Source organism: Rhodococcus sp. USK10, from assembly GCF_019378875.1.
Classification (GTDB): Bacteria; Actinomycetota; Actinomycetes; order Mycobacteriales; family Mycobacteriaceae; genus Rhodococcus_F; species Rhodococcus_F pseudokoreensis.
Genome location: NZ_CP076048.1, coordinates 6,149,408 through 6,207,078, shown reverse-complemented (window position 1 = coordinate 6,207,078; position 57,671 = coordinate 6,149,408). Strand labels below are relative to the sequence as shown.

The 57,671-nt window shown below is 68.9% G+C and carries 46 protein-coding genes and 1 pseudogene (1 of these 47 cut by a window edge); 23 read left to right on the top strand and 24 right to left on the bottom strand.

The genetic code is table 11. From position 1 onward, the window contains the following. Window positions 1-8,252, bottom strand: the 5' end (the start) of a protein-coding gene (locus I1A62_RS35725; RefSeq protein WP_219456943.1) for a non-ribosomal peptide synthase/polyketide synthase. Its footprint begins 18,466 nt before the window's first position; only the first 8,252 of its 26,718 coding nucleotides appear in the window; the start codon lies at window positions 8,250-8,252; the stop codon falls past the left edge of the window. A gap of 118 nt (window positions 8,253-8,370) precedes the next feature. Here I1A62_RS35725 and I1A62_RS35720 point away from each other — a divergent pair, with 118 nt between their 5' ends. The 3 genes from I1A62_RS35720 (at window position 8,371) to I1A62_RS35710 (ending at window position 11,329) form a co-directional block, all read left to right on the top strand. After that, complete coding sequence (locus I1A62_RS35720; protein ID WP_124395055.1) at window positions 8,371-9,069, top strand: TetR family transcriptional regulator; 699 nt, start codon at window positions 8,371-8,373, stop codon at window positions 9,067-9,069. 174 nt (window positions 9,070-9,243) lie between these two features. After that, entirely contained in the window at window positions 9,244-10,404 is a 1,161-nt protein-coding gene (locus I1A62_RS35715; RefSeq protein ID WP_219456941.1) for an acyl-CoA dehydrogenase, read from the top strand. Window positions 10,405-10,480: 76 nt separating this feature from the next. Further along, window positions 10,481-11,329 carry a 3-hydroxybutyryl-CoA dehydrogenase gene (locus tag I1A62_RS35710; RefSeq protein WP_072944635.1) on the top strand — a complete coding sequence of 283 codons (849 nt, stop codon included), beginning with the start codon at window positions 10,481-10,483 and terminating at the stop codon, window positions 11,327-11,329. On the opposite strand, the gene ubiG is transcribed toward I1A62_RS35710, so the two are convergent. After that, window positions 11,320-12,159: a bifunctional 2-polyprenyl-6-hydroxyphenol methylase/3-demethylubiquinol 3-O-methyltransferase UbiG gene (ubiG, locus tag I1A62_RS35705; protein ID WP_219461614.1), complete on the bottom strand. Its 840-nt coding sequence runs from the start codon at window positions 12,157-12,159 to the stop codon at window positions 11,320-11,322. The two genes, I1A62_RS35710 and ubiG, sit on opposite strands and share 10 nt — an antisense overlap. 91 nt (window positions 12,160-12,250) lie before the next feature. Between ubiG and I1A62_RS35700 the strand changes: the two genes are divergently transcribed. Next, on the top strand, window positions 12,251-13,495 hold the full coding sequence (locus I1A62_RS35700) for a hypothetical protein (protein ID WP_219456939.1): 1,245 nt from the start codon (window positions 12,251-12,253) through the stop codon (window positions 13,493-13,495). A gap of 86 nt (window positions 13,496-13,581) precedes the next feature. After that, window positions 13,582-15,027 (top strand): MFS transporter, encoded by a 1,446-nt coding sequence (locus I1A62_RS35695; RefSeq protein ID WP_124395053.1) that lies wholly within the window; start codon window positions 13,582-13,584, stop codon window positions 15,025-15,027. A gap of 12 nt (window positions 15,028-15,039) precedes the next feature. Here I1A62_RS35695 and I1A62_RS35690 read toward each other — a convergent pair whose 3' ends face one another. After that, window positions 15,040-15,450: a hypothetical protein gene (locus I1A62_RS35690; RefSeq protein WP_219456937.1), complete on the bottom strand. Its 411-nt coding sequence runs from the start codon at window positions 15,448-15,450 to the stop codon at window positions 15,040-15,042. Window positions 15,451-15,503: 53 nt separating this feature from the next. Beyond that, complete coding sequence (locus I1A62_RS35685) at window positions 15,504-15,641, bottom strand: hypothetical protein (RefSeq protein WP_219456935.1); 138 nt, start codon at window positions 15,639-15,641, stop codon at window positions 15,504-15,506. A gap of 6 nt (window positions 15,642-15,647) precedes the next feature. Here I1A62_RS35685 and I1A62_RS35680 point away from each other — a divergent pair, with 6 nt between their 5' ends. Further along, a complete protein-coding gene (locus tag I1A62_RS35680; RefSeq protein WP_124395051.1) occupies window positions 15,648-17,147 on the top strand; it encodes an MFS transporter in 1,500 nt (499 codons plus the stop codon). Between the two features lie 34 nt (window positions 17,148-17,181). Beyond that, a complete protein-coding gene (locus I1A62_RS35675; RefSeq protein WP_124395050.1) occupies window positions 17,182-17,565 on the top strand; it encodes an RNA-binding S4 domain-containing protein in 384 nt (127 codons plus the stop codon). A gap of 4 nt (window positions 17,566-17,569) precedes the next feature. Here I1A62_RS35675 and I1A62_RS35670 read toward each other — a convergent pair whose 3' ends face one another. From I1A62_RS35670 to I1A62_RS35655, 4 genes are all read right to left on the bottom strand, one after another. Beyond that, a complete protein-coding gene (locus I1A62_RS35670) occupies window positions 17,570-18,484 on the bottom strand; it encodes a diacylglycerol kinase (protein WP_219456933.1) in 915 nt (304 codons plus the stop codon). Further along, window positions 18,481-20,061 (bottom strand): FAD-binding oxidoreductase, encoded by a 1,581-nt coding sequence (locus I1A62_RS35665; RefSeq protein WP_219461612.1) that lies wholly within the window; start codon window positions 20,059-20,061, stop codon window positions 18,481-18,483. The genes I1A62_RS35670 and I1A62_RS35665 overlap by 4 nt, the downstream gene beginning before the upstream one ends. Before the next feature lie 82 nt (window positions 20,062-20,143). Continuing rightward, a complete protein-coding gene (locus I1A62_RS35660) occupies window positions 20,144-21,421 on the bottom strand; it encodes a nitrate/nitrite transporter (RefSeq protein ID WP_219456931.1) in 1,278 nt (425 codons plus the stop codon). A gap of 45 nt (window positions 21,422-21,466) precedes the next feature. Further along, entirely contained in the window at window positions 21,467-22,465 is a 999-nt protein-coding gene (locus I1A62_RS35655; RefSeq protein ID WP_095863426.1) for an aldo/keto reductase, read from the bottom strand. Window positions 22,466-22,549: 84 nt separating this feature from the next. Here I1A62_RS35655 and I1A62_RS35650 point away from each other — a divergent pair, with 84 nt between their 5' ends. Together I1A62_RS35650 and ilvD are read left to right on the top strand one after the other, a co-directional pair. Continuing rightward, entirely contained in the window at window positions 22,550-23,116 is a 567-nt protein-coding gene (locus I1A62_RS35650; protein ID WP_219456930.1) for a TIGR03086 family metal-binding protein, read from the top strand. Window positions 23,117-23,153: 37 nt separating this feature from the next. Continuing rightward, on the top strand, window positions 23,154-24,848 hold the full coding sequence (gene ilvD, locus I1A62_RS35645) for a dihydroxy-acid dehydratase (RefSeq protein WP_219456928.1): 1,695 nt from the start codon (window positions 23,154-23,156) through the stop codon (window positions 24,846-24,848). Window positions 24,849-24,916: 68 nt separating this feature from the next. Here the strand turns inward: ilvD and I1A62_RS35640 are convergent, their stop codons facing one another. Then, a complete protein-coding gene (locus tag I1A62_RS35640; protein WP_124395044.1) occupies window positions 24,917-25,570 on the bottom strand; it encodes a S1 family peptidase in 654 nt (217 codons plus the stop codon). Between the two features lie 122 nt (window positions 25,571-25,692). Continuing rightward, window positions 25,693-26,409 (bottom strand): DUF6319 family protein, encoded by a 717-nt coding sequence (locus I1A62_RS35635; protein ID WP_124395043.1) that lies wholly within the window; start codon window positions 26,407-26,409, stop codon window positions 25,693-25,695. Window positions 26,410-26,510: 101 nt separating this feature from the next. Between I1A62_RS35635 and I1A62_RS35630 the strand changes: the two genes are divergently transcribed. Beyond that, on the top strand, window positions 26,511-27,566 hold the full coding sequence (locus I1A62_RS35630; RefSeq protein ID WP_219456926.1) for an adenylate/guanylate cyclase domain-containing protein: 1,056 nt from the start codon (window positions 26,511-26,513) through the stop codon (window positions 27,564-27,566). Window positions 27,567-27,769: 203 nt separating this feature from the next. Here I1A62_RS35630 and I1A62_RS35625 read toward each other — a convergent pair whose 3' ends face one another. Continuing rightward, window positions 27,770-28,441, bottom strand: coding sequence for a TetR/AcrR family transcriptional regulator (locus I1A62_RS35625; RefSeq protein ID WP_219456925.1), 672 nt, complete (start codon window positions 28,439-28,441; stop codon window positions 27,770-27,772). An 89-nt stretch (window positions 28,442-28,530) separates the two neighbouring features. Here I1A62_RS35625 and I1A62_RS35620 point away from each other — a divergent pair, with 89 nt between their 5' ends. Continuing rightward, complete coding sequence (locus tag I1A62_RS35620) at window positions 28,531-30,114, top strand: MFS transporter (RefSeq protein ID WP_219456923.1); 1,584 nt, start codon at window positions 28,531-28,533, stop codon at window positions 30,112-30,114. Window positions 30,115-30,213: 99 nt separating this feature from the next. Beyond that, entirely contained in the window at window positions 30,214-31,110 is an 897-nt protein-coding gene (locus tag I1A62_RS35615; protein WP_124395039.1) for a diiron oxygenase, read from the top strand. 1 nt (window position 31,111) lies between these two features. On the opposite strand, the gene I1A62_RS35610 is transcribed toward I1A62_RS35615, so the two are convergent. The 4 genes from I1A62_RS35610 to I1A62_RS35595 form a co-directional block, all read right to left on the bottom strand. Then, window positions 31,112-33,388 carry a SulP family inorganic anion transporter gene (locus I1A62_RS35610; protein ID WP_219456922.1) on the bottom strand — a complete coding sequence of 759 codons (2,277 nt, stop codon included), beginning with the start codon at window positions 33,386-33,388 and terminating at the stop codon, window positions 31,112-31,114. Between the two features lie 222 nt (window positions 33,389-33,610). Then, window positions 33,611-34,978: an SLC13 family permease gene (locus tag I1A62_RS35605; protein ID WP_124395037.1), complete on the bottom strand. Its 1,368-nt coding sequence runs from the start codon at window positions 34,976-34,978 to the stop codon at window positions 33,611-33,613. A 28-nt stretch (window positions 34,979-35,006) separates the two neighbouring features. Continuing rightward, on the bottom strand, window positions 35,007-35,876 hold the full coding sequence (locus I1A62_RS35600; protein WP_219456920.1) for a hydroxymethylglutaryl-CoA lyase: 870 nt from the start codon (window positions 35,874-35,876) through the stop codon (window positions 35,007-35,009). Between the two features lie 14 nt (window positions 35,877-35,890). Then, window positions 35,891-37,108, bottom strand: a complete 1,218-nt coding sequence (locus I1A62_RS35595) for a CaiB/BaiF CoA-transferase family protein (protein ID WP_219456919.1) — start codon at window positions 37,106-37,108, stop codon at window positions 35,891-35,893. 213 nt (window positions 37,109-37,321) lie between these two features. On the opposite strand from I1A62_RS35595, the gene I1A62_RS35590 reads away from it, so the two are divergent. After that, complete coding sequence (locus I1A62_RS35590) at window positions 37,322-37,864, top strand: gamma carbonic anhydrase family protein (protein ID WP_219456918.1); 543 nt, start codon at window positions 37,322-37,324, stop codon at window positions 37,862-37,864. A 5-nt stretch (window positions 37,865-37,869) separates the two neighbouring features. On the opposite strand, the gene I1A62_RS35585 is transcribed toward I1A62_RS35590, so the two are convergent. Further along, window positions 37,870-38,517 (bottom strand): IclR family transcriptional regulator, encoded by a 648-nt coding sequence (locus tag I1A62_RS35585; protein ID WP_219456917.1) that lies wholly within the window; start codon window positions 38,515-38,517, stop codon window positions 37,870-37,872. Window positions 38,518-38,734: 217 nt separating this feature from the next. Between I1A62_RS35585 and hppD the strand changes: the two genes are divergently transcribed. Next, the gene (hppD, locus tag I1A62_RS35580; protein WP_219456916.1) at window positions 38,735-39,940 is read left to right on the top strand and encodes a 4-hydroxyphenylpyruvate dioxygenase; all 1,206 of its coding nucleotides are present in this window, start codon (window positions 38,735-38,737) and stop codon (window positions 39,938-39,940) included. 3 nt (window positions 39,941-39,943) lie between these two features. Here the strand turns inward: hppD and I1A62_RS35575 are convergent, their stop codons facing one another. Then, window positions 39,944-40,402, bottom strand: a complete 459-nt coding sequence (locus tag I1A62_RS35575; protein ID WP_219456915.1) for a carboxymuconolactone decarboxylase family protein — start codon at window positions 40,400-40,402, stop codon at window positions 39,944-39,946. 49 nt (window positions 40,403-40,451) lie between these two features. On the opposite strand from I1A62_RS35575, the gene I1A62_RS35570 reads away from it, so the two are divergent. The 3 genes from I1A62_RS35570 (at window position 40,452) to I1A62_RS35560 (ending at window position 43,957) form a co-directional block, all read left to right on the top strand. Beyond that, window positions 40,452-41,855 carry a PLP-dependent aminotransferase family protein gene (locus I1A62_RS35570; protein WP_219456914.1) on the top strand — a complete coding sequence of 468 codons (1,404 nt, stop codon included), beginning with the start codon at window positions 40,452-40,454 and terminating at the stop codon, window positions 41,853-41,855. 232 nt (window positions 41,856-42,087) lie between these two features. Continuing rightward, a complete protein-coding gene (locus tag I1A62_RS35565) occupies window positions 42,088-42,615 on the top strand; it encodes an OsmC family protein (protein ID WP_124395030.1) in 528 nt (175 codons plus the stop codon). A 40-nt stretch (window positions 42,616-42,655) separates the two neighbouring features. Next, a complete protein-coding gene (locus I1A62_RS35560; protein WP_219456913.1) occupies window positions 42,656-43,957 on the top strand; it encodes a bifunctional o-acetylhomoserine/o-acetylserine sulfhydrylase in 1,302 nt (433 codons plus the stop codon). A gap of 35 nt (window positions 43,958-43,992) precedes the next feature. On the opposite strand, the gene I1A62_RS35555 is transcribed toward I1A62_RS35560, so the two are convergent. Then, the gene (locus tag I1A62_RS35555; RefSeq protein ID WP_219456912.1) at window positions 43,993-45,171 is read right to left on the bottom strand and encodes a hydroxylase; all 1,179 of its coding nucleotides are present in this window, start codon (window positions 45,169-45,171) and stop codon (window positions 43,993-43,995) included. Between the two features lie 182 nt (window positions 45,172-45,353). On the opposite strand from I1A62_RS35555, the gene I1A62_RS35550 reads away from it, so the two are divergent. Next, complete coding sequence (locus tag I1A62_RS35550; RefSeq protein ID WP_219456911.1) at window positions 45,354-46,613, top strand: Nramp family divalent metal transporter; 1,260 nt, start codon at window positions 45,354-45,356, stop codon at window positions 46,611-46,613. Here the strand turns inward: I1A62_RS35550 and I1A62_RS35545 are convergent. Continuing rightward, entirely contained in the window at window positions 46,603-48,909 is a 2,307-nt protein-coding gene (locus I1A62_RS35545) for a serine/threonine-protein kinase (RefSeq protein ID WP_225858401.1), read from the bottom strand. The genes I1A62_RS35550 and I1A62_RS35545 overlap by 11 nt on opposite strands. A gap of 23 nt (window positions 48,910-48,932) precedes the next feature. Continuing rightward, window positions 48,933-49,628 (bottom strand): TetR/AcrR family transcriptional regulator, encoded by a 696-nt coding sequence (locus tag I1A62_RS35540; protein WP_124395026.1) that lies wholly within the window; start codon window positions 49,626-49,628, stop codon window positions 48,933-48,935. 133 nt (window positions 49,629-49,761) lie between these two features. On the opposite strand from I1A62_RS35540, the pseudogene I1A62_RS35535 reads away from it, so the two are divergent. After that, window positions 49,762-50,403, top strand: a pseudogene (locus I1A62_RS35535) (acyl-CoA dehydrogenase family protein); the annotation flags it as partial. A gap of 156 nt (window positions 50,404-50,559) precedes the next feature. Here the strand turns inward: I1A62_RS35535 and I1A62_RS35530 are convergent. Further along, window positions 50,560-52,275: an alpha/beta hydrolase gene (locus I1A62_RS35530; RefSeq protein WP_225858400.1), complete on the bottom strand. Its 1,716-nt coding sequence runs from the start codon at window positions 52,273-52,275 to the stop codon at window positions 50,560-50,562. Window positions 52,276-52,621: 346 nt separating this feature from the next. Here I1A62_RS35530 and I1A62_RS35525 point away from each other — a divergent pair, with 346 nt between their 5' ends. After that, window positions 52,622-53,119 (top strand): MaoC family dehydratase, encoded by a 498-nt coding sequence (locus tag I1A62_RS35525; protein ID WP_225858399.1) that lies wholly within the window; start codon window positions 52,622-52,624, stop codon window positions 53,117-53,119. A 9-nt stretch (window positions 53,120-53,128) separates the two neighbouring features. Then, the gene (locus I1A62_RS35520) at window positions 53,129-53,524 is read left to right on the top strand and encodes a helix-turn-helix domain-containing protein (protein ID WP_124395020.1); all 396 of its coding nucleotides are present in this window, start codon (window positions 53,129-53,131) and stop codon (window positions 53,522-53,524) included. Window positions 53,525-53,668: 144 nt separating this feature from the next. Here I1A62_RS35520 and I1A62_RS35515 read toward each other — a convergent pair whose 3' ends face one another. Both I1A62_RS35515 and I1A62_RS35510 read right to left on the bottom strand, forming a co-directional pair. Further along, window positions 53,669-53,938, bottom strand: coding sequence for a hypothetical protein (locus I1A62_RS35515; RefSeq protein ID WP_124395019.1), 270 nt, complete (start codon window positions 53,936-53,938; stop codon window positions 53,669-53,671). Window positions 53,939-54,016: 78 nt separating this feature from the next. Beyond that, window positions 54,017-54,478 (bottom strand): PPOX class F420-dependent oxidoreductase, encoded by a 462-nt coding sequence (locus I1A62_RS35510; protein ID WP_219456910.1) that lies wholly within the window; start codon window positions 54,476-54,478, stop codon window positions 54,017-54,019. A gap of 95 nt (window positions 54,479-54,573) precedes the next feature. On the opposite strand from I1A62_RS35510, the gene I1A62_RS35505 reads away from it, so the two are divergent. Continuing rightward, entirely contained in the window at window positions 54,574-55,266 is a 693-nt protein-coding gene (locus I1A62_RS35505) for a FadR/GntR family transcriptional regulator (RefSeq protein WP_124395017.1), read from the top strand. Then, on the top strand, window positions 55,263-56,069 hold the full coding sequence (locus I1A62_RS35500) for an ABC transporter ATP-binding protein (RefSeq protein ID WP_219456909.1): 807 nt from the start codon (window positions 55,263-55,265) through the stop codon (window positions 56,067-56,069). The genes I1A62_RS35505 and I1A62_RS35500 overlap by 4 nt, the downstream gene beginning before the upstream one ends. A 109-nt stretch (window positions 56,070-56,178) precedes the next feature. On the opposite strand, the gene I1A62_RS35495 is transcribed toward I1A62_RS35500, so the two are convergent. Beyond that, a complete protein-coding gene (locus I1A62_RS35495) occupies window positions 56,179-57,654 on the bottom strand; it encodes a DUF4153 domain-containing protein (RefSeq protein WP_219456908.1) in 1,476 nt (491 codons plus the stop codon). Window positions 57,655-57,671: the final 17 nt, after the last annotated feature.

Below are 57,671 nucleotides of genomic sequence, written 5' to 3'. Positions count from 1 at the left end.
AGCATGACCTGGAACAGCGGTGAGTACTCCGTCGACCGGGAGGGGCGCAGGCTCTCCACGACGCGTTCGAACGGGACGTCCGCGTGCGTGAACGCGCCGAGGTCGGTGTCGCGGACCTGCGCGAGCAGTTCGGTGAACGTGCTCGAGCCGTCGACGTGGGTGCGGAGCACGAGGGTGTTCACGAACATTCCGACCAGGTCGTCGAGTTCGGCCTCGCCGCGGCCGGCGATCGGTGTGCCGACGGCGACGTCGTCCGACGCGCTCAGCCGCGACAGCAGGACCGCCAGTGCGGCGTGCAGCGCCATGAACACGGTCGACCCGTGCCTGCGCGCCACCTGCACGACACCGTGGTGGAGGTCGGGGTCGATCCCGAACTCGACGCGGCCCGCGCCGAGGGTGCGGGCGGCCGGGCGTGGCCGGTCCGTGGGCAGTTCCAGCACGTCGGGGATGTCGGCGAGAGTTGCGGTCCAGTACGTGAGTTGGCGGGCGAGCGGCGACTCCTCGTCGTGCTCGTCGCCGAGCCGGTCCCGTTGCCAGAGTGTGTAATCGGCGTACTGGACGGGCAGCGGGGTCCAGTCGGGTGCCACACCGTGGGCGCGGGCCGTGTACGCCGACAGGACGTCGCGGGCGAGCGGGACCATCGAGAAACCGTCCGCCGCGATGTGATGCACCACCACCGCCAGCACGTGCTCGTGCTCGCCGGCCGCGAACAGCCGGGCCCGCAGCGGCGCCTCCGTCGTCACGTCGAATCCCGCGGAGAGCAGGCGGTGGAGTTCCGCGTCGACGTCCGACGGCGCGACGGCGTGCGGTGTGAGATCAGGCGCCACGGACTCCGGCGGCAGGATCACCTGCCGCGGGCCGCTGTCGGTGAGCGGGAAGACGGTGCGAAGGGATTCGTGGCGTTCGACGACGTCGGTGACCGCCGCCTGCAACGCAGCCACGTCGAGTGTTCCGGTAAGGCGGAGCGCGATCGCGACGTTGTATGCCGCACTGGCCGTGTCGAATTGGTTGGCGAACCACATCCGCTGCTGCGCGAGTGACACGGGGACCTCCCGCGACGGATCCCGTGGGGCGGGCGCAGGCCGGGAGTCCGCCCGGGATTCCCCGGCCTCGGCGCGGGCGGCGAGCCCGGCGACGGTCGGGGCGTCGAACACGTCCCGCACGCCGAGGCGGTCGCCGACCGCCGCGTTGATGCGGGCGACGAGCCGGGTCGCGGTCAGGGAGTTCCCGCCGAGCGCGAAGAAGCTGTCGTTCGCCCCCACCCGGACGATGCCGAGGAGGTCGGCGAACACGGCGGCGACGATCTCCTCCACCGGGTTGCGCGGGGCGACGAATCCCACCGTCGCCGTGCCGAAGTCGGCGTCCGGCAGCGATTTCCGGTCGAGCTTGCCGTTGACGGTGAGGGGCAGGGCGTCGATCACCACCACCGCGGCGGGCACCATGTACGACGGCACGCTCGCCCCGACCGCGGCGAGAACGGCCGCCGCGTCGACGTCCGCGCCGGCCTCCGGGACCACGTAACCCACCAGCCGGTCGCCGTCCCGCTCGTCGCCGCGCACCACGACCACCGACTGCGCCACACCGGCGCACGCGGCGAGGGCGGCCTCCACTTCGCCGAGTTCCACCCGGAATCCGCGCAGCTGCACCTGGAAGTCGCTGCGCCCCACGTACTCGAGCCGCCCGCCCGCACCCCACTTCACGATGTCGCCCGACCGGTACATGCGCGTCCCGGCCCGGCGGTGGTCGAACGGGTCGGCGACGAACCGCGTCGCGGTCAGCCCCTGCCGCCCGATGTAGCCGCGGGTCACCTGGTCGCCGGACACGTACAGCTCGCCCACCACCCCGGGCGGCACCGGATGCAGCCGGTCGTCGAGGACGTAGACGCGCAGTCCGGGGAGTCCGCCGCCGATGACCGAGCCGGACACGGACGCGGCCAGCGCCCGGTCGAGGGCGAGGTAGCTGACGTGCACGGTGGTCTCGGTGATGCCGTACATGTTCACCAGCACGGGGGCGCGGTCGTCGTGCCGGGTGTACCACTTCTCGAGTTGCCCGACGTCGAGGGCCTCGCCGCCGAAGATCACGTGCCGCAACGACAGTGGCGTTGCGTCGCCGTCCTCGACGGCGCTCGCCGCGCGATCCGCCTCCGTCAGCTGGTAGAACGCCGTCGGCGTCTGGTTCAGCACCGTCACCCGTTCCCGGCGGAGCAGTTCGAGGAACGTGTCCGGCGAGCGTGCGGTGAAGTAGTCGACCAGCACCAGCCGGCCGCCGTGGACGAGCGCACCCCACAGTTCCCAGACGGAGAAGTCGAAGGCGTACGAGTGGAACAGCGTCCACACGTCGGACGAATCGAACCCGAACAGGTCCCGGGTGTTGGCCAGCAGCGCGACGACGCACCGATGCGACACCTGGACGCCCTTCGGCCGCCCCGTCGATCCCGACGTGAAGATGACGTACGCGACGGCGTCGCCCCACAGCGGCCGCAGCCGGTCCGAGTCGGTGACCGGCAACCCGGGCAGTTCCGCGACCGCACGGACCGTCGCCGGATCGTCGACCACCACCACCGGCAGTCCGGCCGGGGCCGACGAGGCGAATTCCGCGCTCACCACGGCGCAGACGGGCTGCGCGTCCTCGAACATCGCCGCCACCCGCTCGGCGGGATAGCTGGTGTCGACCGGGACGTACCCGCCGCCGGCCGCGAGCACCGCCAGCAACGTCACCACGAGGGCAGGCGTGCGATCGACCATCACCGCGACCAGCGACTCGGTGCCCACACCCTCGGCGATCAGCAACCGGGCCAACCGGTTCGACCGCTCGTCCAGTTGGCCGTAGGTCAGCGTCTCGTCGCCGCACACGATCGCGGTGGCGTCCGGGGTCGCCGAGGCCACCCGCGCGAACAACTCGACCACCGTCTGCGCGTCGGCGGCGACACCCTTACGGTTCCAGCGGTCCAGCACCAGGTCGCGCTCGACTGCACCGAGAACCGGGATGTCCCCCACCACCACCGCCGGGTCGTCGACCACCGCCCGCAGCACCCGGACGAAGCGTTCCCCGAACCCCTCCACCGACGACCGGTCGAACACGTCCGTCGCGTACAGGAAGGCGGCCGACATCCCGGCGGCGGTGCCCTTCTCGTCGTGGTATTCGGCGAGCGACAGCTGGAGGTCGAATTTGGCCACCCCCGGGTCTACGTCGACGGCTTCGACGGTCAGGCCCGGCAGTTCGAGGTGGGCACGCACGGTGTTCTGGAATTCGAGCAGCACCTGGAACAGCGGCGAGTGGGACGTCGACCGGCCCGGAGCAAGCTCGTCGACAACGCTCTCGAACGGGACGTCCGTATGCCCGAACGCGCCCAGATCCGTGTCTCGGGCCCGCGCCAGCACGTCGGTGAACACCTCACCCGGCTCCACCGGAGTCCGCAGCACCAGCGTGTTGACGAACATCCCCACCAGGTCGTCCAGCGCCGCCTCGCCGCGACCCGCGATCGGGGTGCCGATGGCGACGTCCCCCGATCCGGTCATCCGCGACAGCAGCACGGCGAGCGCCGCGTGCATCACCATGAACAGCGTCGCGTTGTGCTCGCGTGCGAGGAGGAGCAGTTTCCGGTGCAGGCCGGAATCGATTGGGAACGCCGCGGTCGCCCCCGCGAGCGAGCGGGTGACCGGCCGGTTCCGGTCGAGCGGGAGCGCGCTGACTTCCGGGAGGTCGGCCAGCATTTCGCGCCAGTACTGCAATTGCCGGGACATGAGGCTGTCCGGGTCCTCGGCACTGCCGAGCAGGCGACGCTGCCACACGCTGAAGTCGGCGTACTGCACGGGCAGCGGCTCCCAGCTCGGCAGGGTCCCGGACCGGCGCGCCGAGTAGGCGACGATCAGGTCGCGGGCCAGCGGCGCGAGCGACGCCCCGTCGGCGGCGATGTGGTGCACCACGATCACGAGCACGTGTTCGTCCGGGCCGGTCCACAACAGGGCCGCGCGCAGCGGGACCTTCGCGCTCACGTCGAACCCGCCCTCGAGGAGGGTCGCGATCCGGTCGTGCAGCGACTCGTCGCCGTCGACCTGGGGGGTGAGGTCGGGAACGACGTCCGCGGTGTCGACGACCACCTGGTACGGCCCGTCCTCCGACGCGGGGTACTTGGTGCGCAGCGACTCGTGCCGCTCGATCACGTCCCCCACCGCGGCCCGCAGCGTATCCGCGTCCAGGGGTCCGATGAGCCGCACGGCCATCGGGATGTTGTACGCCACCGACGACGTGTCGAACTGGTTGATGAACCACATCCGCTGCTGCGCCAGCGACAGCGGAACCCGCTCGGGCCGCTCCCCGACGGTCAGGGGTGGCCGGTCCACGAGTTCCGTGCCCGCCCGGCGGACGTGCGCGGCCAGCAGTTCGGCGGTCGGAGCCTCGAACAGCGCGCGCACCCCCACGTCCGAACCGAGGGCCGCGTTGACCCGGGCGATCACCCGCGTCGCGACGAGAGAGTTGCCGCCGAGGTCGAAGAAGCTGTCGTCGACACTGATCCGCTCGACGCCGAGGACCTCGGTGAACACCTCGGCGATCGCCTCCTCGACCGGGTCGGCAGGCGCCTTGAACTCGGCCGCCGCGGACAGGAACCGCGGCTCCGGCAGCGCCGCGCGGTCCAGCTTCCCGACCGGGTTCAGCGGGATCTCGTCCAGCACCACGATCACCGAGGGAACCATGTACGCCGGCAACCGGTTCCGCACCTGCCGCAGTAGTTCCGACGTCACGATCGGCCTGCCCGGAGCCGGGACGACGTAGGACACCAGGACCGTGTCCCCGGACGGTCCCGGCCTGCCGATGGTGACGGCCAGTCGCACGTCCGGATGCGTCTGCAGCATCGCGTCGATCTCACCGAGCTCGATGCGGAACCCTCGGACCTTCACCTGGAAATCGCTGCGCCGCAAGTACTCGAGCGTGTGGTCGGGCCGCCACCGCACCACGTCGCCGGTGCGGTACATCCGGCCCCGGCCGTACGGGTCGGCGACGAACCGCGCCGCGGTGAGACCCGGGCGGCGGTGATAGCCCCGCGCCACCCCGGCACCGGCGATGTACAGCTCACCCGGTACCCCGACGGGTACCGGATGGAGCCGGGCGTCGAGCACCATTTCCTCGACGCCCCGGAGCGGCCCACCCAGCGTGATGGGGTCACCGGGGGTCATCGGTGCGCTGATGTTCGCCATGATCGTGGTCTCGGTCGGACCGTACGCGTTGTGCAGCCGGCGGTCCGGCGCCCAACGGGCGACGAGGTCGGGCGGGCAGGCCTCGCCGCCCACGACCACGTCGAGGAAGTCGCCGAGCGAATCGGGCGGGATCGTTCCCAGCGCCGCGGTGGTGACGAAGCCGTGCGTGACGCGCTCCGACCGCAGCAGGTCGGCCAGTTCGGCGCCGCCGTACGCGGTCGGCGGCACCACCACCATGGTCGCGCCCACCCCGAAGGCCTGCAGGTATTCGAACACGGATGCGTCGAAGCTGGGGGTCGAGAAATGCAGCGTTCGAGACGATCTGGTGGCGCCGAACCGCTCCTGCTGATCGGCGGCGAAGTTGTCCAGCCCGCGGTGGGTGACGGTGACGCCCTTCGGCTGCCCCGTCGAACCGGACGTGTAGATCAGGTACGCGGCATTGTCGAGGTGCAGGGGCCGAATGCGGTCCGAGTCGGTCAGCGGATTGTCCGGGCGGGCGGCGCACTCGGCGTGGAAGTCCGGATCGTCCAGCACGCACCACGGAATCGAATCGTGCAGGCGGCCGCGCACCGACTGCTCCGTCAGACCGAGCACCACACCCGAATCGGCAAGCATGTAGTCGATCCGGTCGGCCGGGTAGTTCGGGTCCACCGGCACGAACGCCGCCCCCGTCTTCGCGACCGCCCAGACGGACGCCACCGACCTGAACGACCGCGGCAACGCCAGCGCGACGAACGATTCCGGTCCCACACCCTGGTCGATCAGGATCCGCGCGACCTGCGTCGACCACCGGTCCAGCTCGCGGTAGGACAATTCTTCGCCCTGCCGGGTCAGGGCCGTCGCCGCCGGATCCAGTGCCGCGGCATCGGCGAACAGGCCGGGCAGGGTGCGCTCTGACCGGGCAGGCAGGCCCCGGACCGGTGTCAACGCGGAACGTTCGGCCACGGACAGGATCTCGATGTCACCGACCGGAACGTCCGGCCCGGCCGTCATCGCACCGAGGATGCGCAGGTACCGTTCGGCCGCCACCCGGATGGTGTGGGCGTCGAACAGGTCTGCGGCGAAACCGAATTCGACGGTGGCCCCGGCCGGTCCCCCCGACTCGCCGACCGCTTCCGTCACGGACACGCACAGGTCGAGGCCGGGGAACTCCGCATCCGGGGAGCCGGCGGGCCGGGTGTCGAGCAGCACCTGGACGATCGGCGCGTACGCCTCCGACACCGACACGCCAAGTTCCCGCACCAGACGGTCGAACGGAACCCCGATGTGCGACAACGCCTCCGCGGCGACGTCCCGGACGTGAGCCAGGTAGTCGCGGCACGACACCTCGCCCGCGTACCCCGAACGCACCACCACGGTGTCCGTGCGGTCACCCACGTCCGCTGCCGTCCCGACTGCGATGTCGCTGCTCCCGGTGACCCGGCCGAGCAGGATCGACAGAGCGGTGAGGAACACCGTGCGGCCGGCGGTGCCCGCGTCTTCGGCCAGCGCGGCCACCCGGCGGTGCAACTCCGCAGACACCACCACGGTGACCCGGTCGCTCTCCGGCGACAGCCTGGCGGGCCGGCGCCGGTCGGTGGGCAACGGCAGGAGGTCGGGCAACCCATCCAGTCGCCGGCGCCAGTACTCGACTTCCCGGGCCTCGCCCAGCAACCGTTCCCCGATGCGGGCGCTTTCCTCGTGGATGTCGCCCACCCGGGACGCCGGGTTCGCGGTGGCCAGTTCCGCGAGCAACTCCACGAACTGCCGATGGTGTTCCCGCAGTTCGCCACGCTCGTAGCGGCTGGGGTTCGCACGGAAGTCGACGAAGATCCTGGTGGGCGTGCCGCTCTGGTACACGTTGATCAGCAGGTCCTCCACCGGACCCGAGGTGACGATGTGGAAGTCGCCCACCAGCGAACCCAGCGCCACCTCCTGGCGGAACAACATGACGTTCACCATCGGCCCGTACAACTCCGTCGATGCGGTGTCGCCGGCGTCACGTCGGATGTCGTCGAGGCTGCACCGCTGGTGCCGCAGTGCCGCGACCAGCTCACGCTGGACCTGCTCGATCAGGTCCGCGACGGTGTCCTCGGCCCGGACGCGGACGGGCATCGGAGCGACGTTGACGAGCATGCCGCCGGAATTGCGCAGCACCGCCGTCGTGCGCGCCGACACCGGGATGGTCACCAGCACATCGGTTCTGCCGGTGCGGCGCGCCAGGTAGCACGCCGCGGCCGCGATGATGGTCGCCGCCGACGGGCTGTCGCGGGAATCGAGAACGGCCACCACGTCGTCGGAGAGGACGGCACTCTCCACCGTGCTGGCGGCCGACACGTGTCCCGCCGTCCGCGCCAGTGTGGTGCCCTCGACCCCGGCGACCCGCTCCGCCCAGTACTCGCGGTCGGTCAGGAAACGGTCCGAGGCGCGGTACCGGCTGTCGATGTCGTACAACTGCCGCAGGCTGACCGCCCTGTTCGGATCCGGTTCGCGGCCCGCGACTTTCGCGGAGTACCGGTGCGCGATGCGGCGCAACATCGTCATCGCACCGTAGCCGTCGAGGGCGACGTGGTGAATCCTGCTGTACCACAGGAAGTGCGCGTCCCCGGTCTGCAGGATCGACGTCTCCACCAGCCGGTCTGCGCTCAGGTCGATCGGCGTGACGTAGTCACGCTCCATCCATTCGTGCGCCGCCGCCATAGGATCCTCTTCGGCGCGGAAGTCGACGTACGCGATCGACGTGTCCGTCCGATGGTCCACGTACTGCAGCGGGCGGCCGTCGACGTCGTAGACCTTCAGGAACGGCGATTCGAATTCGCGGGCCGCCTCCACCGTCTCCTGCCGCAACAGGTCCATGTCCAGCGCACCGCGGAACTCGACGTACTGGGCGATGAAGATCGGGACCCGCGGTTCCAGTTGCTGTGCGAACCAGGTGGCCCGCTGCGCCGCCGACAGCGGAATCGGTTCGCCGCCGTCCGGGGCGGAACCGTCCGATCGCTGTCCCGGGACGCGCAGGTCCGCGGGGCGGCGCGTATCCCCCGCCCCTGGAACGGGTCCTTCACCTTGTCCAGGGCACACTAGAACTCGACCTCGCCCCGCCCAACCAGGACGGACGCACTCTTTCGAGTATCCGCCCGCGCGGCGTTCCGGGTCCAGGGCACTGCGGGTCCAATGCCGCCGATGGATACTGGGCCTCATGACCGAGCGCGTCGACACACCCGGCATCGATCCCGCGGACTTCCGCGTCCATGTGGTGGCACAGGCCATCCGGCTGTTCTCCGAGAACGGGTACGAGGCGACGACCGTCGAGCAGATCGCGTCGGCCGCCGGGGTGTCCCGGCGGACGTTCTTCCGCCAGTTCCGCTCCAAGGAGGACGTGATCTTCGCCGATCACGAATCACTGTTTCAGCAGGCAGAGGACCATCTGACCACGGAAACCGACGACCCGTGGGCGGCGGTCTGCAGGACGGCGGGCCTGGTCTTCGACAGGTTCCGGGAGAACCGGGAACTGGCGGTGCGGCGGTATCAGGTGGTCCAGAGGGTTCCCGCGCTCCGCGACCGGGAGATCGTCACCGGCGTCCGCTACGAGCGGTTGTTCGTCGACTACCTGCGGGGCGTCGTGCCCACCCAACCGGTCCTGAAGGTCATCGGATTCGCGGCCGCTGTCACCGCGTGCCACAACTTTCTGCTTCGGAACATGATCAAGGGCGACCCCGACGCCACCGCGGAGGAACTCGAGCGGGCCCTGCTCGACGTGCGCCGGACGTTCGGCGTCGCCCCGGGGGCATCCACGCAGGAAGAGGACGCCGTACTGGTGGTCTCGTACCCGCCGGGGACTCCCGTGGAGGAGATCACCGGGCGCATCCGCACCCAGTTGTCGCGGCGCCGGAGTTGAGCGGCCGAGAGTGACGACTCCCACCCTTGACTGGCACTCAGTGCCGTGGTTGACTGCACGGTAGTGGCAGTAGTTTGCCGACCACGAACGTTGCGGCCCGCCTGAACGGAAATGAACCTGGCACGGAGTGCCGCTCAGACTCGGTGCCGTCGAGACTCAGCAAGGAGCGCCCCCATGGCCGGAAATCCGGACTTCGATCTGTTCAAGCTCGCCGAAGAGCACGACGAACTGCGGTCCGCGATCCGCGCGCTCTCCGAGAAGGAGATCGCACCCTACGCGAAGGAAGTCGACGAGGATTCGCGCTTCCCCGAAGAGGCGCTGCAGGCCCTCGTGAACTCCGGCTTCAACGCCATCCACGTCCCCGAGCAGTACGACGGGCAGGGCGCCGACTCCGTCGCCACCTGCATCGTCATCGAAGAGGTCGCCCGCGTCTGCGGCTCCTCCTCCCTGATCCCCGCCGTCAACAAGCTCGGCACCATGGGCCTGATCCTCAACGGCTCCGAGGAACTCAAGCAGCGGGTCCTGCCGCAGCTCGCGTCCGGCGAGGCGATGGCATCGTACGCGCTGTCCGAGCGCGAGGCCGGTTCGGACGCCGCGAGCATGCGCACCCGCGCCAAGGCCGACGGCGACGACTGGATCCTCAACGGGTCCAAGTGCTGGATCACCAACGGCGGCAAGTCCAGCTGGTACACCGTCATGGCCGTCACCGACGCCGACAAGGGCGCGAACGGCATCTCCGCGTTCATGGTCCACAAGGACGACGAAGGATTCGTCGTCGGACCGAAGGAGAAGAAGCTCGGCATCAAGGGCTCGCCGACCGCCGAGCTGTACTTCGAGAACTGCAAGATCCCCGGCGACCGCATCATCGGCGAGCCCGGCACCGGTTTCAAGACGGCGCTGCAGACCCTCGACCACACCCGTCCCACCATCGGCGCGCAGGCAGTCGGCCTCGCACAGGGCGCCCTCGACGCCGCCCTCGACTACACCAAGGACCGCAAACAGTTCGGCAAGTCGATCAGCGACTTCCAGGCCGTGCAGTTCATGCTCGCCGACATGGCGATGAAGGTCGAGGCCGCGCGTCTCATGGTCTACACCTCCGCGGCACGCGCCGAGCGCGGCGAGAAGAACCTCGGTTTCATCTCCGCGGCAGCCAAGTGCTTCGCCTCCGACGTCGCCATGGAGGTCACCACCGACGCCGTCCAGCTGTTCGGTGGCGCCGGCTACACCACGGACTTCCCTGTCGAGCGGATGATGCGTGATGCGAAGATCACACAGATCTACGAAGGCACGAACCAGATCCAGCGCGTCGTGATGTCGCGTGCACTGTTGAAGTAGGCGGCTACGCCGCCCGTGCGTGGTTGACGAGTCCCTGGACTCGTTAACCACGCACGGGCATATCTAAGGAGAATTTGTGGAACTAGTAGGCGTGATCGGCGGCGGCACCATGGGTGCCGGCATCGCCGAGGTATGTATCAAGGCCGGCAGCTCGGTTCTCATCCTCGAGACGAAGCCGGAGTTCGCCGAGGCCGCGCAGGCCCGGATCGAGAAGTCCCTCGCCCGCGGGGTCAAGGCGGGCAAGCTCGACCAGGAGGCCGCGGACGCCGCGCTCGCCCGGGTGCGGGTCACCCTCGACATCGACGACTTCGCCGACCGCGACCTCGTCATCGAGGCGGCGCCGGAGATCGAGTCCCTCAAGGTCGACATCTTCCAGAAGCTCGACAAGGTCGTGAAGCCGTCCGGCATCCTCGCGTCCAACACGTCGTCCATTCCGCTGATCAAGATGGCCAACGCCACGCAGCGTCCCGGGCAGGTCGTGGGTGTCCACTTCTTCAACCCGGTGCCGGTGATGCCGCTGGTGGAGATCGTGGTCAGCCTCGTCACGTCGGAGGAGACCGTCACCGCGGTCACCGACTACGCGAAGAACACGCTGCGCAAGAAGACGGTGCGGGCCGGTGACCGCGCGGGCTTCATCGTGAACGCGCTGCTCATCCCGTACCTCACGTCGGCGGTCCGGATGCTCGAGTCGGGTTACGCCACCGCCGAGGACATCGACGAGGCCATGAAGGGCGGCTGCGGGTACCCGATGGGTCCGCTGACGCTGATCGACACCGTCGGTCTCGACATCACGCTCGCCGCCGCGGAGTCGCTGTACGCGGAGTTCGCCGAGCCGCACTACGCTCCCCCGACGCTGCTCAAGCGCAAGGTGGATGCCGGGCACCTCGGCAAGAAGAGCGGCAAGGGCTTCTACGACTACAGCTGATCATGCCCGTCCGGGAGCCCGTCGCGCTGTCGCGGCGGGCTTTCGCCGTTCGCGACGGCGTATCCCATGTAGGAGATGGCCGTGCTCCGGATCTGCCCGAAGTCGAGGCGGCGGCTCAACTCCCCGTAGCTGAGCCGGGTCCCGCCCGCCCGCGCGAGGTCGAGCAGCCGGAGGGGATTCTTCGACCGCGGCCCGAGCCCGACGATCTCGCCGAGCCGCAGGTCGCGACGCTCCAGGAGCGCCGTCAGCTCCGCGGGACGGATGCACATCGACCAGTCGTGGATGGGGGTGTCGAACATCCGCGTCATCCGCCATTCCTGCATGATCTTGATGGCGACGAGCTTGCTGACGAACGTGCGGTTGATGGTGTCGAACAGGTACAGGCCCCCGGGTTTCAGCACGCGGGACGTCTCGGCGATCACCTGGTCGAGATCCGACACGTGCTCGAGGACGTCGCAGCAGTAGACGACGTCGAACGTGGAGTCCGGCACAGGGAGTCGCTCGCCCGACCCGATGCGGTACTCGATGTCCAGTTCCGCGCGGGCGGCGTGCCGGCGCGCGGTGTCGATCGACACCGCGGACGGATCGATGCCCGTCACGCGGAAACCGATGCGGGTGAACTCCTCCGCGAGGAACCCGCCACCGGAACCGACGTCGAGGGCACGCAGGCCGCGATAGTCACGACCGATCGTCTGGCCGAGCACCGTGCGGAAGTAGGCGAATCGTCCCGGCGTCAGGCTTCCGTGCAGCAGGTTGAGCGGGTTGTCCTCCTCCCACCACGACTCCCCCACCCGGTTGTAGACGTCGTTGTCGATGACCAAGCCGACCACCCCTTCTCTGCCGAGCGCACAGCGCCGACCCCTACCCTTCTCCTGCGCGTCGGTCACTTCAAGGCCGACACCCGTAGGCGATGCTCGGAGGATGACTTTCCGGATCTCGCACGTGTGCCTGCTGCTGGGCGGGTTCGTCGCGGGAATTGCGTTGACGTCCACCGGGTCCGGTGGGTTCGTGTTCGTCGTGGGCCGCGAGGTCCTGGACGTGTCGTATCTCGATCCCGCCGCAGGCGCCACCCTCGCCGCGGTGGTCGCCGTCCTGGTGACGGTGCTGGTTCGCGCCCGCCGGGGCCTGTCGGCGCTGTCGTTCGCCGGCCTCGCACTGCTGGGTGTCGCCCGTTCGACCGGGCCGTGGGACGTCGAAATGTACCTCGGCGGCGTCGCTGCGGGACTTCTCCTCGGCGGTCTCGTCGGACTGTGCGCCACCGCCGACCTCGCGTGGTTGCAGACCGCACTCGCGACGGGTGTCCTCACCGGGATCCTCCTCGACGGACCGATCGAGCACCTCCGGACATCCCTTCCCCGGCGCTACGCGGACTACCTTCCCGGACCCACCGTCGATGCGGCGGCGCTGGCCGTCCTTGCGCTCACGGCCGTGGTTCTGGCCGTGGCGTTGCGGTCCGGCGACTTCGGCGAGCGGGCGGATCTCGCGGTGAGCAGGCGCGCCGTCGTCGTGGGGATCGTTGTGCCGCTGGTCGGGCTGGTGCTGTGCCGGTGGTTCGTTCACCAGGCGTGGGACATCGGCTCCGACGGCGAAATGCGGGGCCGGTGGGTGTACGGGATCGTCCTCGTCGCGGTGGTGATCGCCGCCGCGCTGTGGCTGGAGCACCGCACCGGGATCGTGTTGCTCGCCGCGATGGCGCTCGTCGCCACGGGCGGCATCGGCAGGTCCGCATTCCCGGATTCGTGGCCGTGGCTGCTGGTGCCCGCGGCGCTGATCCTCGCGGGCGCTGCGCTCGGACGCCGTTTCCCGCGGCCGGTGTTCGGCATCGCGGCGCTCGCGGTGGTGGCCGCGTCGGCAGTGTTCGAGCACCCGCCGTGGGACAACCTGCACCTCGCCGCGACATGGCTGCTCCTTCCGCTGGCGGCGACGTACACATTCGCGTCGAGCCTGCCGTCGAGCGGACCGGTCACCGCGGCGTCGCTGGCGATCCCCGCCGCGCTCACCGTCCCCCTGGTCGCCGAGTACGGGTGGACGGCGTACACGCCGCTCACCGGATCGGAGATCCCGCCGTGGCCGCACGCGTGGGCGTGGACATCGACGGGAGTGTCCGTGGCCGCAGTGGTCGCGTGCGGCCTCACCGCCGCCTACCTCGGAAGACGCCGCACCTGACCAATATGCAGGATACATACGTTGTGCACCATGCATAGTCTGTGTATGGTGCACAAATTGTGTTCCGCAACGTCAAGGAGATTCGTGTGGACAGTCCGACGCCCGTCGTCCGCCCGGGCGGCCTCGTCGCCGTGCTGGCATTCACCGGCATCGTCGCCGCACTCATGCAGACCCTCGTGGTACCGCTGATCGGTGACCTGCCCCGATTGCTCGACACGACCGCCTCCAACGCGTCCTGGGTGATCACCGCGACGCTGCTCGCCGGCGCCGTGGCCACCCCGGTCACGGGACGTCTCGGCGACCTCTACGGCAAGCGCCGGATGATGCTGATCTGCACTGTGCCGCTCGTCCTGGGCTCGGTGGTCTGCGCACTCGCGACGACCCTGGCCCCGATGGTGATCGGCCGGGGACTGCAGGGCGTCGGCGTAGGCCTGATCCCGCTGGGCATCAGCGCTCTGCGGGACCTGCTGCCGCCCGAGCGCCTGCACTCCTCCATCGCCCTGATGAGCTCGTCGATGGGGATCGGCGGCGCTCTCGGCCTGCCGCTCGCCGCGACGGTCGCCGAGAACGCCAGCTGGCGCGTGCTGTTCTGGGGCGCCGCCGGACTCAGCGCGGTGATCGCCGTGCTGCTCTGGTACTTCGTGCCCGCCACCCCGGTGCACGGCACCCGGGGCCGCTTCGATCCCGTCGGGGCGGTCGGGCTCGGCGTCGGACTGGTGTGCCTGCTGCTGGCCGTGTCCAAGGGCGCCGACTGGGGCTGGACGAGCGGCACCACCCTCGGCCTGTTCGCGACCACCGTCGTCGCGCTGATCGTGTGGGGCTGGTGGGAACTGCGCACTCCCGAACCCCTCGTCGACCTGCGGGTCATCGCGGGACGTCAGGTGCTGCTGACCAACGCCGCGTCCGTCGTCGTCGGCTTCGCGATGTACGCCCAGTCGCTGATCGTTCCGCAGCTGCTGCAGTTGCCCGCGTCGACGGGATACGGCCTGGGACAGTCGATGCTGGCAATGGGTCTGTGGATGGCCCCGTCGGGTCTGATGATGATGGCGGTGTCCCCGTTCGGCGCCAAGCTGTCGTCCACCCGCGGACCCAAGGTCACGCTGCTCGTCGGCAGCCTCGTCATCGCCCTCGGCTACGGATCGTCGATGTTCCTGATGGGGTCGACGTGGGGTCTGGTGGTGGTGACCTGCATCTGCGGCGCCGGCGTCGGCCTCGCCTACGGCGCGATGCCCGCCCTCGTGATGAGCGCCGTGCCGCAGTCCGCGACGGCGTCCGCGAACAGCGTCAACTCGCTGATGCGTTCGGTGGGCACGTCGGTGTCCGCGGCCGTCGTCGGCGTGGTCCTCGCGCAGATGAGCGTGCAGGTCGCGGGCCACAGCCTGCCCACCGAGGGCGGATTCCGGACCGGTCTGCTGATCGGGTGCGGCGTCGCGCTCGTCGCCGCGGCCATCACCCTGGCGATCCCGACCCGCCGTGCACCCTCGGCGGCGACCACGGCTCCCACCGAACCGCTCGCGTCGTCGAAGGCGTAGCCGTCGACCGCCCTACTTGTGCAGGGCGTACCCGGCCACGGGGTTGCCGTTGACGTAGACGGTGCCCTCGTAGGTCCCGTCCGGCCTCGGGGTGATCCGGTCGGTGAGGAAGTTCAGCCCGGACGGGCTGTAGTCGGTGACGAGGGAGCCGCCCGGTTCCGGGGTGGTCATGCCGAAGACGTAGGGGAAGAACACCCCGAAGTTGTCCATGACCCACCCGTGCCCGAACGTCTTTCCCTTCCAGATCAGGTCGGCACCGGGAAGGTTGGTCGTCCCCACATAGGTGCCGGCAGGCATCACGGGCAGCGGGAGCGGGACGGGCATGGGTGCCGGGATCGGATCCGCCGCGGCCGTCCCCGCGCCGACGAGAGACAGGCCGGCCACCGCGACGGCCCCGACTGCGACCTTGCGCTTGATGTCCATGAGTACTCCGTCTGTCGAGGTTCGTGGCGGACAGTGTCGCACGCGCGCGGCCGTCACAGGGCGAGTGTGGAGAAGATGCTGTCCGGATCGTTGCCGTAGTCCCGCGGCGTCGCACACACGACGTCGAGTATGCCGAAGCCGGCGCCGGAATTCGCAACGAGCGCCGCACCGCGCGGATCGCGGCGCACCATGGGGAGGTGACCGAGACCGTTCTGCGCCTGAGCACCCGCCGGGGGCGGTGGGTCGTCGTCGCCACCGTGCTCGGCTCGAGTCTCGCGCTGCTGGACGGCACGGTGGTGAACATCGCACTGCCGCACATCGGCGAGGACCTCGGATCGGGTGTCGCGGGGTTGCAGTGGATTCTCAGCGGTTACACGCTGGCCCTGGCGTCGCTGATCCTGCTGGGCGGGGCGCTCGGGGACCGCTGGGGCAGGCGCCGCGTCTTCGTCTGGGGGACGGTGTGGTTCGCGGCGGCGTCGCTGCTGTGCGGCATCGCGCCCGACATCACTCTGCTCGTGATCGCACGGATTCTGCAGGGCGTCGGGGCCGCGATGCTGACCCCCGGCAGTCTCGCGCTGATCTCGGCGTCGATCCACGAGGACGACCGGGGCGCCGCGATCGGACTGTGGTCGGGGCTCGGCGGGGTGGCGGGGGCGATCGGACCTCTAGTGGGCGGCTGGCTGGTGGAGGTGGCCGGCTGGCGGTCGGTGTTCCTGCTCAACCTTCCGCTCGCCGCGCTCGTCGTGTGGGCGTCGATGCGGCACGTCCCGGAGAGCCGGGACCCGCACCCGCCCGATCACCTCGACGTACTCGGTTCGGCGTGCGCCGTGATCGGCCTGGGCGCGCTCACCTACGGCCTGATCGAAATGAACCTGATCGCCGGGGTGGTGGGCGCCGTCGTGCTGATCGCGTTCGTCGTCGTGGAAGTGCGCTCCCCGAACGCGCTGGTGCCGCCGAGCCTGTTCTCGTCGCGGATGTTCGTCGCGGCGAACCTGGTGACGCTCGCCGTGTACGCCGCGCTCGGCGGCGTCTTCTTCCTGCTGGTGCTGCAATTGCAGTTGGTGGCCGGGTACTCGCCGCTCGAAGCCGGGCTGGCCACCATCCCGATCACGCTCGCGATGCTCGCGTTCTCCTCCCGCGCAGGCAGCTACGCCCAGACCCACGGCCCGCGACTGCCGATGACCGTCGGGCCCGCCCTCGCCGCGGTCGGCCTGCTGTTGATGACGCGGATCGGGCCGGACGCGAGCTATTGGACGGTCGTGCTTCCCGGCGTCGTCGTGTTCGGTCTCGGACTGTCCGCCATGGTCGCGCCGCTGACCGCGGCAGTGCTCGGTTCGGTCCCGGTGGAACAGTCGGGCATCGCGTCCGGGGTGAACAACGCGGTCGCACGCACCAGCCAACTGCTCGCGGTGGCCGCCCTCCCCGGGATCGCCGGGATCGACGCCGAAAGCATGCTCGACCCGAGCAGTTTCTCGGACGGCTTCCGCATCGCGATGTTCGTCTGCATCGCACTGCTGCTCGTCGGGGCGGCCATCGCCGCGGTCCTGATCCGGGCGCCCGCCGCGCCGGCGCCCACGCCGCTCGGCCCCGTCCCGCTCGGTCCCGTACCGGAGTCGGTCGCGTGCAAACCGCACTGCGACGTCACCGGTCCCGCAGTGCAACCGGCCCTCGCCCGGCCGAGCCCCACGGAGGGGTGACGTGCCTGCGGGCACGCTTTCGTATCCTGGTCGGGTGGCGATTTCCGGTACCGACCCGTCGAGCGTCCGCGTCGACAGCTGGACGTGGGCGGTCCGGCTGTTCAAGACGCGTTCCGCGGCGGCGGCCGCGTGCAGGTCGGGGCACGTGCGGGTCAACGGCAGCACCGCGAAACCCGCGCAGCCGGTCAAGACCGGCGACGAGGTCCGCATCCGCGCGGCGGGTGTCGAACGGATCGTCGAGGTGATCCGGCCGATCACCAAGCGGGTGGGCGCGGTGGTGGCCGTCGAGTGCTATACCGACAACACGCCGCCACCCCCACCGCGCGAGGTCCTCGCGTCGATCCCGCAGCGCGACCGCGGCGCGGGCAGGCCCACCAAACGCGAACGCCGCGACATGGACCGGTTGCGCGGGCTGTGACCGCTCAGGCCGGGGTGTGGCTGAGGATGCGCAGCGCGGCAGGCACCGCCTCGATGGTGACCGGCAGCGGGCCGACCCGGTCGCCGTCCGCGTAGGCCGTGATGCCGTCGCACTGCAGTCGCACCGTCCGCGAGCGGTAGGTCTGCACGTCGGGGAGGTCCACGTGGGTGCCCTTGTAGACGCGGGGGAACAGCCGGACCAGCCTCGACCGGCGGCCGTAGTCGACGACCGTGACGTCGAGCAGTCCGTCGGTCTTGTCCGCGTTGGGGCAGATCTGCATCCCGCCGCCGTAGGAGCGGCCGTTGCCCACGGCGACCAGCGTCGCGTCGACCTCGACGGTCTGGTCGTCGAGTCCGATGCGGTAGTGCAGCGGGCGGAGTTGCGTCAGTTCGGCGAGCATCGCCAGGTTGTACCGCATCGGTCCCTTCGGCCAGGACATCCGGTTGGCGCGGTCGGTGACGAGTGAATCGAAACCGCTCGCGACGATCGTGCCCGCCCACACGACCGCGCCGTCGTCGAGGGTGATCCGGGCGAGGTCGGATTGCTGCACCTCGCCGTCGGCGATGACGTCGGCGGCCGCGACGGGATCGCCGACGGGGATGCCGAATTCGCGCGCATGGTCGTTGCCGGTGCCCGCGGGGATCAGCCCGACCGGTGTCCCGGACTGCGCCGCCGCCTGCAACCCGATGCTGATGGCGCCGTCTCCCCCGACGACGACGAGCGCGTCGGTGCCGTCGTCGATCGCCCGCCGCGCCAGCGTGCGCGCGTGATCGGCGTCCGTTCCGATGATTTCGGTGACGGCGACGCCGCGTTCCCGCAGGCGCGCGACCCCCTTGCGTCCGGCGACCGGCGCGTGGCCGTGCCCGGCGAGCGGGTTGACGAGGACGGTGACCTTCTCGATCACCTGCTGCGTGCTCACGGAATCAGCTTGCCGGGGTTGAGGATTCCCGCGGGATCGACGGCGTCCTTGACCGCCCGCAGAATCGTGACGCCCAGATCGCCGATCTCGTCCCGCATCCACGGGCGGTGGTCGACGCCGACCGCGTGGTGGTGCGTGATGGTTCCGCCTGCGGCGACGATCGCGTCCCCGGCGGCGGTCTTGGCCTTCCGCCACTGCTCGATCGGGTCGTCCGCCTGCGCGGACACGACGGTGAAGTACAGCGAAGCGCCCGTCGGGTAGGTGTGCGAGATGTGGCAGAGGACGAGCGGCGGGGTGCCCTGCGCCGACAGCGATTCCGTGAGCGCGGTGGTCACCGCCGTGCGGAGGGCGGCGAGATTGCCCCACGTGGTCGCGGTTTCCAGTGTCTCGCACAGCGCGCCCGCGTCGAGCAGCGAGTCGCGCAGGTACGGTGCGTCGAAACGGCCTTGCTCCCAGCCGTTTCCGGGTTCCTCGCCCAGCGACGTGCCGCCGTGCGCCTGCAGCACCGCGCGGGCCTCCGCCGTCCGTTCCGCGGTGTGCTCGGCTGTGCCCTCGAACGTGGTGATCGCCAGGCAGCCGCCGGTGACGGTCTCCTCGCCGATCTTGTCGGTGGTCGCCAGGTTCACCGCCGTCTCCGCCTCGTCGGACAGTCGCAGCACGGTCGGGACCGCACCCTCCTGTCGCAGCGCGCGCAGTGCGGCCGCGCCGGTCTCGAAGTCGGGGAAACGCCACCCCTCCCGGACGGTGGTGGCCGGGACCGCGTGCACGCGCACCCGGACCCGGGTGATGACGCCGAGCGTGCCCTCCGACCCGACGAACAGTTCGCCGAGGTCCGGGCCGGCCGCGGAGGCCGGGGCACGCCCCGTGTCGAGGGTCCCGGCGGGGGTCACCACCCGCAGTCCCTGCACCATATCCTCGAACCGGCCGTACCCCGCGGACGCCTGCCCCGACGACCGGGTGGCCGCGAAACCGCCGATGGTCGCGAACATGAAACTCTGCGGGAAGTGCCCGAGCGAGAAGCCGTGTGCGCCGAGCAGTTCCTCGGCGAGCGGGCCCGTCACGCCCGCTCCGAGCGTCGCGATGCCGGAGTCGGTGTCGAGGTCGATCAGCGCGTCGAACCGACGCAGGTCCAGCGAGACGACGGCGTCGAATCGGTCGCGAACCGGGTCGAGTCCGCCGACGACGCTGGTGCCGCCGCCGAACGGGACCACGGCGATGCCGTTGGCGGCGCAGTATCGGAGCACGTCGGCGACCTCGGCGTCGGTGCCGGGGGTGACGACGGCGTCGGGCGCGTTCTGCGGTGCGGTGCTGCGGCGCCGCAGCAGGTCGAGCGTGCTCTTGCCGCCGGAACGCAGCAACCGGTCGGTGTGTGCGGTACTGGCGAACCGCTCTCCGACGATGCCTGCGAGCGCGGCGACGTGCTGGTCGGACAGTGCGCTCGGAGCGAGGACGACGTCGTCTGCCGCCCGGTCGGAGGGTTCCCGGATGGTGACGCCGAGTGCCTGCTGCAGCAGTCCTTTGATGCCGTCCGAGAGGAACTTGTGCTTCTCGGGCGCGCCCCAGGCGTCCCACTGCATCGGGGGTGCCGTCAGGACGGCATGATCTTCCGAACGCTCATTGCTCATGCGTTATAGTGTTACACATCATGTAAGAGTGTAACTAGCCCTTCGGGCGATCGCCCCGCTCCCGCCACACTTGCCGGATCGGCCGCAGCACCAGTCCCATCTGCTTCCGCGTCTTCCCCCGCGTCACCAGAACCCCGGTGATCGCCACTATCCACACGGGGTACTGCACGAGCCAGGCCACGCGGAAACTGTCGAACGAGTACCCGCCCATCGCGTCGAGGATGAGCCCCATTGCCTGGATGACCAGCAACGACGCCAGGAAGCCGCCGATGTTGACCATTCCCTGCGCGGTTCCCATGCTGGTGCTGGGGTTGAACATGCGGGCGTAGTCGAAGCCGATCATCGAACCGGGGCCGCCCACCGAGATCACCATCACCAGCAGCGCCAGCAACCAGATCGGCGCCGGGCCCGGCAGCGCCAGCACGACGGTCCACATCGCCGCGTTGCTGATCATGATCGCCAGCACCAGATACGAGCGGCGCATCGGGAACCGGCCGCTGAGGATGCCGATGATCGGCCCGGCCACGATCGCCGAGATTACCGACAGCGTGAGCAGCGAACCGGCCTCGGCCGCCGACAATCCCTGCGCCGACCTCAGGTACGGCACACCCCACAGCAGGGCGAACGTCGTCATCGAGAACTGCGTGCCCATGTGGGTGAAGAAGCCCAGCCGGGTTCCGTGCCGCCGCCACACCGCACGGATCTGCGTCCCCACCTCCCGCAGTCCGGCGGGTGCGGCCACCACCTCCAGACCGGGCGGGGCGTTGCGGATGACGGACACGGCCAGCACGAACGACAGCAACCCGAGCGACGCCGCACTGCCGTACGCGAAACTCCAGCCCGGCCCGTTCAGCAGCAGCATCAACGGCAGCGCCGACAGGATCTGACCGATCTGACCGAAGATGCCCGTCAGCTGAGACATGAGCGGGACCCGCCGCGGCGCGAACCATTGCGGCACCAGGCGCAGCACGGAGATGAACGTCATCGCGTCGCCGATGCCGACGAACACGCGCGCGGCGACGGCCAGCGGCAGCGATTCGGTGAGCGCGAGCACCATCTGCGCCGACGCCATGATGAGCGCCCCGGCGGCTATCATGACCCGCGACCCGTACCGATCGAGGAGCACGCCGGCCGGGATCTGCATTCCCGCGTACACCACGATCTGGAGTACGACGAAACTCGACAGCACACTCGGACTGATCGAGAATCGATCCGACGCCGCGAGCCCCGACACACCGAACGAGGTTCGATGCAGGACGGCGACGATATATGCGACAACCCCGACGCCCCACACCAACCACACTCTGCTCATCGCAGATCAAACTACCCGCCAGCAGGTATTACCCGCTGGGTGAAGTCACTCGCGGCCCAGCGACACCCAGGTCGGATCGGCCGTGCGCTCGCCGACGGTGAGGTCCGCGAGCAGGTCCAGACGCGCGATCTGCCCCTCGGTCAGGGTGAGCGCGACCGCACCTGCGTTCTCCGTCACGCGGGCCGCGAACCGGGTGCCGGGAATCGACACGGACGGCAACCCGAACTCGCGGCCCTTCGCGTCCAGCCACGCCAGCGACACCTGGGCGGGCGTCGCGTCGAGTTCGGCGGCCACCTCGCGGACGACGTCGAGCACCTTCAGGTTCGACGGCAGCGCGTCGTCCCCGAAACGCGGGAACCGGCGACGCAGGTCCTTGTCGCCCAGCACGGCCGGGTCGTACGTTCCGGTGAGGAAGCCCCGGCCCACGGGCGAGTACGGCACGAAGCCGATGCCCAGTTCCGCCGCCGCCGGAACCACGTGCTTCTCGACGTCGCGACTCCAGATGCTCCACTCGCTCTGGATCGCGGCGATGGGATGCACCCGCGACGCGCGGCGCAGTTCGTCGCCGGTCGCCTCCGACAGTCCGATGTGGCGGACCTTCCCGGCCTTCACCTGTTCCGCGATCGCGCCGACGGTGTCCTCGATGGGCACCTCGGGGTCGACGCGGTGCAGGTAGTACAGGTCGACGGTGTCGACACCGAGCCGGCTCAGCGATTCGTCGAGGGCCTGCCCCACGTACTCGGGCTTGCCGTTGATGCTGCGCCTGCCGTTCGCGATGTTGCCGACGAGACCGAACTTGGTGGCCAGCTGCACCTCGTCGCGGCGTTCCTTCAGCACCGTGCCCACCGCGATCTCGCTCGCGCCGTCGCCGTACACGTTGGCCGTGTCGATGAACGTCACACCGATGTCGATGGCGTGGTGGAGGGTCGCGAGCGCCTCCGCGGGATCGACGGGCCCGTACACGGGGGCGACGGACATGGCGCCGTAGCCCTGCGCACTGACGGTGAGGCCTTCGGACAACTGCACGGTGGGGATGTTGGTCATGCGCCCCATCCTTCCCGAGCACCCCGACAGGTGCATCGTTTGGAATCGCGCTGATCGTGACCCGGCTGCCTCTACCCTGAAGGCATGGCATTCGACTGGTTCGAACTCGCCCGCATCGCCCACCGCGAGTTCGGTGCGCGGGTCGCCGCGATCACCGACTGGTCGGCGCCGACACCGGACCGCGAATGGGACGTCACCCACCTGGTGCGGCACGTCATCGAGGAACAGCAGTGGGTTCCCCCGCTGCTCGCCGGGAAGACGGTCGGCGAGGCGACCCCGGACATCGAACCCCTGCACGGCGACATGCGGGCGGAATGGCAGCGGTACTCGGACGCGGCCATCCGCGCGTGGTCGTCGACCGACCCGCAAACGCACGTGCACCTGTCCTACGGCACGGTGCCGCTGGAGCCGTACCTGCGGCAGCAGACCGCCGACGTCACCATCCACGCCTGGGACCTCGCCAAGGCCACCGGATCCGACGACACACTCGACCCGCAACTCGTCGCCGGGGTCTGGTCGGACCTCGACGGCCAGCGCGAGATGCTCTCCGAGAGCGGGCTGTTCGCCGACCCCGTCGACGTACCCGGCGACGCGCCGCTGCAGGATCGCCTGATCGCCCTGACCGGTCGCGATCCCCGGCAACGCATTTAACCAACCGCGCCCGAGGGTCCCGCCTACGCTGGGATGCATGAGTACTCCGGATCCGAAACCCCGCAGCCGCGACGTCACCGACGGACTGGAGAAGACCGCAGCACGCGGCATGCTCCGTGCGGTGGGCATGGGCGACGACGACTGGGGAAAATCCCAGATCGGCGTCGCGTCGTCGTGGAACGAGATCACCCCCTGCAACCTGTCGCTCGACCGGCTCGCGAAGGCCGTCAAGGACGGTGTCCATGCCGCGGGCGGGTATCCCCTCGAGTTCGGCACCATCTCCGTCTCCGACGGCATCTCGATGGGACACGAGGGCATGCACTTCTCCCTCGTGTCCCGTGAGGTGATCGCCGACAGCGTGGAAACGGTGATGCAGGCCGAACGCCTCGACGGGTCCGTGCTGCTCGCCGGTTGCGACAAGTCGCTGCCCGGCATGCTGATGGCCGCCGCCCGCCTCGACCTCGCGAGCGTGTTCCTCTACGCGGGGTCGATCCTGCCGGGCGTCGCCAAGCTGTCCGACGGCACCGAACTCGACGTCACCATCATCGACGCGTTCGAGGCGGTCGGTGCGTGTTCGCGCGGACTGATGAACCGCGAGGACGTCGACGCCATCGAGCGCGCCATCTGCCCCGGCGAGGGTGCGTGCGGCGGCATGTACACGGCGAACACGATGGCCAGCGCCGCCGAGGCACTCGGCATGTCGCTGCCCGGCAGCGCGTCCCCGCCGGCCACCGACCGTCGTCGCGACGGGTTCGCGAGGCGCAGCGGCGAAGCCGTCGTCGAACTGCTCCGCCGCGGCATCACCGCCAGGGACATCCTCACCAAGGAGGCGTTCGAGAACGCCATCGCCGTGGTCATGGCGTTCGGCGGCTCCACCAACGCCGTCCTGCATCTGCTGGCCATCGCCAGCGAAGCCGAAGTGGAATTGACACTCGAGGACTTCTCCCGCGTCGGCGCCCGCGTCCCGCACCTCGCGGACGTCAAACCGTTCGGCAAGCATGTGATGAAGGACGTCGACCACATCGGCGGCGTCCCCGTCATCATGAAGGCCCTCCTCGACGCCGGCATGCTGCACGGCGACTGCCTGACCGTCACCGGCCGGACGATGGCCGAGAACCTGGCCGACATCGCGCCGCCCGACCCGGACGGCAAGGTGCTGCGCGCGATGAGTACGCCCATCCACCCGACCGGCGGCATCACGATCCTGAAGGGTTCCCTCGCTCCGGGCGGCGCGGTGGTGAAGTCCGCCGGGTTCGACTCCGACGTCTTCACCGGCACGGCGCGCGTCTTCGAGCGGGAGCGGGCCGCGATGGACGCCCTCGAGGACGGCACCATCACGGGCGGCGACGTCGTCGTCATCCGCTACGAGGGCCCCAAGGGCGGTCCCGGCATGCGCGAGATGCTCGCGATCACCGGCGCCATCAAGGGCGCAGGCCTCGGCAAAGACGTCCTGCTGCTCACCGACGGCCGATTCTCCGGCGGCACCACCGGCCTGTGTGTCGGGCACGTGGCACCAGAGGCCGTGGACGGCGGCCCGATCGCGTTCGTCCGCGACGGCGACCAGATCCGCCTGGACGTCGGAACGGGCACGCTGGAACTGCTCGTCGACGAGAAGGAACTCGCCGACCGCAGGAACGGGTGGGAACCGCTGCCCCCGCGCTACACCCGCGGGGTCCTGGCCAAGTACACGAAGCTCGTCGGTTCCGCCTCGGGCGGCGCCGTCTGCGGGTAGGCGCTCCGCGCCCGTGAGTGGTCAGCGAGTCCAGAGACTCGTTAACCACTCACGGGCGCCGAAGGCGCCTAGATCGGCCGGAACCCGGCGCCGGGACCGGCGTTCGCGTTCATGTCGTTGACGATCGAGTTGAGGTTGGTGCCGATCTCCGGGCCGATGCACGGTGCCGCGAGGTAGGCGTTGACCATGGCGACGAGGGTGGTGCCGACGACCATCGGTGCGCCCGAGTCACCTTCGATCACGCAGGCCTGGGTCCACGTCTCCCCCGTCTGCATGAGGTCGCCGTAGACGATGCCGCACGTGTTTCCCGTGGTGCGGCCTTCCTTGCACGCCACCTGGGGGAAGCCGGCCGGTGCGCCGATCCGGGTGATGGTGACGCCGCCGACCCGGTTGACGGGGACGACCTTCGCCGGATCGAACTGGATCACCGCGTAGTCGAGCGCGGGGTTGGAGATGACGAACTCTCCGACGATGCCGCTGTCCTGACTGGCCTCGGGCACCACGTACGAGCCGACCTCACCGCAGTGGCCCGCCGTCAGGCCGACGAGCCTGCCCGCGTTGTCGTGTCCGATGGTGGTGAGCGAACAGACCAGTTCGTCGTTCACCACGATCCCCGAACCGCCCCCCATGACGGCGGCCGGAGCTGCTGTCGCGGTCCCTGCCGCAACGAATCCCAGAATTCCCGCTGTCGCCGCAACAACCGCCGCGAATCGTTTCAACATTTTTCGAACCTTCCCGGAATGAGCCCCGACGGCCGCGTGTCTCTCCATAAGAATCCCATCCCGCGCAAGACCTGCGTGGGGGAATGCCGATGTAGAGACCGCGGCCGTTGCCCGATCCGGGACTACTCGCCCGCGCCGAGGGCCTCCAGCGCTTTCCGGGCGTCCTCGAGTTGCCGGCTCAGCTCGTCCACCCGCGCCGCGGCGAGGTTGCGCGCCGCCACGATGATCGACTCGACGGCCTCGATCGCCGTCTCCTCGCCCAGTTCCCGGACCGCACGCTCGACGGCGTCCGGAGACACCGGGACAGCCTTGCCGGGACGCTTGGCGCCGTGCGCGACGGTGACGCTCCAGTCGTTGTCGGCGCCGGCGTGGATGGTGACGCTGACTCCGGCCGGCACTTTCTTGGCGGTGCGTTTGGCCGGTGCGGCGGCGGGTTTCGGGACCGCGGCGGCGGCCGGCTGCGGCACCGCGACGGTCTTCGCGGCGGACGCCTTGGGAGCGGGCGGCGGACCCGGTTCGATCTCCTGGTGCACGACCGGCGCGGCGGGGGCGGACGCGGCGGCGGGCGCCGACTTGGCCGCCGGAATTCGTCTCATCAGAAGCTCCTCGGCTTCGAAGGGGAGCTCGTCGTCGACGCCCTTGGGGCGGATCAGGACCGTATTGCCTTGCACGGAGATGACTTTGGCCGAGGCTCCGGCCTCGAGCCCGAGGCTGGGCATCGCCTCGCGCAGATACACGGTGGCCCGCTTGCCTTCCGCGATCGCGGCAGCGAGGGTCTCGAGATTCTCCGCGGTCAGGTGATCCGGTGCGGCGGCGCCGGAACGTCTACGGGGCGGCATGCGCTGTCCTTTCTGGTCTGTCTCCTGGTTACGCTCGTGAGCACCGCAACTCTTGCACACCCCACCGACGGTTCCGCATCGAACGTAACGAGAGGAACGACGTGACCTCGGAAGCACCGGAAAACGGCGACGAGACGGCAACGCCGACGGAGATCTCACCGACCCTGCTCCGCGACGTTCAGGCCGATCTCGAGGAGTCGCTCCTCGGCGGGCCCCGCCGGTACACGCGGGCGGAGATCGCCGATATCGCGGGCGTATCGGTCGAGCGGGCGGACCGTCTGTGGGTGTCGATGGGGTTCGCGGTCGACATCGACCCCGACAGCGTCATGTTCACCGAGGGGGACGCCGCCGCGCTGAGGACCATCGCGTCGCTCGTCGACCGGGGGATCATCTCGCCGGAACGCGAAGTGGCGGCGGCCCGTGCTCTGGGCCAGTCGCTGTCGCGGCTCGCCGAATGGCAGGTGTCGCTGATCAGCACGCACATCGTCGATCAGCTCGCGGATTCGGCGGGCAGCGACGAGCAGGCTATCCGGGAGCAGGTGCGGGGGCTGACCGCCGAGATCCTTCCTGCGGTCGAATCGCTGCAGGCGTACGTGTGGCGCAGGCACGTCGCCTCGACCACGGGCCGCAACGTGGGCAATCCCGGTGAGGAGGTCGCGAGCCGGACCCTGGTGGTCGGGTTCGCGGACATCGTCGGGTACACGTCGCTGACGCGGCAACTCGGTGCCCGGGATCTCGCGGACCTGCTGGAACGCTTCGAGTCTGCCTCGACGACGGTGATCGGCGGGCATCAGGGGTGGGTGGTGAAAACGGTCGGCGACGAGGTGATGTTCGCCGTCGAATCGCCGGCCGATGCGGCGGAGATCGCCCTTCAACTCCAGGAGCGGGTCCTGCCGGACGAGTCGGACCCCGAACTACGGGTCGGTCTCGCGATGGGTCCGGTTCTCGTCCGGTTCGGCGACCTCTACGGTTCCGTCGTCAACACCGCGGCGAGACTCACCGGTTCGGCGCGTCCCGGCACGGTGCTGATCGACGAGGAACTCGCCCACGAACTCGACGGCGCTCCCGATTACTACCTCAAACAGCTACGCCCACGACGCGTTCGAGGAATACGCAGGCTCGAACAGTTCGTGCTGCGCCGGAACCGGGACGCCTGACGAGCGTCAGCTTCCGAAGGGAAGGGTTCCGGGCGGGATGGAGTATCCGCTGCTGCCGGCGGCGACGCCGCCCCACGCACCGAGGAGCCAGTTGAGTGCATCAGTGATCATCGAAAAACCTTCCCACACCATTCATCAGACAGGCGCGGCGTCTGGTGCCGCGCGCACTGCCACGGTAATGACGACAGCTCGAGCTGTCGACGTCATAATGCCTGAGCAGGGGGTATCTCGCGCAGCGCGGGCGGGTGGGCACCGGCTTCGACCTGGGCGGCGCGTGCCGCGAGGAAGTCGTCGACGATCTGCTCACACGCGGCGCGTCCGAGCGGGGTGAGGGTGGCGAGCCGGGTGAAGACGAGCGGTCCGAGGAGCTGGGCGAGGGCGAGGTCGTAGTCGAATCTTCCGAGGCGTTCCGCCGCCTCGGGTGTGCCGAAGACCTGGTCGAACGCCGCCCGGTACTGCGCGACGATCGTCTGCCGGAGCGTCCGCAGTTCCGGTTTGTCCGATTGGGCGGCGTCCGCGCTCGAGTAGTCGTCCAGCGCGGGGCCCATGCCCAGCCAGCACATCGCCGTCACGTTCATGGGGGCACTCTCGATGAGTTTCGCCTGACTGACCATCAACTCGACCAGCCGGTCCCGGAGGTCGCCTTCGGCGGGCACCGTCGGGGCGGGCGGAATCAGCCGCCCGAACGCCGCGGCCACCAGTTCGGTGCCGTTGTCGAAATGCCGGTAGAGCGTGGCACGAGCCACCTTCGCCAGCTTGGTGACGGCGTCGATGGTGACGGCGTCCGTGCCGCCCTTCGCGAGGAGAGTTGTCGCGGCGTCGAGAAGTCGCGCGCGCGAGCGCTGCCTGCGGGGATCCTGCTCGGTCATCTGCACCGCCCGTTCCTGCCACTGCCCGACCTCTTGTGAACTGCCAGTCTACCAACGATACTGGCAGTCTCGTTTCTTCCATGGAGGGATTCATCGTGCGCTCTCGGGACTCGGCACCACCGCAGGACACCGAACAGAGCAACGTCGTCGGCTGGACCCCGCGGCAGATCTGGATGCTCACGGTCTCGTGCTGCGCCGTCGCCCTCGTCGTCGCGGCGATGGCGGCCCTCAACACCGCGCTCCCCGACCTCGCCCGCGACACGGGTGCGACGCAGAGCCAGCTGACGTGGATCGTCGACGGCTACACCCTGACGCTGGCCGCCCTGCTGCTTCCGGCGGGCGCGCTCGGCGACCGGTACGGCAGGCGCGGGCTGCTCATGATCGGACTGCTGATCTTCGGCGCCTCCACCGCAATCCCCCTCGTCAACGACGCACCCGAGTGGATCATCGGTTCACGGGCGATGGCGGGCGTCGGCGCCGCCCTCGTCATGCCCGCCACGCTGTCGCTGCTCACCGCGGGTTTTCCGCCGGCACACCGGGGCCGGGCCGTGGGCATCTGGTCGGGTGTCGCCGGTTCCGGTGCGATCGCCGGCCTGCTGGTCTCCGGATTCCTGCTCGAGAAGTGGTCGTGGCACGCCATCTTCATCGGCCTCACCGTGGTGTCCGCGCTGATCTTCGTCACGGGCTTCACCATCTCGTCGTCCCGCGAGTCGGAGCGCCCACCGCTGGACCTTCCCGGCACCGGGCTGATCGCCGCCGCGGTCGGCCTGTTCGTCCTGGGAACCATCGAGGCGCCGCAACGCGGCTGGCTGGATCCCGTCGTGCTCGGACTGCTCGTCGGCGGACTCGCCTGCGCGGCCGCGTTCGCCCTCGTGGAACTTCGCAGAAAGCACCCCCTGCTCGACGTCCGGCTGTTCGCCAACCGCGCGTTCGGCTCGGGGTCGATGTCGCTCCTCCTGCAGTTCCTCGCCTCACTGGGCCTGTTCTTCCTGCTCGTCCAGTACCTGCAACTGGTGCTGGACTACTCCCCGTTGCAGTCGGCGCTCGCGCTCGCTCCCCTCGCCGTGCCGGTGGTGGCGATGTCCGCGGTCATGCCGATGCTCGTCCCGCACGTCGGGCTGCGACCGCTGCTCGCGTCCGGCTCTGCACTGCTCGGCCTGGGCATTCTCCTGCTGGTGCGGCTCGACGCGCATTCGAGTTACGCGGCGGTGTGCGCCCCGCTCATCGTGGCCGCGTTCGGTATCGGACTGTGCACGGCGCCCGCGACGTCTGCCATCGTGCAGAACACTCCCGACGAGAAGCAGGGTGTCGCGTCGGCCGTCAACGACACGGCGCGCGAGATCGGCTCGGCCATCGGGGTCGCGCTCGCGGGCAGCGTCCTGGCCGCGGGTTACGGCAGGCATGTGCAGCCCGCGGTCGACGCCGTTCCGGAGGCCGCGAAGGAGCCGGTGTCGAGTTCGCTGGCGGCGGCACTGCAGGTCGCCGACGTCGCGGGCCCGCAGGGTGAGCAACTTGCGACGTTCGCCCGGGATTCGTTCCTGAAGGGTTTCGACGAGGCGTCCATCGTGCTGGCCTGTGTGCTGTTCGGCGCATCGCTGCTGCTCGCGGTGTGGGCGCCCGGGCGGAAGGGGTCCGTGCCGAGGGCCGAATCGCCGCAGGAACTGGCCGAGATCGACTGAGCGGACGTTGCCCTTGTGACCGTCGTCATTGTATCGTTCAGTATCAGTAACTGAATGTCACAGTTAGTTGACCGTCTAGTCACAGATCAAGGGGTAGTGATGACCGCATCGATCGTCGTCTCCGACCGCGAAGAGACCGCCCAGCGCTTGCTGGCGTCGTCGGCACGCAAGTCCTACGACCCGATGGTCGAGGTCGACTGGGAAGCACCGATCCCCGACGACAAGTTCGGTCTCACCCCCGAGTGGAGCACGCTGTACGGCACGGCCCTGTGGGACGAGATGACCGACGAGCAGAAGATCGAACTCACCAAGCACGAGGCCGCCAGCGTCTCCAGCGTCGGACTGTGGTTCGAGATCCTTCTCATGCAGATGCTGCTGCGCGACGTGTACGGCCGCGACAAGCACTCGCGCCACGTCCAGTTCGCCCTCACCGAGGTCGCGGACGAGTGCCGCCACTCGGTGATGTTCGCCCGCGCGGGCGAACGCCTGAACATGCCGAGCTACGGACCCCACCCGGTGATCCACAAGCTCGGGCGCATCTGGGGCGGCTTCTTCCGGGGAGCCAACGCGTACGCCAGCGTGATGGCCGCCGAGGAGATCCTCGACATGATGCAGCGCGACTTCATGAAGGACGAGCGCGTGCAGCCCGTCACCCGCACGGTGAGCAAGATCCACGTCCTCGAAGAGGCCCGCCACATCCGCTTCGCCCGCGAGGAGGTCGGACGACGCATCCAGGGCGCCAGCTGGGCCCGCCTCCAGATCGAGCGGCTCAACACCGCCGCGGTCGTGTACTTCGTGATGAAGAGCATGATCCGCAAGGACGTCTACGAGAACGCCGGCCTGGACCCGAAGCGGGCCGCCGCCGAGGCCAAGAGCAACCAGCACTACAAGGACACCGTCCGGACGTCCGGTTCCAAGTTGATGCAGTTCCTCGATGGCGTCGGCCTCGTCGGCGGCCCGTCGAAGCGCCTCTACAAGAGGGTCCATCTCCTCTGAATCATGCGGGGACGTGGTCCAGGTAGGACACACCGGTCGAGGTGATCTCGAGTACGCGCGCGGACGGAATGTCGAAGAACATTCCCGCGACGCGTACTCGGCCCTCGGCCACCGCCTCACCGACGAGGGGATGGCGCCCGAGGGTTTGCACCTGGACCGCCACGTTGACCATGCCCAGTTGGTCGACCTCGTCGAATCCCAGTTCTGCTGCTGCACGCGCGACCGGGTGACCGCTGAGGAACGCCTTGCGGCTCGGCTGCGCGAACGTCAGCCACTGTTCGACGGCGCCCTCGGATCCGTCGGAATCAGCCGGTGCACTTGCCAGGACGGCCTTCATCGCGCCGCAGCCGGAGTGGCCGCACACGATCACCGAGCTGACCTCGAGTTCGTCGAGGGCGAAGGCCAGGCCCGCTTCGACGGACACGTCCTGCTTCCCGATCGGCACCAGGTTGCCCACGTTGCGCACCGTGAACAGGTCGCCGGGACCGCTGCTGGTGATCACGTTCGGCACGATGCGTGAATCGGAGCAGGTGAGGAACAGCGAGTCGGGGCGCTGCCCGTCGTGCAGGTCGTCGAGGTGCGGCTGCAGTTGAGCGGCGTTGCGCCGGTGGTACTCCGACACTCCCGCGAGGACGGGTCGCAGCGCCGCCGGTGTGGCGTTCTCCCCCGTGTCGTGGTGCCGCGGCTGCCAGCTCTTCCACGGGGCGAACCCGCGGGGGCTCGCCACCCCGACGCCGCGCCGCGGCGGCGACGCACCCACGGCGGCCATGTCGACGGGACCGAGCGCGTCGATCACGACGGTTCCGCCGTTGTTCTCGTAGTGCCGCTTCCAGTCGTCGATGGCTTCGAACATGGCGTGGTCGAGGAAGTCGACCGCCAGTTCCACGGTGACGTGTGCTCCCGCGGGCACCTTCGCGAGCAGTCCGGTCAGTGCGGGCATGGACAGGAAGCTGCACGACCCCTCGACGGTCACGCGCCACCGCCCGGAGTCCTCGGAGCCGATGGGTTCGGCGCGCATCTTGGGGTGGATGACCCGCCACAGCAGCAGGACCACCGCGAGTGCGAGACCGATGATCACGCCCTCGAGCAGGTTCAGGAACACCACACCGACCACGGTCACGCAGTACACCCACAGGTCGCCGGTGCGGCGGGCCGTGCGCAGGTGCGCCATTTTGACGAGCTGGATGCCGATCACGATGAGCAGTCCGGCGAGCGCGGACATCGGGATCTGCTCGACCAGCGCGGTGAGCAGTGCGGCGAAGACGAGAATCCAGACGCCGTGCAGCACGGCGGACGCCCGGGTCTTCGCCCCGGCGGCGACGTTGGTGGAGCTGCGCACGATGACACCGGTGACCGGCAGGCCACCGATGAGACCCGAGATCATGTTGGCCGAGCCCTGACCGACGAGTTCCCGATTGAACTCCGACCGGGTCCCGCCGTGCATCTTGTCGACGGCGACCGCGGACAGGAGGCTCTCGACGCTGGCGATCAGCGCGACCGTCAGCACCCCGGTGGCCACGGCGAGCCACGGGCCGTCGGGCATCGACGGCAGCGCCACGGCGTCGAACAGGGAGCCGTCCAACGTGATTCGATCGAGGTCGAACGGGAGGACGAGGGACAGAACGGTGGCGGCGACGACGGCGACCAGGGGCCCCGGGAGCACCTTCAGCTTGCCGGGAATCTTCTTCCAGAACAGCAGGACGACGATGACCACCGCTCCCACGAGGACGTCGGCGTAGCGGGCGGACGTCAGCTGTCCGGGCAGCTGGGTGATGTTCTCGACGGTCGAGCTGTGCGAGCTGCCGCCGAGGAGGACGTGAATCTGCTGGAGGACGATCGTGATTCCGATGCCTGCCAGCATGGCGTGGACGACGACCGGCGCGATGGCCAGGGCCGCGCGGGCAATTCTACTGAGCCCGAAGATAATTTGAAGGAATCCGGCGGCGACGGTGATCGCGCACGTGGCCTTCCAGCCGAAGGTGGCGACCAATTCCGCTACCACCACGGTCAATCCGGCGGCCGGGCCGCTGACCTGGAGTGGTGAGCCACCGACGGAACCCGCGACCACACCGCCGACGATCGCGGCGATGAGGCCCGCCATGATCGGGGCATCGGATGCGATGGCGATACCGAGTGACAGCGGCAGGGCGACGAGGAAGACGACGAGCGATGCGGGTAGGTCGTATCGCGCGTTATCTCGCCACCTTTCGCCGCGGGTCGGTCCGGGGGCGGGGGCACCGGATGGGGGTGCTTTCTCGTTCTCGAGGATCGACGACATGTCGACACCTTACGGGCGGAGACCGACGAAACGCCCGAAACGGACGCGATCCTGTGGCATGTGTCACTGTGGCAGTGCTTTTCACCCAGTTGAATCGAAAACTATTGGACAACAGTCCATTACATGAAGATTAAAGTACGTAAAGTTCACAGAGGGCGGCCTCGAATTGTGAGAAGTGCCGGTCACCGACCGAAAGTCGGTGACCGGCACTGCCCGGAAGGCCTACACGGACGTCGGCACGACGACCAGCGCCCAGACGAACATCGGAGCCGACAGTACGATCAGGCCGCAGTAGGCGAGCATCTTGCGCTGGAACCGCGCCTTGTCCTCGACCTGCGCGTTGGCGAGCACCATCACGCCGTTCGTCGAGAACGGGCTGACGTCGACCACCGTCGCGGAGAACGCCAGGGCGGCGACGAATCCCACGGCGCCCACCTCCCCCATCGCGAGCATCGGCGCGGCGAGGGGCAGCGCGATGCCGAGCGTGCCGATCGACGATCCGAACGCGGAGATGATCGCGACCGCGTAGCAGAGGATCAACGCGGTCAGCAACGGCGATCCGAGGGCCGACGCCGCGTCGCCGAGGAAGTCGAGTGTGCCGTTCTGCGTCATGACCGCCATGTAGGTGAGCATCCCGCACACGAGCACCACGGCAGGCCATGCCACGTTGTCGACGACCTTGGGGTGCGACTTGGGCGCCATCAACAGCAGGACGGCACTGATGCAGATCGAGCTGACACCGACGTCGATTCCGAACAGAACCGACCCCACGACGAGGAACCCGATGCCCGCGAGTGTCGCGAACCGGTACCTGTCCATCTTCACCGGCTTCATGCCCTCGTGACTCAGCGCTTCCTCGATCACCTCGCGATCGGTGAGCGTCGCGGTGTTCCCGCTCGGACCGCCGGCGGGGGCGCCACCACCGGACGACCGGCGTGAGGAACCGCCGAATCCGCCGCCGTCGGATGTCTCCTCGACCGGGCGCGGAGCGCGGCGCCCGATCAGGTCGAGGCCGTAGATCAGGAACAGCACGATCGCTATGGCCAGGTTGAGGACGAACGGCAGTGCGAACAGGACGAGCGGATTCGCCCCGACGCCGGTGGAGTCCATCAGTCCGTTGATGAACGCGCCGTAGAGGTTGATGGGCGAGAACGCACAGGCCAGGGCGCCGTGGCTAATGACCATGCCCATCAGGAACGGGTTGATCCTGTTCTTGGCCGCGAGGGGCATCGCGATGGGGGCGAGCATCCCGACCGCGAGCACGGACCCGAGTGCCATCAGCAGCCCGGACAGCAGGAACATCATCCACAGGATCGCCCACCGCCTGCCGCGCACGAGGCGCAGCGAGGCCTCGATGACGAGATCGATGGTCCCGTTCGTCTTCGCTATGGCGAACAGCAGCGTGATGCCGCCGACGATGATGAACGTGCTGCCGGGGAAGGCGTCGATGATGTCCTCGACCGGAATCCCGGACACCCAGCCGCCGATGACGAATGCTCCGGCGAACGCGAGGATGCCCATGTTGATCGGGGTGAGTGTCGCCACGGTGAAGATCGCGATCAGAGCGACGATGGAGATTGCGTAGACCATGATCGGCCTTTCGGGGTGAGTTCGCAGGTCACACTGCGGAGAGGGGCCGAGCTTGGGCCAGAGCAAGTTTCACGGTGTCGACGGCGAGGCCGAGGGCCTGCTGATCGATTCCCGTGTCGATGTCGTGCGCGTGGAGGTGCGCGACCAGTTCCTCGGTGGCGAGGTTGCCGTGGGCGCCCGGCGCGAACGGGCAGCCGCCGTACCCTCCGATGGCGCTGTCGAAGTGCGTGATGCCGAGGTGCCGGTGCGCGGCGATCACGGTGCCGAGGGCCTGCCCGTGCGCGTTGTGGAGGTGCAGGCTCAGTTCGATGTCGGGGAGGGCGTCGCGCACCGCCCCGACCGATGCGAGCACCTGCTCGGTGGTGGCCGTTCCCAGGGTGTCGGCCAGCCCGAGCCTGCGTACACCCATCGCGGCCATCGCGCGCGCCACCCGCACCAGCGCGGCGGGGGCGATGATGCCCTCGAACGGGCAGACGAATGCGGTCGACACACCTCCGAGGAAACTCCGGTCCGGGTACTTCTGCAATGCCTCGGCGAGTCCGGTCAGCGCCTCGTCCGGATTCCGGCCCGTGTTCGCAGTGCTGTGCCCGGCGCTGGCGGACGTCACGACCTGGATCTCGTCGATGCCGGTCGCGGCGGCACGGTGCACCCCACGCGGGTTGAGTGCGAGTGCGCTGTAGGTGACCGACGGATCGGTGCGGGGCAGCCGGGCGATGACGTCGTCGGCGTCCGCCATCTGCGGGACGCGTGTGGGCGAAACGAACGATGCCGCCTCGATGTGCTTCACGCCTGCGGCGACGAGGGCGTCCGCGACGGCGATCTTGCGGTCGGTGGAGACGACCGCGTCCTCGTCCTGCAGTCCGTCCCGCAGCACGACATCCGTTATGGTGACTGTCATTTCACTTCTCCGATTCAGACGATGTTGCGGGCGCGGTAGTCGTCGAGCTGGTCGCCCGACAGCTGGAGCAGTCCGCCGAGGATCTCGTCGGTGTGCTCACCCAGCTCCGGTCCGGCCCAGCGGATCTGCGTGGGTTCGCCGTCGAGCTGCGGGACGACCCCGGGGAACCGGACCTCTTCGGGCTCGCCGTCGACGGTCACCTTCAGGCTCTGCAGCATGCCGCGGGCGTTGTAGTGCTCGTCCTGCGCGATCTGCACCGCGTCGTACACCTCGCCGACGGGCACGCCGGCGGCGCCGAGTTCGGCGACCACGTCGCGGGGGCGCCGCTGCGAAGTCCACGAGGAGATCGCGTCGTCGAGTTCGGCCTCACGCCGGAATCGCTGATCCCCGTCGGCCAGTTCGGGATCGTCGGCGAGATCGCCCCGTCCCACGGCCCGCATCAGCCGCCCGAACACGCCGCTCGAGTTGCCGGCGATCATCACGGAGCCTCCATCGCACGGATAGACACCGCTCGGTACCACGCCGGGCAGGTTGCCTGCGGTCCGCTCGCGGACCATGCCGTACGCGTCGTAGTCGGGAACGAGCGATTCCATCGCCATGAACACCGATTCGTACAGCGCCACGTCCGCCACCCGCGGCGCCGAATGATCGCCCTGTCTCGCCTTGGCCAGCAACATGATCAGGGCGCCGATCGCGCCGTGCAGCCCGGCGAGGGTGTCGGCGATGGGGGCTGCAGCCCGGACGGATTGGCGGTCCGGGTAGCCGGTGACGTGCCGCAGCCCGCCGAAGGCCTCTGCGACACCGCCGAATCCCGTGCGCTCCCGGTACGGGCCGGTCTGCCCGTAGCCGGAGATCCGCACGAGGACGATGTCGGGGTTGGCGGCAGTCAGCTGGTCGGGGCCGATTCCCCACCGCTCGAGCGTTCCCGGCCGGAAGTTCTCGATGACGACGTCCGACTTGGCGGCGAGGTCGAGGATGATCGCGCGGCCCTCGTCCGTCCGGAGGTCGAGGGTGACGGAACGCTTGTTGCGGGCGATGGTGCGGAACATCATCGACGTCGCGCCGCGACGGCGGCGCCAGCCCCGCAGTTCGTCGCCGACGCCCGGCCGCTCGATCTTGACGACCTCGGCGCCGAAGTCGGCGAAGATGCGGCTCGCCATCGGCGCTGCGATGAAGTTGCCGAGTTCCAGCACACGGATGCCGTGCAGTGGGCCGTTCTCTGGGACCTGCATGTGAGAGTTCTCCCTCGTCGATCTGTACCGGATGTCGCCGGGAGCCCTACCTGCGTATTCTCATTATTTGGCAGTTAACTTCCCGTCTGATAAGAATGACGGTAGTGGTAGCAGTCACAATTGGCAATGCCCGGAGTCCGCGCCACCCGACAATGGACGACGGAACGCTGCGAAATGCAGCACGAATCCGCTGCTCGACAGGAGGAGAACACGGTGAGAGAACCACACGTCGTTGCGATCAACGGACGTTCGCCGCGCGCGGAGAAGACCGCGTGGGTCGCGCCTACCGCGGCGGTGATCGGCGCCGCGACCCTCGGTGCAGAGACCAGCGTCTGGTACGGCGCCGTGCTGCGGGCCGATTGCGATTCCATCACCCTCGGCGAGGGCAGCAACATCCAGGACGGTGTGGCCGTTCACGTCGACCCCGGTTTCCCCGTGGTCGTCGGCCGGGACGTCAGCGTGGGGCACAACGCCGTCCTGCACGGCTGCACCGTGGAGGACGGCGCCCTGGTGGGCATGGGCGCCACCGTTCTCAACGGCGCGGTGATCGGCACGCAGTCGCTGATCGCGGCCGGCGCGCTGGTCCTCGAAGGAACCCGGGTTCCGCCGCGCTCACTCGTCGCCGGCGTGCCCGCGAAGGTCCGCCGGGAACTGACCGACGACGAGGTGGCCCACAATGCCGCCAACGCGGCCGTCTACCGCCGACTGGCGCAGCAACATCGATCGGCGGACGTCACCTCGTTCGACACCGCCTGAGCGGGTCAGTCGCCGGGAACGGACTTCTCGATCTGCCGCGCAGCAGCGACGACTGCGCGGCCCATCCGAGAACCCAGGTTCTCGCCCATGCGCCCCTCGGGGCCCGACACACACACGGCGGCCACGATCTCGCCGTGCCGGCGAACCGGTGCGCTGATGGACGCGGATCCCGGTGTTCGTTCCGAAATCGACACCCACCAACCCGATTTCACCGCTTCGGGGTCGGCCTCCCAGTCGCCGGACAGCACGTGCCCACTCGACCCCTGCGGAAGCGGCACCAATGTTCCGACCGGCAGCGCGACCCGCAGTTCGTGCTGCGAGTCGACGCTGGCCGCACACAGCCGCGACTCGCCCCGCCGCACCCACAGCTGAGCGGATTCCCCTGTCTTCTCCGCTAATTCGCGCAGAGCCGGGACCGCGAGATCACTCAGCGCCGTCGTGACGAAACGCTGACCGAGGTAGAAACGGCCTTCCGGATCCTTCCGGAGGAGGCCGTGCTTGACCATGTCCGTTGCCAGCCGGTACGTGGTCGACAGGGACAGGTCCAGTTCGCGGGCGAGATCGCTCGCGCCCATCGGGCTCGACTCCACGACATCGAGGATCGCCACCGCGCGAGCGAGCACTCCGACGCCGATCTCACTCCGCGCATCCATCGCAGTCCATTTCTATTGCCCCATTGAAGTATTCAGATTGTATAGGAAAGCGGGGGCGGGGCCGCTCTCATCTGTCGATGCGGCTAGATGGCCGGGTCCCGGTTGACGACCGGGCCGGCGGCCGGTTACCTCTGTGTCAGGCATTCGCCGCTTCCCCGGTGCGCAGTCGCACTCCCCTTCTCCGTATCCGAAAACCGTTGCAAGGAAAGGCACCATCATGACGATCGAGCAGACTCTCACCGACAAGGAACGCCTGGCAGGTCTCGACCTCGGCCAGCTCGAGCAGCTGGTCGGGCTCGTCGAATACGACGGCACCCGCGACCCGTTCCCGGTCAGCGGCTGGGACGCCGTCGTCTGGGTGGTCGGCAACGCCACCCAGACCGCCCACTACTTCCAGTCCGCGTTCGGGATGACCCTCGTCGCCTACTCCGGACCCACCACCGGCAACCGCGACCACCACAGCTTCGTCCTCGAATCCGGCGCCGTCCGCTTCGTGATCAACGGCGCCGTCGACCCCCAGAGCCCGCTGATCGAGCACCACCGCACCCACGGCGACGGCGTCGTCGACATCGCCCTCGCCGTCCCCGACGTCGACAAGTGCATCGCCCACGCCCGCGCCCAGGGCGCCACCGTCCTGGACGAACCCCACGACGTGACCGACGAGCACGGCACCGTCCGGATCGCGGCGATCGCCACCTACGGCGACACCCGCCACACCCTCGTCGACCGCAGCCGCTACACCGGCCCCTACCTGCCCGGCTACCAGCCGCGCACCTCGTCGCACACCCGACGGGACGGCGCCCCCAAGCGCCTGTTCCAGGCCCTCGACCACGTCGTCGGCAACGTCGAACTCGGCAAGATGGACCACTGGGTCGACTTCTACAACCGGGTCATGGGCTTTACGAACATGGCCGAATTCGTCGGCGAGGACATCGCCACCGACTACTCCGCCCTGATGAGCAAGGTCGTCTCCAACGGCAACCACCGCGTCAAGTTCCCCCTCAACGAACCCGCCATCGCCAAGAAACGCTCCCAGATCGACGAATACCTCGACTTCTACGGCGGCCCCGGCGCCCAGCACCTGGCCCTGGCCACCAACGACATCCTCACCGCCGTGGACCAGCTCACCGCCGAGGGGGTCGAATTCCTGGCCACCCCGGACTCCTACTACCAGGACCCCGAACTGCGGGCCCGGATCGGCAACGTCCGCGCCCCGATCGAGGAACTGCAGAAACGCGGCATCCTCGTCGACCGCGACGAAGACGGCTACCTGCTGCAGATCTTCACCAAACCCCTCGTCGACCGGCCCACCGTGTTCTTCGAACTCATCGAACGCCACGGCTCCCTCGGCTTCGGCATCGGCAACTTCAAAGCCCTCTTCGAAGCCATCGAACGCGAACAAGCCGCCCGCGGAAACTTCTGAGAGTCAGCGCACCCGCGGGATCTTGCGGGTGCTGACGGCGATGCGATTCCACGCATTGATCGTGAGCACCAGCGAGATGAGCTGAGCCAGTTCGGTCTCGTCGAAATGCTCCTCCGCCTCCTCGTACACCGCGTCCGGGACGAAGCCGTCGGTCAGCACGGTGATCGACTCGGCGAGGGCGAGCGCGGCGCGCTCCTTGCCGGTGTACAGGCCGTGCATTTCCTCCCACGCGCCGAGCAGGAACAGCTTCTGTTCGCCGATGCCGATCTTGCGGGCATCGGCGGTGTGCATGTCGATGCACCACGCGCAGTGGTTGATCTGGGAGCACCGGGTGAGCACCAGTTCGACGAGTTCCGGGTCGAGGCCCTGCCGGGCGGCGGCGTCGAGGGCGATCATCGCCTTGTAGACGGCGGGGGCCTTGCGTGCGAGGTCGACTCGGGTCTTGCGCTCTGTTGTGGTCATAGGAGAACAGTAGGCGCGAAATAGCCCATCTCCATGGTTCAATTTAGGCATGCAATCTTGGGCCAATTCGGGTCTGGGCCGCGACCTCCATCTCGACCTGCCCGCCGGTGGACGGTCTTCCGGGGTGCGCGCCACGCTGGTGTCCGCGCTGCGCGAGTCGATTCGCTCGGGACGGCTCGTCGCGGGTACCACTCTCCCGCCGTCCCGCGCGCTGGCCCTCGACCTCGGCGTCGCCCGCAACACCGTCGCCGAGGCGTACTCCGAACTCGTCGCGGAGGGGTGGCTCACGGCGCGGCAGGGATCGGGCACTCGGGTCGCCGATCGGGCAGGCGAGCCCGCCCACCGCTCGCACACTCGCTCGGCGGCCGCACCCCGGCCCGCGTGGAGTCTGCTGCCCGGTTCGCCCGACGTCGCGGAGTTTCCCCGCTCCGCCTGGATGGCGTCGGCGCGCCGGGCGCTCACCGCGGCACCCCACGATGCGTTCGGTCCGGGCGACCCGCGGGGCCGCCCCGAACTGCGCCGCGCGGTCGCCGAATACCTCTCCCGCGCACGAGGGGTCCGCACCGATCCCGATCGCATCGTGGTCAGTGCGAGTTCGGGGCACGGACTGTGGTTGCTCGCCCGCGCCGTGCAGGGACCGGTCGCCGTCGAAGGGTACGGGCTGCACTTTCATCGCGAACTGCTCGGCGACGCCGGCGCCGTCACCGTGCCCCTGCACCTCGACGCCCACGGCGCGCAGCCCCCGGGCGCGACGGGCACGCGCCTGTCCGCGGCGCTGCTCACCCCGGCCCACCAGTTCCCCACGGGAGGTCCGCTCCACCCGAGCAGGAGAACGGCTTTCGTGGAATGGGCGCGCACGACCGGTGGGATCGTGATCGAGGACGACTACGACGGAGAGTTCCGGTACGACCGCCAGCCCGTCGGCGCCCTGCAGGGTCTGGCCCCCGAACAGGTGGCGTACCTGGGCACCGTGAGCAAGACCCTGTCTCCCGCGATCCGGGTGGGGTGGATGGTGTTGCCGGAACACCTGATCGACGACGTCCTGAGGGTCAAGGGCGTGTACGAGCGGTGGGTCAGCGCGACGGACCAGCTGACCCTGGCGGACTTCATCGAGCGGGGCGGATTCGACCGGCACGTCCGCAGGATGCGCACCCTGTACCGCCGCCGGCGCGACACCCTCGTCGAGACGCTCGCCGCGCGGGCACCGCACGTGCACGTCACCGGCATCGCGGCCGGTCTGCACGCCGTCCTCGAACTTCCGGCCGGGACCGAGGCGGCCACCCTCGGCCGGGCCGCGGCTCTCGGTCTCGCGGTGGAGGGCCTGCGCACGTTCCGTCATCCGGACGGTCCCGCGGACCGGCCGGACGGGCTCGTCGTCGGCTACAGCACGCCGTCGTCCGCCCGCTTCGCCGCCACGCTCGACGCCCTGTGCCGCGCGCTGCCCACTCCGTGAGCAGAATTTCCTATGGGACTGGTCGGAATGCGTGTCGTGCGGTTACAGTCTGATCCGTGACCGAATCCGGCGTGATCGACTCAGGCGAGCTGCTGACGCGGCGCCGCCACGTCGATTTCGCACTGGTGTGTACCTCGGGGTGTCCGATCTCCTGATCGGACCCGTCCCGGCGTGATGTTCTCCCACGCCGGGTTGTCTCTGCACACCCACGTTTTCGAAGGATTCGCATCTCGTGACCACTGCATCCGTTTCACATCTCACGTCCGTCATCAGCGCCACCCGCGACGCGGTGTCGCAGGATTCCGCGAACGCTCACGTCGTCTTCACCGCCTCCGCGCAGGCCCACGACGCCGTCGCGAGCACCGTCTCGCTCGGCAAGTACAGCGTCGAGGTGGACGAGCCGCCCGCGCTCGGCGGCGAGCACTCCGCCGCCAATCCCGTGGAGTACTACCTCGCTTCACTGCTCTCCTGCCAGGTGGTGACGTACCGCTTGTGGGCCGAGAAGCTCGGCGTGCGCGTCGACGACATCTCGGCGCGCGCGGAGGGCGACCTCGACGTGCGCGGGTTCTTCGGCTTCGACGACGCCGTCCGCCCCGGGTTCGGCGAGGTGCGCGTCGTCGTGACACTCACCGGCCCGGAACCGCGGGAGCGCTACCTCGAACTGCAGGAAGCGGTCGATGCGCACTGCCCCGTCCTCGACCTGACCCGCAATCCGACCCCGGTCCACACCGTGGTCGAAACACTCACCGGCGACAACTGATTCACCACATCCACTGCACCGAATACGGAGGACTCCACTCGTGACCGAGAGCATCGATCCCACCGCCAACTGGTCGTTCGAGACCAAGCAGATCCACGCCGGGCAGACGTCCGACGCGACCACCAAGGCGCGGGCGCTGCCGATCTACCAGACCACCTCGTACACGTTCGACAGCACCGACCATGCTGCCGCACTGTTCGGTCTGGCCGAGCCGGGCAACATCTATACCCGCATCATGAACCCCACCCAGGACGCGGTCGAGCAGCGCATCGCCGCCCTCGAAGGCGGCGTCGCCGCCCTGCTGCTGTCGTCGGGGCAGGCCGCGGAAACCTTTGCGGTACTGAACCTCGCGGAGGCAGGCGACCACATCGTCTCCAGCCCGTACCTGTATGGCGGCACGTACAACCTCTTCCACTACACGCTGCCGAAGCTCGGCATCGAGGTCTCGTTCGTCGAAGACCCGGACGACCTCGAGCAGTGGCGCAGTGCCATCCGCCCGAACACCAAGGCGTTCTACGGTGAGACGATCGCCAACCCGAAGAACCACATCCTGGACATCCCGGGAATCTCGAAGGTGGGTCACGACAATGGGATTCCGCTGATCGTCGACAACACGGTGGCCACACCGTATCTGCTGCAGCCGCTGAAGCACGGGGCGGACATCGTGGTGCACTCGGCCACCAAGTACCTCGGCGGCCACGGCACGGCGATCGCAGGCGTCATCGTCGACGGCGGCACGTTCGACTGGACCCAGGGCAGGCACGGCAATTTCACCACCCCGGATCCGAGTTACCACGGCGTCGTGTTCGCGGACCTCGGCGCCCCGGCCTACGCACTGAAGGCACGCGTGCAGTTGCTGCGCGACCTCGGCTCGGCGGTCGCCCCGTTCAACGCGTTCCTCATCGCCCAGGGCATCGAGACGCTCAGCCTGCGGGTGGAGCGGCACGTCGCCAACGCGCAGAAGGTCGCCGAGTTCCTCGAGGCGCGCGCGGACGTGACATCCGTGTCGTACGCGGGTCTGCCGTCCTCGCAGTGGCACGAGCGCGCACGGCAGCTCACCCCGAAGGGTCCGGGTGCGATCGTGACATTCGAACTCGCAGGCGGCGTCGACGCCGGCAAGAAGTTCGTCAACGCGCTCACCCTCCACAGCCACGTCGCGAACATCGGTGACGTGCGCTCGCTGGTGATCCACCCGGCGTCGACGACGCACTCGCAGCTCACCCCGGAGGAGCAGCTCGCTGCCGGTGTGACGCCCGGACTGGTCCGCCTCGCGGTCGGCATCGAGGGAATCGACGACATCCTCGCCGACCTCGAGACCGGATTTGCCGCGGCCGCAGTCTGATCCGATGCCGGGGGCCGAGACTCGGCCCCCGGCATTCAGATCATCGCGCGCATCATCCCCTGCGGTTCGCCGCCGAGCTGAGTGAGCGCGCTCGCGTGGTTGGTGGGTCCGGGCACGTGGACCGCGTGCGCGAGACCGGCGTGGGCGTCCCGCCAGAACCGTTGCATCGGAGTCTTGTAGTGCAGCGCGCCACCGCCTGCGCGCGCGAAGATCTCGTCGACGGCACGCACCGCACGCCAGGCCGCGGCGATCTGAGTGCGGCGTCCGATCGCACGCTCCTCGAACGTGACCTCCTTGCCCGCGTCGACCTTGTCGTAGAACCGGTCGGCGGTCTCGATGAGGGAGACCCGGGACGCATTGATCTCGGCGGCGGATTCTCCGATCGCACTGAGGACGTACGGGTCCTCCTTGATCTTCTGGCCCGTGATGGCGACACGGTCCTTCTGCACCGCGATGTGACAGGCCAGCGCGCCCTCGGTGATGCCGATGACGGCGGCGGTGATGCCGAGCGGGAACATGCAGGAGTAAGGCATGTTGAACAGCGGTTCCGGTCTGCCCGCCTCCTTCTGCGCCCGCCCGTCCATCACCTTCGACGCGTTCAACGTCCGGTAACCGGGGACGAACGCCCCTTCGACGATCAGGTCCTTGCTTCCCGTTCCGCGCAGTCCGATGACGTCCCACGTGTCCTCGACGATCTGATAGTCGGTGCGCGGCAGGATCACGTGCAGCGACGACGGCGGCAGCGCGATGCCGCCCTCACCGTCGCCGACCATCGCCCCGAGGAACGCCCACTGACAGTGGTCGGTGCCCGACGAGAACGACCACCGACCGTTCAGGACGTATCCGCCGTCGACCGGTGTCGCGACACCCATGGGCGCGTACGGCGACGCCATCCACGTGTCGTTGTCCTCGCCCCAGATCTCCTCCTGCACCCGCGGGGCGGCGAACGCCAGTTCCCACGGGTGCACGCCGACGATCCCGGCGACCCACCCGCTCGCGCCGTCGAGTGCGGCGATCCCCATCACGGTCTCGGCGAACTCGCGGGGGTGCACCTCGAGGCCGCCGTACAGCTTGGGCTGCAGCAGCCGGATCGCCCCGGAGTCACGCAGGAGGCCGGCGGCGGTGTCGGTGAGCCGGCAGTCCGCCTCCGACCGGACGGCTTGCCCGCGAATCTCCTCGGCGACGGCTTCGATTCTGTCGAGAACCTGACCCATCGGGACTCCCCTTCCGCCGTGACTGGAACACATCGTGAGTAGAACACGTTCTAGTCAATATAGCCCCGGCGTGCCGATTCGGAACCGATCCACGCTCCGCACTTGAAAGTTCGTAGCACCTAAATCTATAGTGCGGAGATACGAATCAGCAGGTAGATCCAGCGACCACGATCAGGAGCTCCGTGAGCATCGAGGCCCCCAGCCCTCTCCTCCCGCGCCGCAGGCGGTCCCGCAAGGGCAGTCTCCGAACAGTCGCGCTCCTCGGACCGGCCTTCGTGGCGGCCATCGCGTACGTCGACCCCGGCAACGTGGCCGCCAACCTCACCGCGGGCGCGAAGTACGGGTACCTGCTCGTCTGGGTCCTCGTGCTCGCCAATGCCATGGCCGTGCTGGTGCAATATCTGTCCGCCAAGCTCGGCCTCGTCACCGGCAAATCGCTGCCGGAGATGCTGGGCACGCGCCTGCGGACCGGCAACCGTCGCGCGTTCTGGTTGCAGGCGGAGGCGATGGCGATCGCCACCGACCTCGCCGAGGTGATCGGCGGCGCGATCGCGCTCAATCTCCTGTTCGGCGTCCCCCTGTTCGTCGGCGGCCTCATCACCGGCGTCGTGTCGATGGGCATCCTGTCGATCCAGAGCCGCCGCGGTCAGCGGACGTTCGAGTTCGTCGTCATCGGCCTCCTCACGATCATCACCGTCGGGTTCCTCACCGGACTCGCGTTCACCGACGTGTCGGGCCCGGACGCACTCGCCGGCCTCGTGCCACGATTCGAGGGCACCGAGACGGTGCTGCTCGCCGCGAGCATGCTCGGCGCCACCGTGATGCCGCACGCGATCTACCTCCACTCCGCCCTCGCCCGCGACCGGCACGGGAACGACCTCGAAGGCCCCCGCCTCGCGCGACTGCTGCGGGTGACGAAGTGGGACGTGGTCGGTGCGCTGATCGTGGCGGGTGCCGTGAACATCGGCATGCTGCTGCTCGCCGCGTCGGCCCTGCGCGGCATTCCCGGCACCGATTCGATCGACGGCGCGCACGCCGCCATCCAGAACTCGCTCGGCCCCACCGTCGCGGTCATCTTCGCCGTGGGCCTGCTGGCGTCCGGTCTGGCCTCCACGTCGATCGGCTGCGCGGCCGGCTCCGAGATCATGTACGGACTGCTGTCGATGCGCATTCCGCTGCTGCTGCGCCGGGTGGTCACCCTGATCCCCGCGCTGGTCGTGCTGGCGGCCGGCGTCGACCCCACGTTCGCGCTGGTCCTCAGTCAGGTGGTCCTCAGCCTGTGCATCCCGTTCGCAGTCGTCCCCCTCGTGCGGATGACGTCGGACCGCGACCTGATGGGCGTCCACCGCAACGCGACGGCCACCACGGTCGCCGCCTCGGTGGCGGCGGCGCTGATCGTCGTGCTCAACGTGTCGCTGCTCTGGCTGACGTTCACGGGTTGAGACCGGATCGTTCGTGCCGCGGCGCCCCGGACACGACACGCTGCAGCGCCTGCAGGTCTTCCGACAGCATCCGGAACATCCAGTAGGCCCCGAGGAACGCGACGACGCTGCCGACGCACAGGACGCGGAGCGCGACGATGACCCGAGGCATGTCCTCCGGGGGAATGAACGTGGCCCCCGCGACCCCGAGTAGCGGCACGGCGGCGGCCGCGGCGAGGAAGAACGTGCTGCGCCGCCCCAGCCGCCGCAGCATCCGGGCGTCCGAGGCACTGATCTCGCCATGCCGCAGGAAGACCGGGTAGAGGCAGCGCACGGCGTAGAAGTTCACGAAGAAGAACGGGTAGACCACGGCGATCGCCCCGCAGACCAGCTGTGACGCGGTGAAGTGGACGACGGTGTTCCACGGAACCTCACTGCCGCTCACCTCCAGCGTGATCGGCACGATGATGCCGGTGACCACCCACAGTCCGAGGCACAGCAGGGCGCACCGCTGGCCGAGCAGCAGAGTGTCCTTGCGGGCACGCGCGAGTTGCGCGCCGGAGTACACCCGCCCCCGGCGCAGACCGGCCGCGACCACCGTCAGGTAGATCACCATCGACACAGTGCCCACGGTCCCGATCAGGAACGCGATCGTGTAGTCGATCCGGGTGATCCGTACGAAGTTCTCCTGCGCGTCGGGCGGCAGCTTGCTGATGATCAGGGTGCTGTTGTGGTGGTAGCTGTAGAGGATGGCCAGGAAGTTGGGAACGGCGATGGCCAGGAACATGATCGGGTGCGTCCACCGGCGCATCCGCAGGCGCCGGCTCCCCGGCGGCGGGTCGACCAGATCGCGGGCGTGCGCGTCGAGGCAGACGTCGAGTTGCTGGGCGAGTTCGGCGCCGGAGGAGTACCGGTCCTTCGGTTCCGGTGCCAGCGATTTGAGCAGCACCCGCCGCAGCGCGTTCGGGCAGTCGGCGGGCAGTTCGCCCGCGGCCGGTTCGTCGTGTCCCCGGCGCCGCGCGAGCATCGCGTCGAGGGTGGTGCGATCGCCGGGCGGGTGGGAGTGCAACTCGGCGTCGCTGTCGTCGAAAGGTCTTGCACCGGTCAGCAACTCCCACAGGACGACGGCGAGTGAGTACAGGTCGCTGCGGGTGTCGAGGTCGCCGGGGGTGCCCGGCCGGTCCGGGTGGATCGCCTCGAGCTGTTCCGGTGACATGTAGGCCAGCGACCCGCCGAAGTAGGCGACCGGACTGGCACCGGCGATGTTGCCGCTGAAACTGATGTTGAAGTCGGCCAGCTTCGGGACGCCCTCCGCCGTCAGCAGCACGTTGGCCGGTTTGACGTCGCGGTGCAGTACGCCGTGCGCGCCCGCGTAGTCGAGCGCCTGCGCGAGCCTGCGGCCGAGCCAGGCCACCGTCTCGGGCCACGTCAGCGTCGCGATCTCCTGGCGCACCCCGGATTCGCTGGGCCGAATCTCGCCCCGGCCGACCAGCGCCCGGTCGATCGCGTCCAGCAGCACGGCGCCGCTGCGCGATTCCGGCGGCGTCTCCCGCACCCGCGCGACCACGTCGAGCAGCGTTCCCCCCGGCACGTACTGCATGTACAGCAGTCGCAGGTCGCGGCCCGCGAGGAGTCGCTGATCGAAGACCCGGACGATGTAGTCGTGGTCGAACTGGGCCAGGGTCTGCGGTTCGGTGCCGTGATCCTCGGAGATCTTCACCGCGACCATCCGCTGCAGCGACCGCTGCCGGGCGAGGAACACCCGCGCGAACGCGCCCCGGCCGAGGAGGGTCACGAGGTCGAAGTCGTCGATCCGACGACCCGCCTCGAGATCGTCGAGGGCGCCGGCATTCCCCGCGGACACCGTCGACGCCTGCTCCCCGTGTAGCAGGGTGCTCAGGTATTCGCCGGTGCCGAGCAGTTCTTCGAGTTCGTCCGCCTGCCCGGGAAAACTCACCGTGTACTCGCCGGCCTCGACCGGCTCGCCGCTGCGCCGCCGGATGTGGAACTCCTCGTACAGCAGGTCCGGCGGCAGCGGCCACCGTCGCAGTTCGGGCAGCTCCTCGCAGTATTGCGCCAGCCGTTTCGGGTGGTCGCCGCGCAGCCAGCGCTTCTCCAGGTCTACCTTGATCAGTTCGACGAGCGTGACCCGGCGGAGTGCTGGAGAGACGGGCAGATACGCGACCAGATCGGGTGCGGACGACGAGGACTCCCAGGCACTGGCGAAGCGCGCGACGGCGTCGCCGACCGCCGTGTCCGACACCCAGGCCTGCTCGGAAGCGGCCGGTGAACCTCGCCGGGAGGGCATGAAAGCCATGGTAGCTGGCCATGCCCGTCCGACTACTGCAGTTCCGACACCGGTGTCGACGGGTCGATGGTGACGCCGATCCGCGTCAGATTGCCGTGCAGCACTTGCCAGATCGACACCTCGAGGAACTCGGCGAGGTCGCCGCTGCCGAGCGGCGACTGCGGGTTGCTCAGCCACCGGTTGACGCTGGCATCGACGAGTCCCACCAATCCGAAGGCCAGCGACTCGGCCAGGTCGGAGTTGCCGGCGACCGCGTCGAGGACCGTCGCGAGCAGACCCGACAACTGGAGCGCGATCGCGGTCTTCGTGCCCGTCACCACACGCGAACCGGTGGTACGCCTGCTCGGGGATCCGGTGCCGAGGAACTGGTGGAGCCGCGGGTATTCCACGATCCACCGCAGGTACGTCTCGACCGCGCGCGCGATCGCCTCGCCGACGGTCCCCTCGGGGGTCAACGTGGGCGCGAGGTCCGCCATCAGCCGTTCGATGATGCGGCCGCGCAACTGCTCGTCGAGGTCGCCGCGATCGGTGAAGATCCGGTAGACCACCGACCGCGGTACGTCGGCGCGGTTCGCGATCTGCTGGACACCCACGTCGGGGCCGTCCTCGTTGATGGCCTCCATCGCGGCTTCGAGAATCCGGCTGCGGCGTTCCGCCTTGTGGTCCTCCCAGCGCGTGGCGCGGCCGTCACCCTGGGGCGACGCGGCGGTTTCCACTTTGTCCGGCATCGCCCATACGTTACCCATCGAACTGTTGACGGGACAGCCTGTCTCACACACTTTGGCGAGACAGGGTGTCGTACACATATTTTTCCGGACTCGGGATCCGCAATGGGCACTCGAATTTCGTCATCCCGACGCCGACGTCCGCTGGGCCGTAGTCGATTCCGCCAACGTCACCGTCACGCAACAGGACAGCACCGACGTGCTCCGCGGTTCGGCACGGATCACGGTCGCCGGCGTCCGGGTGGGCGCCGATCGGATCCTCGGCGGGCTCACCGAGTAGCGCGTCCGGTCCGTGGCCACCGTCATTCTCGGCGCGGAGGCGCTCGGCGTGATGTCCTGGTGCGTGTCCACCGCGTCCGAGTACGCGAAAACCCGCGTGCAGTTCGGGCGTCCGATCGGCCAGTTCCAGGGTGTCGAGCACAAGTGCGCGCACATGGGCATCGCTGTACATGTCGACGCCGGGCGTGACCGTCGGGCCGCTGCGCGAGATGACCGGGTCGGTCCTGTTCAACGAGGTCTTCCTCGACGACGTGTTCATCCCCTACGCGAACGTGGTCAGGAACATGAACGACGGCTGGAACGTGGCGCGCACGACGCTGGCCGGCGAGCGGGTGGCGCTGAGCCAGAAGATGGAGGCCTATGTGCCACCCCCGGGGGGCCGAGCGACAAGGCGATGGAGCTGTTGATCGCCGGCCGCGCCACCACCATCTACGGCGGCACCACCAAGGTGCAGCTCAACGTGATCGCCGAACGCATGCTCGGACCGCCGCGCGAGTAGTGCCTGCAGAGCGCCGGTGCCGCCGAGTGCACCGGCGAGCAACAGCAGCAACTGGACCACGTTGGTATTCACGTCAGGTGTCCTCTCGCGCCATGATCGTCCGAACCGCCGTTCGACCACTCGAGCGGGTGCTCGAACAGCGGCCTAATCGGACGGTTAGTTACGTTCCGCTTGTTCCCCGACCTGCGAGGGAAGCAGATCGCGCACGTAGAGACCGGGTGCGTCGCCCAGGACGGTGTGCTCGTCGCTGCCCAGGCGTGTACTGGCGGTGATTCGCTCGCCGGCCCGTTCGGAGACCCAGTCGGCCCACGGTTCCCACCAGCTGCCGGTCTTCTTCGTCGCCGCGTCGAGCCACGCCTCGGGATCGGGTCCCGGCTCGCCGCCTTCCCAGTAGTGCGACTTCGGGTTGCCGGGCGGGTTGACGAGGCTGGCGATGTGCCCGGAGAAGCTGAGCACGAACTTGCTGTCTCCCGACAGCAGCTGGGTTGTGCGGTAGCAGTTCTTCCACGATGTGAGGTGATCGGCGATCGCGCCGGAGACGAAGGTGGGCACGGTGATCCTGCCGAGGTCGACGGGTGTGCCGAGCGACGTCATCGCTCCCGGCGTTGCGAGGGAGTTGTCCTCGAAGATGTCGAGGAATTGGACGTGCAGCGCACCTGGCAGGTTGGTGCCGTCGGCGTTCCAGGCGAGAATGTCGAAGGCCGGTGGCGTGCGCCCCATGAGGTAGTTGTTGACCACGTAGTTGAAGACGAGATCGTTCGGGCGCATCCAGGTGAAGGCACTACCCATGTCGCGGGCGGAGATGATGCCGTTCCGCCGGGACCGACCCTTCACCAACTTCAGCAGACTCGGTCCCGAGAACGCCGCGAGCCCCGCCGGGTCCGCGAAATCGAGCATCGTCACGGCGTACGACATGCTGTGCACGCGGGTGTCCCCGGTGGCTGCGAGATGGTTGAGCAGCGCGGTGGTGATGAGGCCGCCGGCGCAGAACCCGATCACGTTGACGTCGTCGCTGCCGGTGATCTCCCGGACCTCGTCGATCGCGTCCGACACGCGTTGCGCGTACGTATCGAGATCCCAATCGCCCTGTTCTGCTTGCGGATTACGCCATGCCAGCATGAACGTCCGCAGACCCCGGGACACCGCGTGCTCGACGAAGCTGCGTCCGGGACGCAGGTCGAGGAAGTAGAAGCGGCCGATCGGCGGCGGCACCACGAGCACCGGCCGCTCGTACACGGTCTCCGTGGTCGGCGTGTACTGCAAGACCTCGGCGACCTCGTCGCGGGCGACGACGGCTCCCGGCGTCACGGCCAGATCGACGCCGACGGTGAAGGCATCGGGATCGACCATCTGCGGCATCCCACCGTTACGGCGCAGGTCGGAAACGTAGTTGCGGGCGCCGCGCACCAGGCTCATGCCGCCGGTGTCGAATGCCTCCTTCACGGCCGCCGGGTTGGTGGGCAAGTAGTTCGTCGGCGCGAGCGCGCTGGTGAGGACGGCCGACACGAACGCGGCTTCCTGCGCGCGACGCTGGTCGACCCGTCGGCCCCACTCCTCGACGACGCCGTCGATCGCGTCGACGGAAGCAAGGTAGGTCTGTTGCACGCGGTGGTAGAGGGGATTGCTCGTCCACGCCTGGTCGGTGAACCGCCGATCGCCCCCGTGCGGAGCCACCTCCGAGCGGCCCACCGCGATCTTCGTCAGTTCGCGCCCGAGGCGAAGGGACTCGTCGAGGACCACCCGGCCCTGCCCGACGGCACCCGCCACCGCGCTCACCGCGCTCCGCACGCCGAACCCGCCCGTGCGGTCCTGTCCATCGGGGGTGGCATCGGGTGTCACGAGTGCCACCTTCGTCTCCGCTGTCTTGGTCAACGGTTCTCCTCTGTCTGCACCTGGACCTGTCACCCCGTCGCGGGGATTCGTCCGGCGTAGACCGGATCATAAGCACCAAGAATAGTTACCCGCGCGTAATGAAAAATTTCGAGCAAGATCATCTTCGACATTCTTGGGACATATGTCGAAAATGGAAACAAGAGCCAAATTCTTGATCGAAATTCCGTCAGCGGTAACTGTTTTGGTGTCGCAGTCCACAGGCATGCGACACCGTGCGGGCACGGGAAAGAGTGTGGGATCAATTCGCGCGAAGCCGGCGTGTGCGTTACTGTCCGATCTCCGCGGGTGAGCCGGAAGAAATTCACCCATTCATCGACGGGGATCCATGAACACATCCACTTCGGCAGCGGGTGCCACCACCCACACACCGGCACGCAGTGTCACGATGGCGGAGCTGCCGGCGTTGGTCGGTACCCGGCTGGGTTCGTCCGGGACGATGGTGGTCACGCAGGATCGCATCGACACCTTCGCCGAGGCCACGGACGACCGTCAGTGGATTCACGTCGACCACGATCGTGCGCGGACCGGCCCGTTCGGCACCACGATCGCGCACGGGTACCTCACGCTCTCGCTCGCGGTCCCCCTGCTGTGGGAGATCTTCGAGGTGTCCGACTGCGACCAGGTCGTCAACTACGGGCTGAACAAGGTGCGGTTTCCGGCACCCGTTCCGGTGGATTCGATGCTGAGCGCGGTCGCCGACCTCGTGGCTGTCGAGCCGTGCACCGGCGGATATCAGGCCACCATCGCCCTCACCTTCGACGTTGCGGGCGGCAGCCGTCCGGTGTGCATCGCGGAGATGCTGCTTCGATTCCTCGCCGGTTAACCTGATGGAGTGGTCGACGAGGAAGCACGCTATCGCACCCTGGGGGAACTGATCAGGCGACAGCGGGAGCTGGCCGAGCTCCCGATGCGGCAGTTCGCCGCGATGGTCGGCATCTCCAATCCATATCTCTCCCAGATCGAGCGCAACCTCCGCGAACCGAGCGAGCGGGTGCTCGACGCGATCGCCGAGCATCTGCAGATGTCGACCGACATGCTGCTCGGGCAGCTCCCTGACGAACCTCGAGCCGTGTCCGGGGTCGCCACCGCGATCGATCAGGACCCCGACCTGACGAACGCACAGCGCAAGGCCCTCGTGGAGATGTACGAGGCGTTCCGCGAGGTCACCCGAGGCAAGCGCAAGCGGGGACGGCCGGCGGCGGGCGACGACTCAGGCGTCGACGACTGACAGGTCCCCCGCCGACGACGGATTCTCGCGTCCAACCGTGGCGACGCCGTCGACGATACGAAATGTCATGAGCGTGGGGACGGACCGGACGGCGATCGCCCACGGCGTCCATCGGGGACAACCGTGGGCGCTCGGGATCGCGGCTTACTTCAGCAGTTCACGGGCCGCAGACGTCGCCGCGGCACTCACCTCCCGCACGAGCGTGGCCTGGGCGCGGGTGACGGTACCGATCCACTCGAAGGTGCTCGCGTCGGCGAGGTTGGTGTGGAAGTCGAGGCTGCTGTCGAGAGCCTTCTCGTATGTGTCCAGCGACAGGTTGCCTGCCTTCTTGGCGGCGTCGACGACCTGCGAGCCGACGGACTTGGCCTCCGTCTTCGCGTTGGTGGACTTGGGATTCGGGGTGGGGGTGGTCATGGTGGTCTCCTTCGCGACTCGGTTGTTAGCAAAAATAGCACAGTGATTGCTAACGAACCGGAGTGCGGCGACGGGGACCTATCCGCGATCGGTGCCCGGCGGGAAACCACCGGTCGCGATGGGCCCCCACTCGTCGATGGTGATCCGGATCAGGCTCTTGTTCTGCTTCCGCATGGCGTCCCGGTACTCGTCCCAGTCGGGATGCTCGCCGGAGATGCCGCGGAAGTACTCCACCAGCGGTTCGAGCGCGTCGGGCAGGTCCAGCACCTCGGCCGTGCCGTCGATCTGCACGTACGCGCCGTTGAACTCGTCGGACAGCACGCACACGCTCACGGCGGCGTCGTGCCGCACGTTCGCGGCCTTGGCGCGCTGCGGGTAGGTGGCGACGACGATCCGGCCCTCCGAGTCGAGTCCCGACGTGACCGGGGAGATCTGCAGGCCGCCGGAGCGTTTCCGGGTGATCAGCACGCTGCGATGGCGCGGGCGGACGAAGTCGAGCAACTCTTCCCTCGTGACACGGTCTGCGGTGGCGACGGCCATGGTGCACCTCTCCTCTGCTGCGGTGGTTCTTCCCGGACCCACCTTAGGCCCCGGGCCAGTCCTCAGACGTCTGAGGACTGTGCTAGCGTCGCCCCATGGCCGCACGTCCCACCCTCCGCAGCGGACCGCTGGTCCCCCAGCTCGAGGAACTCCTCACCTCCCGGATCCGGGACGGCGAGTGGACGCTCGGCACCCGCATCCCCAGCGAGGCCGAACTGGCCACCGAACTGGGCGTCGGCCGGTCCTCCGTCCGCGAAGCCGTTCGCCTGCTCGCCCGCGACGGCCTGCTCGACGTGCGGCACGGCGTCGGCACGTTCGTCGCGCAACCCCCCACGAGCGGTGCGGGCCTCGGGAAGCTGCTGCGCCGCGCCCGACTGCTCGAGGTGTACGAGGTGAGACGCGCCCTCGAGATCGAGGCCGCCCGGCTCGCCGCGGAACGCGCACGCCCCGAGGACCTCCGGCGGCTGCGCGAACAGCTGTCCACCCGGCACGACAGCACCACCTCGTCGACCGCCGTCTTCGTCGCCGCCGACCTCGACTTCCACGCCGCCATCCTCGAGATCGCCGGCAACTCGATCCTGTCCGCCCTGTTCGATTCGATCCGGCCGCTCCTCGTCGACGCGCTGGCCGAACTCGTCGACCACGAACCGGGACGGCCCGACACCAGCTGCGCCCACGACGATCTGGTGCGCGCACTCGAATCCGGCGACGCCGAGGCGGCCGTCGCCGCCACCGCCGCCAACCTCGACCCGACCATGTCGATTCTGCGGAAAGGCGGAAATCAGTGACCACCCCCGATTCGGTCGTCAGCATCGAACACGTCGACCTCGTGCGGAGCGGACGGTATCTGCTCAGCGACATCAGCCTCCGCATCGAACGCGGCCAGCACTGGGTGTTGCTCGGCGCGAACGGCGCTGGCAAGAGCACGATGCTGAGCATGCTCGGCGCCGTCGCACACCCGACGCGCGGCACCGTCCGCGTCCTCGGCCACCAGCTGGGCCGCGTCGACATGCGCGAATTGCGCGCCCACATCGGGCACGTGAACCCGCGCTACCGGATCGACGCACCTCTGACGGTGCGCGACGTCGTGCTCACCGGCCTCACCAACACACCCGACTTCCCGCCGCGATGGTCGCCGGCTGCGGAGCAGATCGCCCGCGCCGACGAACTGGTCGCCTCTCTCGGCATGCAAAGGCACGCGGACGCCCTGTGGCCCAACCTGTCCCAGGGTGAGCGCGGCCGCGCCCTCATCGCACGGGCCCTGATGGCGGAACCGCAACTCCTCCTGCTCGACGAGCCCGCCACCGGACTCGATCTCGCGGCGCGCGAACAACTCCTCACCGCCCTCGACGAACTGCGCGAACGCTACCCCAGCCTCGCCAGCATCCTCGTCACCCACCACCTCGAGGAAATCCCCACCACCACGACCCACGCCGTCCTCATCCGCGACGGCCGCGTCATCGCACAGGGCGACGTCGCGGACGTCCTCACCACCGCCGCCATCAGCGAATGCTTCGACCACCCCATCGAGATCCACCGGCAACGCGGCCGGTGGATCGCGCAGACGCGGGTGCCCGAGCCGGTCGGCTAGCCCGGCTGCGGGCCGTCATTCGCCACAGCCGCACACGGATTGGTCAGATTCCCGCGCAATTGCGCGTGATTCCAGCAAATCGGTCCGCAAACAGCGCACGGGGACCCGGCTACTCGCACGCACCGACGGGATGCGCGGCCAGCAATTCCTTCGCGCGACTGTGGGCCGCGTTGTACTCGTACCACTCCGACTCGCCGCTGACCTGCCGGTCGAGTCGGTACAGGGCGCAGGACCGTTCGGGTTCCGGCAGCCGGTCGAGGGCGGGGACGGCGTCGACGGACAGCGAACCGAGGTAGCTCACGTCGATTCGCCCGGTGTCACCGAACCGCTCCACGTTCTTCCTGGCCACGTACGCGTCCGGGTCGATCGCGGCGACCAGCAGCACCCCGGCCACCGCGGACGCCAGGACGGCGCGGGGCAGCCACCGCCCCGACAACCGCACGCCCGCCGCGATCAGCAGCACGAACACCAGACCCAGCCACAGCTCGGTCACCAGCACCGTCACCCGCAGCCGCGTGTACCCGTACTGGCTCTCGTACAACGACATCCGGTGAATCGCCGACGCGACGACGACGAGCGACAAACCGCACAGCAGTCCGAGCAGCACCCGCACGAGCACCCGGTCCGCGACCTCCACCCGCGACGCCTTCCGCACCGCGACGGCGATCACCAGCAGCGTCAGCGCGGTCACCGCCAGCAACTGCCAGAAACCCTGTCGCGCGTATTCGGCGTACGTCAGGTCCGCCGTGGTCAGCACGTGCGTGTTCCCGCCGAACAGCACCGTCAGCTGCACCGCGACGAATCCGAGGAACAGCAGATCCAGCAGTGCCACCGGGATCGCCCACTCCCACCGGGCAACCGGGTGTCCCGGCCGCGGGGCGAGCGCATCGACGCGGGGTGTTCGCCGCAGCAGGTACGCGGCCCCCAGGGTCCCGCCGCACACCAGAACGCCGAGCACGAACCTCCCGAACGGATTCGACACGTGGACGGTCGGAGCGGCCCGGCCGAGCAGTGCGGCGAAACTCGCGTCCGCGCCGGCGAACAGCGAACCGAATACCAGCAGCAATACGACCGTCACGGCGGCAACCCCGAACACCCGGCTCACGGGCACCGTCCCGGTCGCGTGCCACCGCCGCGCGCCCCGGCGCGTCCACCGCACCACCCGCAGCGGAGTGAACCACAACGCGAACGACCCGGCAGCCAGACCCGCCCACGTGCGTCCGCCGACGAGGGCGAACGATCCCACCACCCAACTCAGCGCCACGCAGACCGCGGCGAGCCAGCCCGCACCGCGCACACTGAGCACCGCCAGCAGGGCGAGGGCGCCGAGGATCGCGGCGGCCTGCGTGGCTGTCGGCATCGTTCTGCGCGTCGCGAACACGGCGACCGCCACCACTGTGCCGGTCAGGACGTACCCGAGACCGACCACCGTGACCTGCAGGGTCAGGGCCGCGACGACACCCGCCGCCACTGCCGCGAGAACGATCGGGCGCGGCGCCATCGACGTCCGGTCGCGGCGCCAGGCCTGTCTCGGCCAGAAGTCGCGTCGGGTGGGCTCTGCGGGTTGCGGGGGTGCGATGGTCATGGATCCCTCCCTGGTTG

Coding starts and splice junctions, on each gene's coding strand:
- I1A62_RS35635 (WP_124395043.1), bottom strand. CDS start 26,409: ATGCCGCCCCGTAGACGTTCCGGCGCCGCCGCACCGGATCACCTGACC.
- I1A62_RS35685 (WP_219456935.1), bottom strand. CDS start 15,641: ATGGTGCGCCGCGATCCGCGCGGTGCGGCGCTCGTTGCGAATTCCGGC.
- I1A62_RS35615 (WP_124395039.1), top strand. CDS start 30,214: ATGACCGCATCGATCGTCGTCTCCGACCGCGAAGAGACCGCCCAGCGC.
- I1A62_RS35715 (WP_219456941.1), top strand. CDS start 9,244: ATGGCCGGAAATCCGGACTTCGATCTGTTCAAGCTCGCCGAAGAGCAC.
- I1A62_RS35495 (WP_219456908.1), bottom strand. CDS start 57,654: ATGACCATCGCACCCCCGCAACCCGCAGAGCCCACCCGACGCGACTTC.
- I1A62_RS35545 (WP_225858401.1), bottom strand. CDS start 48,909: ATGGCTTTCATGCCCTCCCGGCGAGGTTCACCGGCCGCTTCCGAGCAG.
- I1A62_RS35690 (WP_219456937.1), bottom strand. CDS start 15,450: ATGGACATCAAGCGCAAGGTCGCAGTCGGGGCCGTCGCGGTGGCCGGC.
- I1A62_RS35655 (WP_095863426.1), bottom strand. CDS start 22,465: ATGACCAACATCCCCACCGTGCAGTTGTCCGAAGGCCTCACCGTCAGT.
- I1A62_RS35505 (WP_124395017.1), top strand. CDS start 54,574: ATGGCCGCACGTCCCACCCTCCGCAGCGGACCGCTGGTCCCCCAGCTC.
- I1A62_RS35605 (WP_124395037.1), bottom strand. CDS start 34,978: ATGGTCTACGCAATCTCCATCGTCGCTCTGATCGCGATCTTCACCGTG.
- I1A62_RS35555 (WP_219456912.1), bottom strand. CDS start 45,171: ATGGGTCAGGTTCTCGACAGAATCGAAGCCGTCGCCGAGGAGATTCGC.
- I1A62_RS35650 (WP_219456930.1), top strand. CDS start 22,550: ATGGCATTCGACTGGTTCGAACTCGCCCGCATCGCCCACCGCGAGTTC.
- I1A62_RS35595 (WP_219456919.1), bottom strand. CDS start 37,108: ATGCAGGTCCCAGAGAACGGCCCACTGCACGGCATCCGTGTGCTGGAA.
- I1A62_RS35660 (WP_219456931.1), bottom strand. CDS start 21,421: ATGAGCAGAGTGTGGTTGGTGTGGGGCGTCGGGGTTGTCGCATATATC.
- I1A62_RS35525 (WP_225858399.1), top strand. CDS start 52,622: ATGAACACATCCACTTCGGCAGCGGGTGCCACCACCCACACACCGGCA.
- I1A62_RS35665 (WP_219461612.1), bottom strand. CDS start 20,061: ATGCAGTGGGACGCCTGGGGCGCGCCCGAGAAGCACAAGTTCCTCTCG.
- I1A62_RS35510 (WP_219456910.1), bottom strand. CDS start 54,478: ATGGCCGTCGCCACCGCAGACCGTGTCACGAGGGAAGAGTTGCTCGAC.
- I1A62_RS35540 (WP_124395026.1), bottom strand. CDS start 49,628: ATGCCGGACAAAGTGGAAACCGCCGCGTCGCCCCAGGGTGACGGCCGC.
- I1A62_RS35600 (WP_219456920.1), bottom strand. CDS start 35,876: ATGACAGTCACCATAACGGATGTCGTGCTGCGGGACGGACTGCAGGAC.
- I1A62_RS35720 (WP_124395055.1), top strand. CDS start 8,371: ATGACCGAGCGCGTCGACACACCCGGCATCGATCCCGCGGACTTCCGC.
- I1A62_RS35700 (WP_219456939.1), top strand. CDS start 12,251: ATGACTTTCCGGATCTCGCACGTGTGCCTGCTGCTGGGCGGGTTCGTC.
- hppD (WP_219456916.1), top strand. CDS start 38,735: ATGACGATCGAGCAGACTCTCACCGACAAGGAACGCCTGGCAGGTCTC.
- I1A62_RS35570 (WP_219456914.1), top strand. CDS start 40,452: ATGCAATCTTGGGCCAATTCGGGTCTGGGCCGCGACCTCCATCTCGAC.
- I1A62_RS35515 (WP_124395019.1), bottom strand. CDS start 53,938: ATGACCACCCCCACCCCGAATCCCAAGTCCACCAACGCGAAGACGGAG.
- ilvD (WP_219456928.1), top strand. CDS start 23,154: ATGAGTACTCCGGATCCGAAACCCCGCAGCCGCGACGTCACCGACGGA.
- I1A62_RS35585 (WP_219456917.1), bottom strand. CDS start 38,517: ATGGATGCGCGGAGTGAGATCGGCGTCGGAGTGCTCGCTCGCGCGGTG.
- I1A62_RS35640 (WP_124395044.1), bottom strand. CDS start 25,570: ATGTTGAAACGATTCGCGGCGGTTGTTGCGGCGACAGCGGGAATTCTG.
- I1A62_RS35610 (WP_219456922.1), bottom strand. CDS start 33,388: ATGTCGTCGATCCTCGAGAACGAGAAAGCACCCCCATCCGGTGCCCCC.
- I1A62_RS35575 (WP_219456915.1), bottom strand. CDS start 40,402: ATGACCACAACAGAGCGCAAGACCCGAGTCGACCTCGCACGCAAGGCC.